This window comes from Neorhizobium sp. P1_A6, from assembly GCF_056406795.1.
Genome location: NZ_JBFTZM010000003.1, coordinates 395,643 through 451,439 on the forward strand (window position 1 = coordinate 395,643; position 55,797 = coordinate 451,439).

54 protein-coding genes and 2 tRNA genes (2 of these 56 running past the window's edge) are annotated in these 55,797 nt (G+C 61.9%); 19 read left to right on the plus strand and 37 right to left on the minus strand.

Going from position 1 to position 55,797, the window contains the following annotated elements; all coding sequences use genetic code 11:
- A protein-coding gene (locus AC1D3C_RS08820) for a deoxyguanosinetriphosphate triphosphohydrolase (protein ID WP_477482612.1) crosses the window boundary here: on the minus strand, positions 1-410 show its 5' portion. It extends 808 nt beyond the left edge of the window; the window shows 410 of its 1,218 coding nt (coding positions 1-410); the start codon lies at positions 408-410; its stop codon lies beyond the left edge, outside the window.
- Between the two features lie 136 nt (positions 411-546).
- On the opposite strand from AC1D3C_RS08820, the gene erpA reads away from it, so the two are divergent.
- Positions 547-876 (plus strand): iron-sulfur cluster insertion protein ErpA, encoded by a 330-nt coding sequence (gene erpA / locus AC1D3C_RS08825; protein ID WP_113128862.1) that lies wholly within the window; start codon positions 547-549, stop codon positions 874-876.
- A gap of 84 nt (positions 877-960) precedes the next feature.
- On the plus strand, positions 961-1,764 hold the full coding sequence (xth, locus tag AC1D3C_RS08830; RefSeq protein ID WP_038542371.1) for an exodeoxyribonuclease III: 804 nt from the start codon (positions 961-963) through the stop codon (positions 1,762-1,764).
- Positions 1,765-1,791: 27 nt separating this feature from the next.
- Here the strand turns inward: xth and exoR are convergent, their stop codons facing one another.
- The 7 genes from exoR to AC1D3C_RS08865 all read right to left on the minus strand — a co-directional run bounded on the left by exoR (position 1,792) and on the right by AC1D3C_RS08865 (position 10,051).
- Positions 1,792-2,562, minus strand: a complete 771-nt coding sequence (exoR, locus tag AC1D3C_RS08835) for an exopolysaccharide production regulator ExoR (protein ID WP_437439993.1) — start codon at positions 2,560-2,562, stop codon at positions 1,792-1,794.
- A gap of 503 nt (positions 2,563-3,065) precedes the next feature.
- Positions 3,066-4,304: an OmpP1/FadL family transporter gene (locus AC1D3C_RS08840; protein WP_477482613.1), complete on the minus strand. Its 1,239-nt coding sequence runs from the start codon at positions 4,302-4,304 to the stop codon at positions 3,066-3,068.
- A gap of 364 nt (positions 4,305-4,668) precedes the next feature.
- Positions 4,669-7,500, minus strand: coding sequence for a valine--tRNA ligase (locus AC1D3C_RS08845; RefSeq protein ID WP_477482614.1), 2,832 nt, complete (start codon positions 7,498-7,500; stop codon positions 4,669-4,671).
- Between the two features lie 141 nt (positions 7,501-7,641).
- Positions 7,642-8,547, minus strand: coding sequence for a PopZ family protein (locus tag AC1D3C_RS08850; protein WP_477482615.1), 906 nt, complete (start codon positions 8,545-8,547; stop codon positions 7,642-7,644).
- A gap of 267 nt (positions 8,548-8,814) precedes the next feature.
- Positions 8,815-9,468, minus strand: a complete 654-nt coding sequence (locus AC1D3C_RS08855) for a protein-L-isoaspartate O-methyltransferase family protein (RefSeq protein ID WP_247035322.1) — start codon at positions 9,466-9,468, stop codon at positions 8,815-8,817.
- Positions 9,469-9,606: 138 nt separating this feature from the next.
- A complete protein-coding gene (locus AC1D3C_RS08860; RefSeq protein WP_038542362.1) occupies positions 9,607-9,804 on the minus strand; it encodes a hypothetical protein in 198 nt (65 codons plus the stop codon).
- Positions 9,805-9,977: 173 nt separating this feature from the next.
- A tRNA-Cys gene (locus AC1D3C_RS08865) sits at positions 9,978-10,051 on the minus strand.
- A 299-nt stretch (positions 10,052-10,350) separates the two neighbouring features.
- Here AC1D3C_RS08865 and AC1D3C_RS08870 point away from each other — a divergent pair.
- Entirely contained in the window at positions 10,351-10,611 is a 261-nt protein-coding gene (locus tag AC1D3C_RS08870; RefSeq protein WP_191969539.1) for a DUF982 domain-containing protein, read from the plus strand.
- Positions 10,612-10,675: 64 nt separating this feature from the next.
- On the opposite strand, the gene AC1D3C_RS08875 is transcribed toward AC1D3C_RS08870, so the two are convergent.
- Complete coding sequence (locus AC1D3C_RS08875) at positions 10,676-10,960, minus strand: hypothetical protein (RefSeq protein ID WP_477482616.1); 285 nt, start codon at positions 10,958-10,960, stop codon at positions 10,676-10,678.
- Positions 10,961-11,366: 406 nt separating this feature from the next.
- Here AC1D3C_RS08875 and AC1D3C_RS08880 point away from each other — a divergent pair, with 406 nt between their 5' ends.
- A complete protein-coding gene (locus AC1D3C_RS08880) occupies positions 11,367-12,023 on the plus strand; it encodes an exopolysaccharide biosynthesis protein (RefSeq protein WP_477482617.1) in 657 nt (218 codons plus the stop codon).
- A gap of 10 nt (positions 12,024-12,033) precedes the next feature.
- Here the strand turns inward: AC1D3C_RS08880 and AC1D3C_RS08885 are convergent, their stop codons facing one another.
- Positions 12,034-12,321 (minus strand): hypothetical protein, encoded by a 288-nt coding sequence (locus AC1D3C_RS08885; RefSeq protein WP_477482618.1) that lies wholly within the window; start codon positions 12,319-12,321, stop codon positions 12,034-12,036.
- Between the two features lie 159 nt (positions 12,322-12,480).
- On the opposite strand from AC1D3C_RS08885, the gene AC1D3C_RS08890 reads away from it, so the two are divergent.
- Both AC1D3C_RS08890 and AC1D3C_RS08895 read left to right on the plus strand, forming a co-directional pair.
- Positions 12,481-12,555, plus strand: a tRNA-Asn gene (locus AC1D3C_RS08890).
- Between the two features lie 648 nt (positions 12,556-13,203).
- Complete coding sequence (locus AC1D3C_RS08895) at positions 13,204-13,998, plus strand: SDR family NAD(P)-dependent oxidoreductase (RefSeq protein ID WP_038542354.1); 795 nt, start codon at positions 13,204-13,206, stop codon at positions 13,996-13,998.
- Positions 13,999-14,111: 113 nt separating this feature from the next.
- Here AC1D3C_RS08895 and AC1D3C_RS08900 read toward each other — a convergent pair whose 3' ends face one another.
- The 3 genes from AC1D3C_RS08900 to AC1D3C_RS08910 are packed head-to-tail and all read right to left on the minus strand — an operon-like array spanning position 14,112 to position 17,975.
- Positions 14,112-15,215 carry an amidohydrolase family protein gene (locus AC1D3C_RS08900; protein ID WP_477482619.1) on the minus strand — a complete coding sequence of 368 codons (1,104 nt, stop codon included), beginning with the start codon at positions 15,213-15,215 and terminating at the stop codon, positions 14,112-14,114.
- Between the two features lie 5 nt (positions 15,216-15,220).
- On the minus strand, positions 15,221-16,273 hold the full coding sequence (locus AC1D3C_RS08905; RefSeq protein ID WP_477482620.1) for an amidohydrolase family protein: 1,053 nt from the start codon (positions 16,271-16,273) through the stop codon (positions 15,221-15,223).
- 55 nt (positions 16,274-16,328) lie between these two features.
- Positions 16,329-17,975: a GMC family oxidoreductase gene (locus AC1D3C_RS08910; protein ID WP_477482621.1), complete on the minus strand. Its 1,647-nt coding sequence runs from the start codon at positions 17,973-17,975 to the stop codon at positions 16,329-16,331.
- A gap of 329 nt (positions 17,976-18,304) precedes the next feature.
- Between AC1D3C_RS08910 and AC1D3C_RS08915 the strand changes: the two genes are divergently transcribed.
- The gene (locus tag AC1D3C_RS08915; protein ID WP_477482622.1) at positions 18,305-19,894 is read left to right on the plus strand and encodes an ABC transporter substrate-binding protein; all 1,590 of its coding nucleotides are present in this window, start codon (positions 18,305-18,307) and stop codon (positions 19,892-19,894) included.
- A gap of 84 nt (positions 19,895-19,978) precedes the next feature.
- On the opposite strand, the gene AC1D3C_RS08920 is transcribed toward AC1D3C_RS08915, so the two are convergent.
- Positions 19,979-20,575, minus strand: a complete 597-nt coding sequence (locus AC1D3C_RS08920) for a TetR/AcrR family transcriptional regulator (protein ID WP_477482623.1) — start codon at positions 20,573-20,575, stop codon at positions 19,979-19,981.
- 162 nt (positions 20,576-20,737) lie between these two features.
- Between AC1D3C_RS08920 and AC1D3C_RS08925 the strand changes: the two genes are divergently transcribed.
- Entirely contained in the window at positions 20,738-21,256 is a 519-nt protein-coding gene (locus AC1D3C_RS08925; RefSeq protein ID WP_477482624.1) for a hypothetical protein, read from the plus strand.
- Positions 21,257-21,330: 74 nt separating this feature from the next.
- Here the strand turns inward: AC1D3C_RS08925 and AC1D3C_RS08930 are convergent, their stop codons facing one another.
- The 11 genes from AC1D3C_RS08930 to AC1D3C_RS08980 form a co-directional block, all read right to left on the minus strand.
- Positions 21,331-22,242: an ABC transporter permease gene (locus AC1D3C_RS08930; RefSeq protein WP_477482625.1), complete on the minus strand. Its 912-nt coding sequence runs from the start codon at positions 22,240-22,242 to the stop codon at positions 21,331-21,333.
- On the minus strand, positions 22,239-23,159 hold the full coding sequence (locus AC1D3C_RS08935; RefSeq protein ID WP_477482626.1) for an ABC transporter permease: 921 nt from the start codon (positions 23,157-23,159) through the stop codon (positions 22,239-22,241). Before AC1D3C_RS08935 ends, AC1D3C_RS08930 begins: the two co-directional genes overlap by 4 nt.
- A 218-nt stretch (positions 23,160-23,377) precedes the next feature.
- Positions 23,378-24,793 carry an ABC transporter substrate-binding protein gene (locus AC1D3C_RS08940; RefSeq protein WP_477482627.1) on the minus strand — a complete coding sequence of 472 codons (1,416 nt, stop codon included), beginning with the start codon at positions 24,791-24,793 and terminating at the stop codon, positions 23,378-23,380.
- A 201-nt stretch (positions 24,794-24,994) separates the two neighbouring features.
- Positions 24,995-26,065 carry an ABC transporter ATP-binding protein gene (locus tag AC1D3C_RS08945; RefSeq protein ID WP_477482628.1) on the minus strand — a complete coding sequence of 357 codons (1,071 nt, stop codon included), beginning with the start codon at positions 26,063-26,065 and terminating at the stop codon, positions 24,995-24,997.
- Positions 26,062-27,093, minus strand: coding sequence for an ABC transporter ATP-binding protein (locus AC1D3C_RS08950; RefSeq protein ID WP_477482629.1), 1,032 nt, complete (start codon positions 27,091-27,093; stop codon positions 26,062-26,064). Before AC1D3C_RS08950 ends, AC1D3C_RS08945 begins: the two co-directional genes overlap by 4 nt.
- 209 nt (positions 27,094-27,302) lie before the next feature.
- Complete coding sequence (locus AC1D3C_RS08955; protein ID WP_477482630.1) at positions 27,303-28,127, minus strand: inositol monophosphatase family protein; 825 nt, start codon at positions 28,125-28,127, stop codon at positions 27,303-27,305.
- Positions 28,124-28,951, minus strand: coding sequence for a glycerophosphodiester phosphodiesterase family protein (locus AC1D3C_RS08960; protein WP_477482631.1), 828 nt, complete (start codon positions 28,949-28,951; stop codon positions 28,124-28,126). Before AC1D3C_RS08960 ends, AC1D3C_RS08955 begins: the two co-directional genes overlap by 4 nt.
- A 38-nt stretch (positions 28,952-28,989) precedes the next feature.
- The gene (locus AC1D3C_RS08965) at positions 28,990-30,096 is read right to left on the minus strand and encodes an ABC transporter ATP-binding protein (RefSeq protein ID WP_477482632.1); all 1,107 of its coding nucleotides are present in this window, start codon (positions 30,094-30,096) and stop codon (positions 28,990-28,992) included.
- Between the two features lie 2 nt (positions 30,097-30,098).
- Positions 30,099-31,016, minus strand: a complete 918-nt coding sequence (locus AC1D3C_RS08970) for an ABC transporter permease subunit (RefSeq protein WP_477482633.1) — start codon at positions 31,014-31,016, stop codon at positions 30,099-30,101.
- Positions 31,017-31,019: 3 nt separating this feature from the next.
- Positions 31,020-31,910: a carbohydrate ABC transporter permease gene (locus AC1D3C_RS08975; protein ID WP_477482634.1), complete on the minus strand. Its 891-nt coding sequence runs from the start codon at positions 31,908-31,910 to the stop codon at positions 31,020-31,022.
- A 69-nt stretch (positions 31,911-31,979) separates the two neighbouring features.
- Positions 31,980-33,287 (minus strand): extracellular solute-binding protein, encoded by a 1,308-nt coding sequence (locus AC1D3C_RS08980; protein WP_477482692.1) that lies wholly within the window; start codon positions 33,285-33,287, stop codon positions 31,980-31,982.
- A 211-nt stretch (positions 33,288-33,498) separates the two neighbouring features.
- On the opposite strand from AC1D3C_RS08980, the gene AC1D3C_RS08985 reads away from it, so the two are divergent.
- Positions 33,499-34,653, plus strand: a complete 1,155-nt coding sequence (locus tag AC1D3C_RS08985) for an ROK family protein (RefSeq protein WP_477482635.1) — start codon at positions 33,499-33,501, stop codon at positions 34,651-34,653.
- Positions 34,654-34,669: 16 nt separating this feature from the next.
- Here AC1D3C_RS08985 and recQ read toward each other — a convergent pair whose 3' ends face one another.
- Positions 34,670-36,529, minus strand: a complete 1,860-nt coding sequence (recQ, locus tag AC1D3C_RS08990) for a DNA helicase RecQ (RefSeq protein WP_477482636.1) — start codon at positions 36,527-36,529, stop codon at positions 34,670-34,672.
- A gap of 208 nt (positions 36,530-36,737) precedes the next feature.
- Here recQ and AC1D3C_RS08995 point away from each other — a divergent pair, with 208 nt between their 5' ends.
- A complete protein-coding gene (locus tag AC1D3C_RS08995) occupies positions 36,738-37,877 on the plus strand; it encodes an NAD(P)-binding domain-containing protein (protein WP_477482637.1) in 1,140 nt (379 codons plus the stop codon).
- Positions 37,878-37,889: 12 nt separating this feature from the next.
- Here AC1D3C_RS08995 and AC1D3C_RS09000 read toward each other — a convergent pair whose 3' ends face one another.
- The 8 genes from AC1D3C_RS09000 to AC1D3C_RS09035 form a co-directional block, all read right to left on the minus strand.
- Positions 37,890-38,273, minus strand: a complete 384-nt coding sequence (locus AC1D3C_RS09000; protein ID WP_477482693.1) for a DUF983 domain-containing protein — start codon at positions 38,271-38,273, stop codon at positions 37,890-37,892.
- Between the two features lie 132 nt (positions 38,274-38,405).
- Complete coding sequence (locus AC1D3C_RS09005) at positions 38,406-39,809, minus strand: aminotransferase-like domain-containing protein (protein ID WP_477482638.1); 1,404 nt, start codon at positions 39,807-39,809, stop codon at positions 38,406-38,408.
- 395 nt (positions 39,810-40,204) lie between these two features.
- Complete coding sequence (gene mnhG / locus AC1D3C_RS09010) at positions 40,205-40,603, minus strand: monovalent cation/H(+) antiporter subunit G (RefSeq protein WP_247136388.1); 399 nt, start codon at positions 40,601-40,603, stop codon at positions 40,205-40,207.
- Complete coding sequence (locus tag AC1D3C_RS09015; RefSeq protein WP_037084596.1) at positions 40,600-40,881, minus strand: K+/H+ antiporter subunit F; 282 nt, start codon at positions 40,879-40,881, stop codon at positions 40,600-40,602. Before AC1D3C_RS09015 ends, mnhG begins: the two co-directional genes overlap by 4 nt.
- Complete coding sequence (locus AC1D3C_RS09020) at positions 40,878-41,354, minus strand: Na+/H+ antiporter subunit E (RefSeq protein WP_038593261.1); 477 nt, start codon at positions 41,352-41,354, stop codon at positions 40,878-40,880. Before AC1D3C_RS09020 ends, AC1D3C_RS09015 begins: the two co-directional genes overlap by 4 nt.
- Positions 41,354-42,985, minus strand: coding sequence for a monovalent cation/H+ antiporter subunit D (locus AC1D3C_RS09025; RefSeq protein ID WP_477482639.1), 1,632 nt, complete (start codon positions 42,983-42,985; stop codon positions 41,354-41,356). The genes AC1D3C_RS09020 and AC1D3C_RS09025 overlap by 1 nt, the downstream gene beginning before the upstream one ends.
- The gene (locus AC1D3C_RS09030; protein ID WP_477482640.1) at positions 42,982-43,320 is read right to left on the minus strand and encodes a Na+/H+ antiporter subunit C; all 339 of its coding nucleotides are present in this window, start codon (positions 43,318-43,320) and stop codon (positions 42,982-42,984) included. Before AC1D3C_RS09030 ends, AC1D3C_RS09025 begins: the two co-directional genes overlap by 4 nt.
- On the minus strand, positions 43,320-46,241 hold the full coding sequence (locus AC1D3C_RS09035) for a monovalent cation/H+ antiporter subunit A (RefSeq protein ID WP_477482694.1): 2,922 nt from the start codon (positions 46,239-46,241) through the stop codon (positions 43,320-43,322). The genes AC1D3C_RS09030 and AC1D3C_RS09035 overlap by 1 nt, the downstream gene beginning before the upstream one ends.
- Before the next feature lie 92 nt (positions 46,242-46,333).
- Between AC1D3C_RS09035 and AC1D3C_RS09040 the strand changes: the two genes are divergently transcribed.
- On the plus strand, positions 46,334-46,645 hold the full coding sequence (locus tag AC1D3C_RS09040) for a helix-turn-helix domain-containing protein (RefSeq protein WP_038549081.1): 312 nt from the start codon (positions 46,334-46,336) through the stop codon (positions 46,643-46,645).
- Positions 46,646-46,704: 59 nt separating this feature from the next.
- On the opposite strand, the gene AC1D3C_RS09045 is transcribed toward AC1D3C_RS09040, so the two are convergent.
- A complete protein-coding gene (locus AC1D3C_RS09045) occupies positions 46,705-48,600 on the minus strand; it encodes a bifunctional sugar phosphate isomerase/epimerase/4-hydroxyphenylpyruvate dioxygenase family protein (RefSeq protein WP_477482641.1) in 1,896 nt (631 codons plus the stop codon).
- 230 nt (positions 48,601-48,830) lie between these two features.
- Complete coding sequence (locus AC1D3C_RS09050) at positions 48,831-49,472, minus strand: alpha/beta hydrolase family protein (protein WP_477482642.1); 642 nt, start codon at positions 49,470-49,472, stop codon at positions 48,831-48,833.
- 164 nt (positions 49,473-49,636) lie between these two features.
- Between AC1D3C_RS09050 and AC1D3C_RS09055 the strand changes: the two genes are divergently transcribed.
- The 3 genes from AC1D3C_RS09055 (at position 49,637) to AC1D3C_RS09065 (ending at position 51,212) form a co-directional block, all read left to right on the plus strand.
- Positions 49,637-50,338 carry a DUF899 family protein gene (locus AC1D3C_RS09055; protein WP_247035281.1) on the plus strand — a complete coding sequence of 234 codons (702 nt, stop codon included), beginning with the start codon at positions 49,637-49,639 and terminating at the stop codon, positions 50,336-50,338.
- 86 nt (positions 50,339-50,424) lie between these two features.
- Positions 50,425-50,814, plus strand: a complete 390-nt coding sequence (locus AC1D3C_RS09060) for a DUF1236 domain-containing protein (protein ID WP_051900072.1) — start codon at positions 50,425-50,427, stop codon at positions 50,812-50,814.
- 155 nt (positions 50,815-50,969) lie between these two features.
- Positions 50,970-51,212 (plus strand): DUF982 domain-containing protein, encoded by a 243-nt coding sequence (locus AC1D3C_RS09065; RefSeq protein ID WP_007772754.1) that lies wholly within the window; start codon positions 50,970-50,972, stop codon positions 51,210-51,212.
- A gap of 33 nt (positions 51,213-51,245) precedes the next feature.
- Here AC1D3C_RS09065 and AC1D3C_RS09070 read toward each other — a convergent pair whose 3' ends face one another.
- Positions 51,246-51,887: a ChrR family anti-sigma-E factor gene (locus AC1D3C_RS09070; RefSeq protein WP_477482643.1), complete on the minus strand. Its 642-nt coding sequence runs from the start codon at positions 51,885-51,887 to the stop codon at positions 51,246-51,248.
- 341 nt (positions 51,888-52,228) lie between these two features.
- Between AC1D3C_RS09070 and AC1D3C_RS09075 the strand changes: the two genes are divergently transcribed.
- The 5 genes in view from AC1D3C_RS09075 to AC1D3C_RS09095 are tightly spaced (at most 25 nt apart) and all read left to right on the plus strand, a layout consistent with a single transcriptional unit that may run on beyond the window.
- The gene (locus tag AC1D3C_RS09075; protein WP_105401427.1) at positions 52,229-53,266 is read left to right on the plus strand and encodes a cysteine synthase A; all 1,038 of its coding nucleotides are present in this window, start codon (positions 52,229-52,231) and stop codon (positions 53,264-53,266) included.
- A 25-nt stretch (positions 53,267-53,291) separates the two neighbouring features.
- Positions 53,292-54,029 carry an alanyl-tRNA editing protein gene (locus AC1D3C_RS09080; RefSeq protein WP_105419351.1) on the plus strand — a complete coding sequence of 246 codons (738 nt, stop codon included), beginning with the start codon at positions 53,292-53,294 and terminating at the stop codon, positions 54,027-54,029.
- A gap of 25 nt (positions 54,030-54,054) precedes the next feature.
- Positions 54,055-54,921 carry a 3-mercaptopyruvate sulfurtransferase gene (gene sseA / locus AC1D3C_RS09085; RefSeq protein WP_477482644.1) on the plus strand — a complete coding sequence of 289 codons (867 nt, stop codon included), beginning with the start codon at positions 54,055-54,057 and terminating at the stop codon, positions 54,919-54,921.
- 5 nt (positions 54,922-54,926) lie between these two features.
- Positions 54,927-55,484, plus strand: a complete 558-nt coding sequence (locus AC1D3C_RS09090) for a GNAT family N-acetyltransferase (RefSeq protein WP_105437655.1) — start codon at positions 54,927-54,929, stop codon at positions 55,482-55,484.
- A protein-coding gene (locus AC1D3C_RS09095; protein ID WP_477482645.1) for a hypothetical protein crosses the window boundary here: on the plus strand, positions 55,484-55,797 show its 5' portion. The gene runs 154 nt beyond the window's last position; the window shows 314 of its 468 coding nt (coding positions 1-314); it begins with the start codon at positions 55,484-55,486; its stop codon lies beyond the right edge, outside the window. Before AC1D3C_RS09090 ends, AC1D3C_RS09095 begins: the two co-directional genes overlap by 1 nt.

Genomic DNA, 55,797 nt, shown 5'->3' on the forward strand with positions numbered 1-55,797 from the left:
TGGGCGTTATGGTCGAAGCCGCCAAAGGGCTTCAGCATCTCGTCCAGCGCATCTTCGCCGGTATGGCCGAATGGCGTATGGCCGAAGTCGTGCACCAGCGCCACGCCTTCGGCGAGATCTTCGTCGAGCTTCAGGGCGCGGGCAAGCGCGCGGGCGATCTGCGCCACCTCGATCGTATGGGTCAGCCGGGTGCGGTAATGGTCGCCGTCAGGGCTGATGAACACCTGCGTCTTGTGCTTCAGCCGCCGGAATGCGGTGGTGTGGACGATCCGGTCACGGTCGCGCTGGAACTCCGAACGCGTCAGGCTGCCGTCTTCGGGAAACAGGCGCCCGCGCGACGCCCAGGGGTTGGCGGCGTAGACCGCGCGCTCGCCACTGCCGAAACCCAGCGCCCTGGTATCGATCGTCATGCCGTCACCTGTTTGTTCATCCGCCGCCTGCCGCCCATTGACGTGCCCTTCACGTCTTCATACCTATAGTGGAGCTGTGCGCAATGCCGGTGACAGGAATCTCTCCGGGCCTTGAACCCGGCAGGAGGCGGATAATATGGAAACCAATGTAACTCTTTCAAATGCGGCGGCCAAGCGCATCGCCGAAATCGTCGGCAACGAAGCCGGCAAGCAGGCGCTGCGCGTCTCGGTCGAAGGCGGCGGCTGTTCGGGCTTCTCCTACAAGTTCGATCTCGCCGAAGCGCCCGAGGACGACGACGTGGTGATCGCCAACGGCGACGCCAAGGTGCTGATCGACAGCCTCTCGCTCGTCTATATGGCGGGCTCGGAGATCGACTTCGTCGACAACCTGCTCGGCCAATCCTTCCAGATCAAGAACCCGAACGCGGTTGCCAGCTGCGGCTGCGGCACCAGTTTCTCGATCTGATAACATCCTCCCTTACGCACTTCGCCCTTCCCAACGCTTCCTCTTTCGCTAAAAGAGGAAGCGAACAGTGGGAGGCAAGGGCCGATGAAGATCGCCACCTGGAACATCAACGGCGTCAAAGCGCGCATCGACAACCTGCGTCAGTGGCTGACCGATTCCTCCCCGGACATCGTCTGCCTGCAGGAGATCAAGTCCGTCGATGAGACCTTCCCGCGGCTGGAGATCGAGGCGCTCGGCTATCATGTCGAGACCCACGGCCAGAAAGGGTTCAATGGCGTTGCGCTGCTGTCGAAGACCAGGCCCGACGAAGTGATGCGGGGTCTACCTGGCGGCGAAGGCCCGGACGGACAGACGGACGAGCAGTCGCGTTACATCGAAGGCGTCTTTTCGGTACCGGGCGGCGCAATCCGCGTCGCCTCCATCTACCTGCCGAATGGCAATCCAGCCGACGACCCAGTCAAATACCCCTACAAGTTGGCCTGGATGGAGCGGCTGCGCCTGCATGCGCAGAACTGCCTTCTCCTCGAAGAGCCGCTGATCCTTGCCGGCGACTACAACGTCATTCCCGAGCCGCATGACTGCTTCGATCCGGCCGCCTGGGCGACGGATGCTCTTTTCCTGCCACAGACCCGCGCCGCTTTCCGCAGGCTCGAAAATCTCGGCCTCGTCGATGCGGTGCGCGCCACGACCGACGCCACCAAGCTCTACTCTTTCTGGGATTATCAGGCGGGCGCCTGGCAAAAGAACAACGGCATCCGCATCGATCATCTTCTGCTATCGGCGGAAGCCGCAGACAGACTGAAATCGACGGCGATCGAGAAACATGTGCGGGCTTGGGAAAAGCCGTCGGACCACGTGCCCGTCATCGGCATGTTCGATTTCGGCTGATCGTCCGAAAGATCGGCGAGGCGTCAGTTATTCGACGCCTCGGGCAAATTCCTGCGACAGGGCGACCGCGCCGCGGCGATCCTCTTCGCCGACCACCGAAAATGCCTGCTCCTGCAATTGCTGCATCCAGACACATTCCTTGGCGGTACACTTGTCGAGTGCCGCCGTCATGAAGGCGAGCCCCCGCACCGTCTGGCCTTCCTGGAAGAGAACGTTGCCGAAAACCGACATGGCGCCCGCATGGCCGCTCTTGCGGGCCTGGTTCAGCCATTTCTTCGCCTGCTGGATATTGGCGGTACCGCCCTCGCCTGCGAGAATCATCCGGGCGAGCTGGAACTGGGCTTCCGCCACGCCGAATGTGGATGCCGCCTGGAAATAGAGTTGCCGTGCCTGTGAAAGATCAGGCTTGATCGGGCTGCCGGGAATGCCGCGGCGATAATAGTTGGCCAGCGACAGAAGCGCATTAACGAAGAAGCCGGTATCTTCCGAACCGGGCTCGACGCCCTGCGCGGCGATCTCGTTATAGATCTTGAAGGCCTCGAAATCGTCCTTTGCGACGCCGTCGCCATAGGCGTACATATTGGCAAGCGCCCAGCGCGAGCCGGTATGGCCTTTCTCGGCGGCATAACGATAGGCTTCGACCGCATCTTCCTTCTGGCCGTTCTTATAGGCCTTAAAGCCGAACTTGAAGAGATCGAAGGGACCGGACTCTTTCGTCACGCCCGATTTGATATCGAAGGCCGCAGCCGATCCCGCCAAAATCGAGGCGAGCGACGCTCCAAGAAGCAATACTCTCATGGATCCGATGTCACACTTCGGCATGGTTCAGTTTCTTTCACTCCGCGCGCGACGACCCGCCGCAGCCCGAGCGTCGCTCGCTGCCGGAACAAGATTTATCCGGGAATATCCCGCGCCTGCTCCTCCCGAGAGACGAATGAAACTGTAGCTGCCGTTTTCGGCAAGACTAGGACCCATAACCGCAGCGATTGCGGCAGGACAGGACGGCATCAGAATCCGCCTACCTGAGCGCAAAAAGCCCGGCTTTTCATGAAGAAACCCGCCCATGATACTCCAATTACGCGCCCCGCCCCCGCGTTCCGCGCCTGTTCTTCCTCTATCGCTGCTCCCCGTTTGTGGCGGGAAGTGGACAGAAACGCCCCTCTCAAGGGCCCTGACAATAGTCTCGGAAAAGTGTTGCCAAATCGTYACAAGAGAAGCGACGAAACCTTCCTCAGCTGAATTAAAATTCGCCACAAAAAAGCCCGGTCGCGACCGGGCTCTCTAGCCTCAATCAAGTGAAGTCAGAATTTGACTTTCAAAGAAGTGGAGAGAGCAGCAACCAGGTCGTTGCCGAAGCGATAGCTTGCTTCGTCGCCGGCGGGGATGCCGTTGATGGCCACGGCGCCCGAGCTGCCGCTGGTTAGGATACCAAGCACGCCGGCAAGGCGAATCTCGACATTCTTGTTCGGCGAATAGGAGACACCTGCGCCGACAGTCCAGGTATCCGTGAGGGAGCCGAAGCCCTGCGAAGTCCCACGATCCCATGTCAGGCTAACCGCACCGCTCCACTGTTCGTTGAACTTGTGGCCTACGCCGCCGGTAACCGTCCAGCCGTCCCGGTATCCGAGTTCAAGCGCGGTGACTTCCACGCCGCCGGCATTGTAGAACGGGATCCGCTGCAATACGCTCCAATTGGTCCATTTGACCGATCCGAACGCGAGCCAATCGGGAGCGATGCCAGACTGCAGCTTGAGTTCGATAGCCTCCGGCATAGCGGTTGAGCCCTCGACCGGAATGATCGTGCTGGCGCCCGGGACCCCGAGGCCCACTGGAAGGTGGGTAAGATCGACCTCGCCCGTGACGCTATCCAGTTTCACCTGACTATAGTACATCAGGCTGGCGCGCAGCGCGTATTCCGGAATTTCGTAGGCGACACCTGCCCGCCAGCCCCAGCCGTCACCTTCAAGGTTGAGGCGGCCGACACCAGAGCCCGTAAGGCCGGCACCGGCGATAAGTTCCGGCGCGACGACTAGGCGCTCCTTGAAGCCGTCCATCTGGAGATAGTTTGCACCTGCTATGACACGCAGGTCGCCCGGACCTGCATCGAATTTATAGGAGCAGGTCAGCGCGTAGTTGTCGCTGTTGATCTTTGTTTCGATGTTCTGGTTTGCCCCGGCCCAACGGGAGCCTGGATTGGTATGAGCGCCGTAGGGCTGCGAGTAGTCGACCAAGCAGTCAAACCCCTCGAAGCCCGCCTTGGCGCCGATACGCGGAGACCAGTAGTCCTCCGTCTCCTTTGCCGAGTTAGAATAGCCCAAGCCATTGAGTGGACCATCTCCTGCGAATGTATCGGTGACGTTCTTGAGCTTCCTCTGGGGCATCACGAAAGTAGCCGTGGACTCGATCACGACCGGAGACGGATCAAAAAGCAGATCGATATTGTATCCGCCCCGCTCGATGCCACCTGCGAGCGCAGGCGACTGAAGGGTGCATCCTGCTACGAGAGCAAAGGCGCCCCTTGAGATTAGTTTGCTTACCATAAAATCTCCCACTCCCTGGTAAGTGACCGAAATCACTCTAGATGGTTCGCTCCGATTGACAACTTTCGGCTGTCCGGCGCTTCGCGGCGCAAACACGTTATAGATTTACGTAAGCAAACCAGGAACCGGGGCTTTGATGCCGATTTCGGCACAAAATTACTCTTTCTCCGCTAATGCGATCGTTAAAATTGGAATTATATTATTTTAAGCCGGCTACCTGTGACAATGTGGCAACAATACGGCTTTCTGCTTGTGAGCAGTTGCACACATGCCGAACCAGACCAACAAACGGTTGCGAAAAATGAAAATGCCGCGTCGTTTCCGGCGCGGCATCCCTTATCGAACTGATTCACGATGAAGACGGTCAGCCGGCTTCGCTGATACGCAGAAGAGCGGTCTTCAGGTTCGCCATCTGAACTTCCAGTTCGGCAAAGCGCTCGCGCTCGGCAGCAACCACTTCTGGGTCGGCATTGGCAACGAACTTCTCGTTGGCCAGCTTCTTGCCGATACGATCCATCTCGGCCTCGGTCTTTCCAACTGCCTTCTCGATGCGCGCCTTTTCCGCCACCAGGTCGATCAGGTTGCCGAGCGGCAGGCAGGCGGTCGCCTCGCCGACGACGATCTGGGCGGAACCCTTCGGGGCCACGTCGGCAAGCTCGATGGTTGCCACACGTGCTAGGCGGCGGACGGCCGCCTCATGACGGCGCAGACGCGCCTGGGTCAACTCGTTGGCGCCGACAACGATCAGCGGCGCAACGGCCGATGGCGGTACGTTCATCTCGGCGCGGGCCGAGCGCAGGCCGGTCACGAGATCGACCAGCCAGTTGATCTCCTCCGCAGCCGCCTGATCGGCGAATTCCGGTGCCGGCCAATCGGCATGGCAAAGCAGGCCATCGCGCATTTCGGTATGGGCCCAGAGCTCTTCCGTCATGAACGGCATGAACGGATGGAGGAGCTTGTAGGTCTCCTCCAGCACATAGGCAGCGCAGGCCTGCGCCTCGACCTTGGCACTTTCGTCCTCGCTCATGAAGATTGGCTTCAGCAGTTCAAGATACCAGTCGCAGACCTGGTTCCACACGAACCGGTAGAGCGAAGCCGAAGCTTCGTTGAAACGCTGGGTCTCGATCGCCTCGGTGACGTCGCGGATCGTGGCGGAAAGTTCGGTCAGGATCCAGCGGTTGACGGTCAGCGCCGTTGCCTCCGGCAGGAAAGCCGGATCACGCTTGACGCCGTTCATCTCGGCAAAGCGGGTGGCGTTCCAGAGCTTGGTGCCGAAATTGCGGTAACCGGCGATGCGGGCCGGATCGAGCTTCACATCGCGCCCCTGCGCCGCCATGATCGCCAGCGTGAAACGCAGCGCGTCGGCACCGTATTCGTCGATCAGGTCGAGCGGATCGATGACGTTGCCCTTCGACTTCGACATCTTCTGACCGTTCTTGTCGCGCACCAGGGCGTGAATGTAGACGGTGTGGAAGGGCTCGACCGGATTGCCCTCCTCGTCCTTCATGAAGTGCAGACCCATCTGCATCATGCGAACGACCCAGAACGGAATGATATCGAAACCCGTGACGAGCACGTTGGTCGGATAATACCGCTTCAGTTCCGGGGTGTGTTCCGGCCATCCCAGGGTCGAGAACGGCCACAGCGCGGACGAGAACCAGGTGTCGAGCACGTCCTCGTCGCGGGTCAGGATTTCACCCGGCTTGAAGTTCTCCAGCAGGTCCTCGACGAGGGCCTTCATCGGTCCTTCGTGCGACAGATAGTGCTGAATTGCCGCCTGCAGCGCCTCTTCCTCGGTCTTTTCGACGAAGACCTGGCCGTCCGGGCCGTACCAGGCCGGAATCTGGTGTCCCCACCAGAGCTGGCGGGAAATGCACCACGGCTGGATGTTCTCCATCCACTGGAAATAGGTGTTTTCCCAGTTCTTCGGAACAAACTTGGTGCGGCCTTCGCGAACCGAGGCGATCGCCGGCTGGGCGAGCGTCTTGTTATCCACCCACCATTGTTCCGTCAGGCGCGGCTCGATCGGCACGCCGCCGCGGTCGCCATGCGGCACCATGTGCTTGTGCGGCTCGATCTTGTCGAGCAGCCCGGCTTCCTCGAATATTTCGACAATGATCTTGCGGGCCGTGAACCGATCCTGGCCTTCCAGCCGGTCCCAGGCACCATGCAAGGCGGCTGGATTGTCCAGGCCCTCCAGAAAATCCTCGTTGTCCTTGATGGTCACCGTTCCGTCGATATCGAGAACATTGATTCGGCGCAGCCCTGCCCGCTTGCCGACTTCGAAGTCGTTGAAGTCGTGGGCCGGCGTGATCTTGACCGCGCCGCTGCCGGCCGTCGGATCGGCGTAATCGTCCGCGACGATCGGGATCCTGCGGCCAACGATCGGCAGGATGACATGTTTGCCGACGATCGACCTGTAACGTTCGTCATCCGGATTGACCGCAATACCGGTATCGCCGAGCATGGTTTCGGGACGTGTCGTCGCGACGACGATATAGTCCCGCGTCTCGAATTCGGTGGCGTTGCCGTCTTCGTCGAAGGCAACGGGATACTGATAGGTGACGCCGTCTTCGAGCGGATAACGCAGGTGCCACAGATTGCCGTTGATCTCGATCTGCTCGACTTCCATGTCGGAGATCGCGGTCAGCAGCTTCGGGTCCCAGTTGACGAGACGCTTGTCCTTGTAGATCAAGCCCTGCTTGTAGAGGGTGACGAAGACTTCCAGGACCGCGGCCGAAAGCCCCTCGTCCATGGTGAAACGCTCGCGGGACCAGTCACAGGAAGCACCGAGACGCTTCAGCTGGTTGAAGATCAGCCCACCCGATTCTTCCTTCCACTCCCAGATTTTGTCGACGAAGGCCTCGCGGCCCATTTCGCGGCGGCCCGGAAGCTGGCGCTCCATCAATTGGCGCTCGACGACCATCTGGGTGGCGATGCCCGCATGGTCCATGCCGGGCTGCCACAGCACGTCCTTGCCGCGCATCCGCTCGAAGCGGATCATGATGTCCTGCAGCGTGTTGTTGAGCGCGTGGCCCATATGCAGCGAACCGGTGACGTTCGGCGGCGGGATGACGATCGTGAAGGTTTCCGCGCCCGGCTTGGCGTTGACGCCGGCGCGGAAAGCGTCGGCCTCGTCCCAGGCCTTGGCGATCCTCGGTTCTACTTCTGCGGAATCATAGGTCTTTTCGAGCATTTCCTGACCCGTTTTTGTTCTTTGAGAGCTATCGGGGTGTAAATAGGATGGGGTGTTCCAAGTCAATAAAAAAGCCGCCCCGTCACCGGAGCGGCCGTATCGATCAGCCTTGCGGGCGGGTTGGCTACGCCAGCCGCTGGCTCAGCGGCGCGTGCCGCGGGAGACGCGTTCGATTTCCTCGCGCACCAGGCGCTCGACCAGCGTCGGCAGGTTGTCGTCCAGCCATTCCTGCAGCATCGGGCGCAGCATGTCGCCGGCCATGTCCTCGAGCGAGCGGCGTTCCATGCCGTTGAACACCGAGGCAAGCTCGCTGAAGGATTTTGCGACCTGAGCGCCGGCTTCGGCTGACAGGAGGTTAGCCGTCTCCTCGATCTTGGCCGGCAGGCTGCGCGGGGCCTGTTCCGCGGCGAATTTCGGTTCTGCCTTCGGTTCGACCTTTGGTTCAGGCCGCACCGGCGCCTCGGCTCTGCTGGAAGCCGACAGCGGCGGATCGAAAACCGGCATCATGACGCGCTGGACCGGTTCCGGCTGCGAAGCCGGCGCTGCCTGCGTGACTGGGGCGGCGGCCTGGGTGACCGGTTCGCGGAATTCGGGCATGCGCGGCATCTGGGGACGAAGCGGAGCCGGCTCTTCCTGGCGTGCCGCCGGTGCGGGCGAAGACGGTGTTTGCGCCGGAGAGAGCGTCGGCGCAGTCGAAGCGGTGGAAAGGCGCACCGGGCCGGTTTCCTGCTGGCGGACCGAAGCGGCGCGAACCCTTGCGGCGACGTCGGCGAGTGACAGGGTACGATCCTGCTGCGCCGGCTGGCCCGACGACCCTTGCGCGTAGCTCATCGGTTCGTTGCGGGAGGGCGCGCCGCGGTCATTGGCAGCCATGTCCGGGACGAAGCCCGGCTCTTCGCCGTCTTCGATCTCATCCTCGCCATAGACCGGAGGGAGCTGGCCGTTGAGCGCGTTCTCGGCGTTCGGCTCATTGCTTTCAATGATCCGGCGAATGGACGCCAAGATTTCTTCCATGGAGGGTTCACGCGCTACATTTGGCTGAGCCATTTTCATCCCCGCTGTTACCGGCACTCGACTCGGCCCCGTGGAGGGTGAACCGAATCGACGTTACTCTAAGGTCTTGGGGGGGCTGGAAACAATGACAAGTGCCCCAGGCTTCCTACGGATACACAGTTTTGTTGGCGTTGTGAATCCCGTTAGTCACACTTACCGGAACAGATGACAGCTGGATGAAATAACCGGATGGCGTCGACAGAAACGACAAAGGGGCCGCAAGGCCCCTTCCGTTCATGGCATTCGATCGTGTCGGAGCAATCAGAACACGAATTCCTTGACCTTGCGAAAGCCTGGCAGCGGCTTGACCGACGCATTGAAATAGGCGCTTTCGGAAATCGAGCCCTGTTCCTTCACCAGCACCTTCGCCTGGGCGGCATTGCCGTAACCGACGACTGCGATCAGCCGGCCGCCGTCGCGCAGCTGCTCCAGAAGAGCGGCAGGCACTTCCTCGACGGCACCGTTGACGAAGACCAGGTCATAGGGGGCCTCGGCAGGATAACCCTTTTCGAGTTCGCCGGTAACGACCGCGACATTGTCGTAGCCAAGCGAGGAGAGCGTTCCAGTCGCCTGCGAGGCCAGCGCCTCATCCGCCTCCAGCGAAACCACGGAGCCAGCGATCAGCGACAGGACGGCGGTCGCATAACCGCTGCCGGTGCCAATTTCGAGCACGACATCATCCTTGGTGATCGCCGCGAGCTGCAGAAGCTTGGCAAGCGGCGAAGCCTCCATCAGGTAGCGCCCAGGCGCCACCTCGATATCCTTGTCGATATAGGCGAGCGACTTTGCCTTGGCCGGCACGAAAGCTTCGCGCGGTACATTATAGAAGGCCCGCAGAACCGAATGCGACGTGACATCGGTGGTGCGGATCTGATTTTCGACCATCTTTGTCCGTGCTGCTTCGAAATCCATCATCTCAGTCGTCCCAAATCACCGGCGATGCGCCGGCTCACGCATGTCCGTCTTACTGACGGCGAGACATGCTTTCAAGACGCCGGCCGGTTTCGAAGCAAAAAAGCCGAGGTGAACGGCCCTCCCCTGCAATCCCGATGCTCAGGCGTAGGCCGGCGGCGCTTCTTCAAGCTTGCGGACGGTCACATAATCACGGCCATAGGAGGAGCGCAGGCTATGGCCCTTGTCGAAGGCGGACTGTTCAGCGGAGGTCAGCGGGAACATGCCGTCGGCGAACGTTCCGGTGCCTTCGACCTCGTTGGCCGCCTGGCGATGCACATTGATAATCCTGGTGATCATGACGCCTTCCTTCCGTTCCGCCCAATAATCGCTGAGCAGGCCTTTCTGTTCCGAGCCTAGGAGGAGAAGGTTAAAAAATTAACCATGTTGCACCGCACACAAAAATGCGTGGTAAATGCTTGGTATCAAAGCGTGTTTGGATTTGAGGGATTGATCCGGAAAGAAGGGAAAATTGGAGGCCTCGCCCGGAATCGAACCGGGGTGCAAGGATTTGCAGTCCTCTGCGTCACCACTCCGCCACGAGGCCGTCCGAACGCATAAAGAGCGAGTGGTGTCGGGCGTTTAGAACGAATCGAATAACCGCGCAAGCGCGGTTTGGCCCGATTGCCATTTTTTTCTGCACAAGATGACGGACGCCGATGCGGGCGGGCCAGTTCGCATCTCTGCCCGCGGTCCACGTTCGGAAAAAAACTGGCCGGAATGTCAAAAAAACGGCTCGATTGGATGCCGGCCGGCGCTCCGGATTGGCTTCATAAAAAATTCACCAAAATTACGGAACCAAACGCTTCCGGATGAGTTCTCTACGCCGCAATGCAAGGTGTGGACATGACGAGTAACGTAACTGAAGCAGATGACTCCGTGTGGAGTTCCCCCGTCAGAGTACGCGTTGGATACGGTTTCCCAGAAACCATCCACGGACCAAAAGAAGCCCTGGAGTACCTCAACTGGCGCTGGCCGGTGCGTGAAGGTACCTATTATATCAAGGCCCTAAAGGAATGCGCCGCCTGTCTGCAGCGCAAGCTTCCCTTGGAAAGGGTGCGGGAGACCTTCATTCTCGCCAGCATCGAAGCGAAGATGCTGAACTGATTTCACCCTTTGGGCGGGGCCGATGATCAGTGTGAAACACAGTGTCTCTGACGGCGTGCGGCGCTTACGCTGGCCAATAGAAATCGGAACGAAAGTCAGCCGGGATGTCTGACAATCTGCCGATGGCTTCGGCGACGAAACTGATCTGCATGGCCAGATAACGGATTTCGCGCGGCACCGGTATGCCGGTCATTGTTTCGCGATTGCGCCAGGTCTCGTACCCGGTCGATCTGATCCGCTGTTCGGCCTCGCGCAGCACGTCGTCGCGGCTCGGCATTTGGCCGTCAGCCACATCGGCAGGCTTCGCCACGCAGGCCGCAAGCCCACCCTCGATCACTCTCAGACCCATGGTCACCCTCGTCTTCAATCCCGGGAGCAATGCTAGTGATTCGGGGAGGGATGCGCCAGAGTCTCTGCGGCAACACTGAAGTGGCGGCGGCACAGCGCCTGTGCTAGAATGGTATTGTCGTCGAGTGGGGGAGCACCGGGCGGCGAACATGCGGTAGGAGGAGACCGTCATGCAGTATCTGGAATTCATCACCACCCTCAATCCGGTCGTTCTGGCGATCCTCGTGATCGTGCTGGCCTGCGGAGCCTACGACTATTGGGCGCAGTCTCGATAACGGCCCGATAACGGATGGCGTAGCCTTTTGATTTTCCATGAGACGCCGGGCGTTCACGTTTCCGGCAGGTTGTGGCTCGCGCCTTTGCGAGGACACGGTTTGTTGTTACCCATACCGCTGTTTTAAGGCGGAATGGAGAGACGAACAGTGAGCGCAAGCATCGAATTCGACGACACCTCAACTTCGCTGAGCGGTACGCTGCGCCAGCTTATCGACGGCATCAAGGGTCAGTCGGTGACGCTGCGGCAATTGATGGATGCGGTCGGCGAACAGGGCCTGTTGCTCATCTGTGCCATTGCCTCCCTGCCCTTCCTCCTTCCCGTGTCGATCCCCGGGGTCAGTACCGTGTTCGGCGCGGCGATCATCCTGATCAGCCTGGCGATCACCGCCAATCGGCTGCCCTGGTTGCCGAAGAAAATCCTCGACCGCGAACTTGATACGAAGAAACTGCTGCCGGCGCTGGAAAAGGGCGTCAGCATCGTTTCGCGCCTCGACCGGTTCCTGAAGCCGCGCATTTCGGCGTTGACCACCGGCCGGCTTGTCGGCCGGATCAACGGCCTGGCGATCGCGGCCGGCGGCGTGCTGTTGATGTTTCCGCTGGGGCTGGTCCCCTTCTCTAACACCCTGCCGGGAATAGCCATCCTGCTTCTGTCGACCGGCATGATCCAGCGCGACGGGCTGATCGTGCTTGGCGGCTACCTCTTCAACGTCGTGACGGTGATCTATTTCGGCGTGCTTGCCTACGTAGCCTTCAGCGCCGGCCAGGGCATAGCGTCGATGTTCGCCTGATCGTGCAGCCTTATCGCTGTTCGGCCTTACGCCCCCGCCGCCTTGCCCACCAGAGCGCGATCCGGCGGCGCTGACGCCGCACGAAGGGCAGATCGTGGGAGAGCACCAGGAAGCCGAGCGGCAGCATCCAGAAGCCAAGGATCGGCAGGAAGCCGAGCACGCCGCCGAAAATCAGGACGAGACCGACGACGACCCGGCCGATCCGCGAGCGTGGCATGGGAATCTGTACGCTGCCCAGCGCCAGTTTGCCGCTTTGTGGGTCGATTCCAAATCGCCTCGGTTTCCGTTCGCCTGCCACTCTCGAATATCCTCACCGGTTAAAGGCTTAGCTTTGCCGGGGAAATGGGGCTTTACCGGGGATAAAACAACGAAGTTCGATTTTTTTGCAAAAACCGCTTGGCAAAACGGCAAAGCATTTGTATTACCCGCCGCACACGCCGCGACCCTTCGCGGATGATCCCTGGTAGCTCAGCGGTAGAGCATTCGACTGTTAATCGACAGGTCGCCGGTTCGAATCCGGCCCGGGGAGCCATTTTATAAAGGTCGTGATGAAAATCACGGCCTTTTTGATGCGACCTTTCAAGCAGATAGGTGTTTCCTGAGCCTTTGGGCGGTTCGCTTAGCGGGCAAGCCTGTGTTGCGTCACAAATTCAGGTACATCTCGCCGTATACCATTTCCTGCTCGCGGAATTGACCCGCATGGCGTGCCAATAAGCCAGGTGGCGGCTCCATACCGATCTCATATGTGACAAGTTCACATATCGCGTGCCGTTGGCTACTTCGGCGCACCATTCACGGATGGGCCTGCTGCCGTCGGTCGCTGCATCTGGACTGCCCCTGCGAGTAGCGGCGCCTACGTGGCGATGAATTCCATGACCAGCCGCACTCGCCTGGTTTGTACGTTTCCCCATGCGTGAGGAGCCAGAGCGTTCCCAACATGCGCAAGTGGTGCGCCGATGCACAGCCGCTGTCGAGGAATCGCCCATCCCGCTCGGTTGCCCTCCATCCCATTTGACTGCGAATGGGCGCGATGCTTGTCGGCCCTGGACGAACCCGACATTTTCTGGCGCACCCACGAGAAGCTCCTTGCGGATCTTGCCAAGGTCGCAACCGAACGCAACATCTCACGCATCAGATAACCAGCCGCCACTATCTCAGTCCTGATTGAAGGAATAACCTCATGAATATTGACCTTAAGGGCCGTAAGGCCGTTGTAACCGGCTCCACGGCGGGCATTGGTCGCGCCATTGCCGAAGGGCTGGCGCGCGCGGGCGCTTCGGTCGTGATCAACGGCCGCGGCGAGGAACGTGTCGCCGCGGCGCTTCGCGAGATTCGCGTGCTTTTCCCAAACTCCGATCTGACGGGCGTCGCCGCTGATCTGGAAACGGCAGAAGGGGCCGGAGCCTTGTTCGCGCAGGCGCCGGATGCCGATATCCTCGTCAACAATGTGGGTACGGCGCGCCCGAAGTCGTTCTTCGAGCTTACCGATGACGACTGGCTGAGCCTCTTCCAGCTCAACGTCATGAGCGGCGTTCGCGCCGCGCGCCACTATCTGCCGAAGATGATGGAGCGGGGTTGGGGACGGGTCGTATTCATCAGCAGCGAGTCCGCTCTCAACATCCCGAAAGAGATGATTGACTACGGCACGACCAAGACCGCGCAACTCGCCATTTCGAGGGGCCTTGCGGAAGCGGTCGCCGGAACCGGCGTGACGGTCAACGCGGTCCTTCCCGGCCCGACGAGATCCGAAATCCTGTCCAACATGATGAGCGAGTTGGCCCGTGCGCAGGGCATCAGCCAGGAAGAAGCGGAGCAAGTCTTCCTGAGGACGATGCGCCCGACAACGCTGATCAATCGATTGTCGACCACCGAAGAAGTGGCAAACATGGTCGTCTATGTCTGCTCGGAGCAAGCTTCGGCGACAAGTGGCGCCGGTCTGCGCGTCGACGGCGGCGTCGTTCGGTCGATCGTCTAACCCGCCCCGGGTGGCATCGTCGTGGCTCTCTTCACGGTCGAAAAGCGCGTCCTGCGGCGCGCTTTTGACGGTTTCAGGCCGGAGGGTCGCTCAGTTCCGCGACGGCGCCGTGGTCATTTCAGGCCAAACAGCTCCACCGCGTTGTTGCGGAATATAGCGGAGCGCTCGGCCGGTGTCAGTGGCACCTTGAAGGCAAAACGCGGATCGTCGAAATCCCAGTGCGGATAGTCGGTCGAGAACATCAGCCGGTCGGTGCCGATCCAGCGCAGGATATCGAGGAGATGCCGGTTGTTCTCCGGCTCCTCGATCGGCTGGGTGGTGTACCAGAAATTCTCGCGCACATATTCGGACGGCTTGCGCTTCACGTGCGGAACCTCGTCGCGCATGCGCTTCCATTCCCGGTCGAGCCGCCAGACGAGTGACGGTAGCCAGGAGAACCCGCCTTCGACGAGCACGATCTTCAGCTTCGGGAATTGTTCGAACACGCCTTCGAGGATCATGCTGGAGAGCACGGTCTGGAGGCTGTTGGAGGCTGCGTAGTGTTCCTCCAGATAAAACGAGCTCCAGCCGGACGGCGTATTCGGGCGGTAGCCGAAGGCGCTGGTGTGCAGCCCGATCGGCAGGCCGTAATGTTCGGCCGCCTCGTAGATCGGCCAGTAGCGGCGGCGTCCGCAGGGCTCCAGCGTGCGCGGCGGCATGGCGATCTGCACGAAACGGCGGTCGGTGACACGCCGGTCGATTTCGGCAACCGATTCCCTCGCGTCCTCTTGGGAGATACAAATGGAGGCTTTCAGCCGAGGTTCCGGCCCGGCAAACTTGTCGATCTGCCAGTCGTTCAGCGCCGCGCAGAGCGCTGCACCGAGTTCCTGGTTGAAGGCCATGCTGCCGGCTGCGAGCGGCTGCAGGATGCCGTAGTCGATGTTACACTGGTCCAGCAATTGTTCCCGCAGGAAAACAAGGTCCGATGCCGGCGGGCCACCGTTCGGCGGCCAGGAATCACGGCGCATGCCGTTGCCCGGCGTCATGCGCGGATAGGGCAGCGTGCCGAGCAACGGGTTTGCCGTGCGCACCGCGAAATCCCGCACATGCGTTTTCCAGCGTTCGGGCAGGTAGTCGAGCAACTGGTCCGGCCGGGAGAAAGCCGGATGCACGTCGCAATCCACCACGCCCTGCATCTGCGATTTTTCGGAGCTACGTTCGAGTACTGGGGTTTCCATGGGGATCAGCCTCCAAATCTCGGATAGGTGGCGAGAACGTTGTCGCGAAGGATCTTATTCACCTTGGCTTCCGGCAAGCCCTCGGGCAGCACGTCCAGGCCCTCGAAATGCCAATGCGGGTAATCCGAAGAGAACAGCAGCATATCATCGCTGAGCAAATGGTCGAGCGTCCTGGCGACGTCCTCGACATCGTCAGGGCCGTCGAAGGGCTGCGACGTCATGCGGATGTGCCTCCTGATGATGTCGGCAGGCGCGTCCTTGACCCACGGCACCTCGATGCGGGCGCCGCGCCAGTCCTTGCTCATGCGCCACATCAGCGCCGGCATCCAGGTCACGCCGGACTCGATCATCACGGCCTTCAAATTGGGATATTTGACGAAGACGCCCTCGGAAATCAGGCTCGCGACCTGGGTGGAGAAACCCTGCGGCTGAACTACATGGTCTTCGATCAGGAAGGAATGGAAGCCGCTATGGCTCGGCGCGTGGCGGAAATTCGATCCCGCATGAATGCCGATCGGCAGGCCGTGTTTCTCCGCCGCCTCGTAGATCGGCCAGTAGGTGCGGCGGCCGAGCGGCAGCTCGGTCATGGCGAGCGTCAGGACCTGCACGAAACGCTTGTCGTCGGCCCGGCGCTCGATCTCCTCGACCGCAGCCTCGACATTCTGGAACGGCACCAGCATCGATGCCCGGAGGCGGCTATCGCGGCTCAGCCACTTGTCGGCAAGCCAATCGTTGGTGGCACGGCATATGGCGGCGGCCAGATAGGGATCGAACAGGGCGTGGGCGCCTGAAACCACGTTGAGGATAGCACCTCCAAGACCCAGCGGGTCAAGCAGGTTCTTCTGCATCTGCGCGAGCGGATCGCCGCTCCACGTCCAGTCAGGCCGCATATAGGGACGCGTGCGCTCAGGATAACTCATCAGTTCCAGCACGTCGACTTCGCGTGAAGTCACGATCTCCTGCCAGTAGTCGTCGAGATAGGAAAGCAGGTCGGCGCGACGCGGTGTCGGCGGGTGGACGTCGCAATCGATCGCCCCGGCGGTTTCGAATCTGGCCATCTTCGTATGCGTCTCGCTCATCGTTAACATATGTGCTGCTTTCGTCTGTGCGGCCTCACGCCGCCTGCGTCCCCATCTTTTCCTCGAGCCCCAGCCTTTCCTCGCGGATGAAATCCGCCGCCTTTTCCGCGATCATCACGGTCGGGGCCTGGGTATTGCCGGAGACGATGGTCGGCATGATCGAGGCGTCGACGACGCGAAGGCCGGTGATGCCGTGGACCCGCAACCGATCGTCGACCACCGCCAAACGGTCGCGGCCCATCTTGCAGGTGCCAACGGGATGGAAAGTCGTGTTGAGGGTCCGGCGCGCATAGTCGAGCATCTCGTCATGCGACTGCACGGCAGCGGTCGGCGCAATTTCCTCTGGCTCGAAACGCGCCATGGCGGGGCTTGCGGCGATGCGCCGGACCGCGTCGATCGACCGTATCAGGATGTCGCGGTCGGCCTCCTCTTTCAGGAAATTGTGCAGGATGCGCGGCTGGACCGCAGGGTCGCCCACCGCGACATGGCAATGGCCGCGGCTTTCCGGCCGCAGGATACAGGCCGACGAGGTGATGCCGGGGAACGGATGCATGGCGCCGCCGAAACTCGGCGAGGTGGAGCCTGAGACGTGGATCTGGATTTCAGGCGCCGGCGCATCCGGCGTGGTCTTGATGAAAGCACCGAGCAGGGTCGGCGATCCGCCGAGCGGCCCGCGTTTGGTTGCAAAATACTGCATGCCGAGCAGCATCCGGCCGAACCGCGTGCCGGCGCGGGTATTCAGCGTATGGGTGTTGTGAAGACGATGCTGAACCCTGATGTGCCAGTGGTCCTGCAGGTTTTCGCCGACACCCGGCAACGGGTGCAGCACCTCTATTCCGGCAGATGCAAGCACGTCCGGCGCGCCGACGCCGGAGCGCTCGAGGATGGCCGGCGAGCTATAGGCTCCGGCAGATAGAATGACTTCCCTCCCCGCCTTCGCCTCGTGATTCTGGCCATCGAGGCTGAACAGGACACCGCTCGCTCGCCTGCCCTCCAAGATGATCCTGTCGACGAGAGCGCCGGTCACGACGGACAGGTTGCGGCGGTTGCGGACAGGCTCCAGAAATGCGCGGGCGGTGGAATGGCGCACGCCGTTCTTGATCGTGGCAACAAAGAAGGCCACGCCTTCATTGTCGCCGGAATTGTAGTCGCCCGCAGCGGGAATACCCTGCTCGATCGCCGCCCGGCGATAGGCCTCCAGGGCCTCCCAGCGCACATTGGGATCGGAAACCGCCCATTCGCCCTCGGTGCCGTGCGCCTCGGAATCAGCGCGATGGAACGCTTCGGAGCGCTTGAAATAGGGCAGCACGCTTTCCCAGGACCAGCCGCGATTGCCGAGCTGCGCCCATTGGTCGTAATCGTAGGCATGGCCGCGCACATAGATCAGGCCGTTGATCGCGGAACTGCCCCCGAGCATTTTTCCGCGCGGCAGTGCAAGCTGGCGTCCATCGAGATAAGGTTCAGGCTCGCCCTTGTAGAGCCAGTCATATTTGGGCCTGCCGATGAGATAGGCGAGACCGAGAGGCATGTCGACGTAGAAGCCGCGCCCCTCGCCGCCGCCCTCGATCATCAGCACCTCGACCGTCGGGTCCGCCGATAGCCGGTTGGCCAGAACGCAGCCTGCCGTGCCACCGCCCACGATGACGTAATCGTAGGTACGGGAATGCTCGAACGCACCCATGATCTCTCCTCCACTTCCCGCAACAGACACCGTCGCGTGCTTCGCGGTTACGGCGCCGGACCAGGCACCGAAAGAGCAAAAGACACAACGGCCGCGCCGTCGCAGCCTCCCATACAACCATGGCATATGGCCCGGTTGAAAGGAAGTCATTTGCTGCAAAAACCGAATGCAAAAGTATACATCAGCATCCTCCTGCTGTAGGTTTCCCCTACGGCAGGTTGCCGCAATTCGGGAGGAGGAAGCCGAATCGCGGGCGCGATGTATGCATCACCAGCCTTGTCGGCATGAGTTTGTTTCATCAGTTTGTTTCATTGGGGAGGAGCCCAGAGATGAGCAAGACGAAGGGCGGCGTGCCGTCTGTCATCCATAACAGCAGGATCAACCGAAGAACGCTTCTGGCGTCCGGCGCAGCGCTGGGAGGCGCGATGCTGCTGCCCGGGCAGATGTTCGCCCAGACGCCGCAGGCCAAACCAGGCGGCACTTTGCGCATCGCCATGCCGTTCAACCCGGCCGCACTCGACCCGATGACCGGGCGCAATGTGCCGGATTTCAACGCGCTTTATGCGTTGTTCGACGCGCTGATCGCCTTCGATCCGGCGACGCTCGAGCTCAAGCCGATGCTCGCCAAGGACTGGACCTTCGCCGATCCGACGACGCTGGTGCTCAACCTCGTCGACGGCGTGAAATTCCACGACGGTACGCCTTTTAACGCCGAGGCCGTGAAGTTCAATTTCGATCGTTTCATCAGCGATCCGCGCTCCAACGTGAAATCGGACCTGGTTTCGGTCGCGTCGGTGGCGGTCACCGGCCCGAGCCAGGTGACGCTCAAGCTGAAGCAGCCGAACTATTCGCTGCCGACCATCCTGACGGGCCGCGTCGGCTGCATCGTCTCGCCCGCCTCCATCAAGGCGGCTGCCGACGGGAATGTCGATCGCAATCCGGTCGGCACCGGACCGTTCAAGTTCGCGGAGTGGCGCGACAACGACCTAATCCGTGTCGAGAAGAACCCGAATTACTGGCAGCCGGGCCTGCCCTATCTCGACGGCATCAACTTCCGCATCATCAACGAGTTGAACACCGCAGCCCGCACGGTCACCGCCGGCGAAACCGATCTTGCGCTCAACATGGCCGCGCAGCAGATCGCTACCGCCCGCCGGGTGCAGGACCTGACCGCCGAAGCCGATCCTTCGATGATCTTCTTCACCCTGATGATGAATTTCGCCAAGCCGCCGCTCAACGACATCCGGGTCCGGCAGGCGATGAACTACGCCATCAACCGCGACGAACTGAACCAGGTCCTGATGCTTGGTCTCGGTGAACCGACCTCGACCATGTTTCCCAAGGATTTCTGGGCGGTAGATGCCGGGACGGCGCAGTTCTACCAGCGCGATCCGGACAAGGCGCGCAAACTGCTGGCCGATGCCGGCTACCCGAAGGGCTTGGAAGTCGAGACCTGGAGCTGGCCGGACCAGACATCGGTTCAGCGGCTCGAAGTGGTCGGCGAGCAGCTTTCGCAGGTCGGCATTCGTCTCAAGGTCACCCCCTCGCCTCCGCAGGTCGTAAACCAGGCCTTCTATATCGAGGGCAAGGGCGCGATGATCCTCAATCCGCAGGGCGGCTGGCTCGATCCCAGCCAAACCTACGAGCGGCTATTCGGCGCGACGGGTCAGTTCAACGCAGGCAAGGTGGAAGATCCGCAGTTCCGCAAGCTGCTCACCGCGACAGGCACGTCGGCTGATGCCGGCGAACGCAAGAAGGCATTTGCCGCGCTCCAGCGTTTCGTCGTGGAACAGGCGCTGCACCTGCCGCTGGTCACCTCGGCCGCCATGTCGATCCGCAACAAGAAGGTCAAGGACTTCCGATACGACCGGCTGCACTCGCCGCGCTTCCACCGCGTCTGGCTCGACCAGACCGCGTGATCCGCAGCCAAGATGCGATAGACGCGACGAAACAGCCCGACCGCGAGGCCAGGCTGTTTCGCATCTAGATTGCTCCGTTGTCACTCACCTTTCCCAAGCTTTACAGATTTGTAAGCTACTTAAGCTGTGGAGTTCGGCACAGGCGAGACGGCGATACATCGACGCCATTTGCTCTGGCGCTATTCGTGCTCCGGAATCTAGCCACCAGATAAGCAGGGCCATAAAGCTTCCGGTGTAGAACGCGACGATCATCGGCTGAGGAATAAAGCTCTCCTCTGCAGAGACATCCGAGGTATGAATCTGCTCTCGAAGGAGGTCTCCAAATATCTGATCTATTCGGGCCAGAGCAATTGTTCTTCCTCGTCCGCGCCGGAGGGCTTTGTAAGAGCCGTAGTGATTGCGGGCATGCTGGAAAATCGGTTCGACAAAGTCGAAGGGGATGTTTGAGCCACTTGGACGTTGCCTTTCGATTTCGTTGAGCAGGTGCTCGAACACGCTTCGTTTGAGATCATCTTTGCCGGTGAAATGCAGGTAAAAGGTCGAGCGCGCGACGTTCGCCTCTGTGCAGATGTCATTGACTGTCACATTTTCGTAGCCCCTGGAGTGAATGAGGCTTTTCAGCGTGTGTTGAAGGGTGGTGCGGGTACGGTTGATCCGCCGGTCCCGAATTGGAGCCTGCATGCGTCCTCCACTGGTCATTCGCAGCCAAGTGTCCAAAAAACTTCATTCTGCGCATTCTGTTCGTTGATCCCATCCTGGACAACGTGTCACCGAATATTACGCCCGCTCCCGATAGCCAGCAAGCAGGAGGGGTTATCGCTCACGCCCACTCAAAGGATTCAGATGCTCTTCAGTCCGCATGTTCGAAAGGCAGCCCTGGTTCTTCACGTCGCTACCTCGGTAGGTTCAATAGGCTCCGTCGCCACCTTTTTGGCTTTGGCGGGAACAGGGCTGGTGACGTCAGAAACGGAGTTGTTCTCAGGTGTTTATCCATCGATGGACTTGATCACCTTGGTCGTTATCGTCCCCCTTCTTGGCTCGGCGCTGCTGCTTGGCATCATTCAAGCACTCTTCACCCCGTGGCGACTACTCGATCATTGGTGGGTGCTCGCCAAGCTGGTAATCTCCATAGCTATTCTAGCGATTCTCCTTGCACAGCTGCCAGGGATTGCCAGACTGGCCGATGCCAGTGTTGCGAGACTCCCTTTCCCCCCAGAACTGGGGCGAATTCAGCTTTCGGTCGTAGTCCATTCTGCGGCAGGGTTGATCGTGCTTCTCATTCCTCTCCTGCTTTCCATTTACAAGCCGTGGGGACTGACGGCTTTTGGAAGGCGCAAAGCCGAACGAAGACATCGTCGATGACGTCGACAAGACAAGATCGCAAGGACCTGCCGGATATGACCCGGATTGAACAGGATTTGCTCTGAAATCGGGAATTACCGGCGCTTGATGGTGGGATCGAGGAGCACGCGGATCGATTCGCCGAGCGTGTTGAAGGCGAGCGCGGTGAACAGGATGGCGAAACCCGGCGCATACATCTGCTCGGGCGCCACTTCGACATAATGGTAGGCGCGCGCCAGCATGCCGCCCCAGCTCGATTCGGGCGGCTGGACGCCGAGCGACAGGAAGCTCAATCCGGCTTCCGCCAGAAGCGCCACGGCCAGCATCAGGGTCACTTCGACGATCACGGGCTGGATCGCATTGGGCAGGATATGGCGCAGGATCAGATGCAGGCGTGACGCGCCGAAGCCGACAGCCGCCTCGACATAGAGCGCGTTCTTCACCACCAGCGTCTGCGCCCGCATCGTGCGGGCAAGCACCGGCGCGAAGGCGAAGCCGACGGCGATCATCGCATTGGTGAGGCCGATGCCGAGCGCGCCGGTGACGGCGACGGCCAGCACGAGCGGCGGAAAGGCGAGGACACCGTCGATAATGCGGCTGCCGACCTGATCGACCCAGCCCCCGATAAAACCGATGAACACGCCAAGCGGCACGCCGATCGCGACGCCGATGCCGACGGCGAGGCTCGCCGCATAAAGCGCATTGTAGGAGCCGTATATCAGCCGGCTCAGCGTATCGCGGCCAAGGTCGTCGGTGCCGAGCCAGTGCGCGCCGCTCGGCGGCGCCAGAAGGTCCATCAGGTTCTGCTTGTTGGGCGCATAAGGCACGATCAGCGGCGCAAAGATCGCCGCCAGAACCAGGACGGAGAGATAGGCAAGGCTGATCAGCGCGCGCTTGTCGCCCCACAGCCAGGCCCAGAAGCGGAAGCGGACGGGAGGCGGCAAGGTCGTCCTGGCTGCCGGCGCGGCAGCGGTTTGGGTCATCGCGGTCATGTTCGTATCGGTCATGTGGAGGCCGCCACTCTGGGATCGAAAGTCGCGTTGAGCACGTCGACCAGGAGATTGGTGAGGATAACCACCAGCACAAGCACGAGCGCCACGCCCTGCACTACCGGGAAATCCTTGTTGAGCGCCGAATAGCTGATGAGGTTGCCGACACCGGGAATGGCGAAGACCGCCTCGATGATGACGGCGCTGGAAAACAGCCGGTTCACCTGCAGGCCGGCAATCGTCAGCATCGTCGCCGCCACGTTGCGCAGCCCGTGTTTCCAAAGGATGGCGCCGGAACCGAGCCCCTTGGCGCGCAGCGTGCGGATATATTGCGAGCCGAGCACTTCAAGCAGCGCACTACGCACCTGCCTTGCCAGAACCGCGACCACGCCGGTGGAGAGCGCAATCGCCGGAAGGGTCGCGTAATAGAGCGCCTCCAGCGGTTTTTCGAAGACGGATACGGCACCAGTCGCCGGGAACCAGCGATAACCGAGCGAAAACAGCGTCACCAGAATGATACCGAGCCAGAAATTAGGAACCGCGACACCGAGCGAGGCGACGCTGGTGATGATCTTGTCGAGCGTGGTGCCTTGGCGCGTGGCTGCAAGAATGCCAAGCGGAATGCCGAGTGCCGCACCCAGAACCAGCGCATAGAGAACCAGCAGGACCGTATGCGGCAGGCGCGACAGGATCAGCCGCAGAACGGATTCGTTCGAGAACAGCGAATGACCGAGATCGCCCTGCACGGCATTTCCCAGCCAGAAGAAATATTGCACCAGCATCGGCCGGTCGAATCCGTAGATATGACGGATTTCCGCGATGCGTTCCGCCGTCGCATAGTCACCCGCGATCATCATGGCCGGGTCGCCGGGCATCATGTAGACGAGCGAAAACACCACGAACGTGGCCACGATCATCACGGGCACGAGTTGCATGAGCCTTTGCGCAACCATCCCGGGGACGCCGTACATCATTGATACTCCGTCAATCCGCATTTGACGCTGGCCGTTTCAATGGCCCGCGAAAGGAACATCGGAGGCGCAGAACCACTGCCTTCCGATGCGGGGAGCGGCACAGGCGAACCCGCCCCGCTCCGGTTTCCGGGCGATCACCCGACGCGACGGCCGCATCGGGTGATCGCATGGCTTGAGCCTCAGGCTTCCATCCACACCTTGTGGAAGCGCGGGCGCTGCAGCAGGCTGAAATTGAAACCGTGCACCTTGGGCGTGCGAATGATGATGCCGGCAGACGAGAACTGCGGCAGGTGCAGCGCGTTTTCCAGCACGAAACGCTGCATCTTGTGGAGCACGTCCTTTCGCTTGGCGTTGTCGAACGTGTTCATCGACGCATCCATCAGCTCGCGATAACCCGGCAGTTCGATCTTGGCGGCGTTGCGATAGGCCGTTGCCGAGAACTGCCGGTCGTAGGCGGTTGCCGGATCCGGAAGACCGCCCGTCGGGGTCATCAGCATCTGACCCTTTTTCTCGGTCAGGAAGTACTGCATCGTCTGCGCCGGCTGTGCCGGGGTAACTTTCAGCCGGATGCCGGCTTCGGCAAGCTGCGCGCCGAGGACTTCCTGACGCTGCACCGCCGCCTGGTCGGCCCAGGTGAAGGTGGCGATCTCGATGCCGTTTGCGAAACCCGCATCCTTCAGCAGCGACTTGGCGCGGTCGAGGTCCAGCTTGTAGAAGTTCTCGGTCGCGGGATCGTTGGCCCAGAAACCCGACGGGAACATGCTGCAATGACCGCCACCGAGGCCGCCCCACAGGACCTGATTGAGCACCGGCCGGTCGAGCGCCCAGTTCATCGCCTGCCGAACGCGAACGTCTTTCAGCGGTCCCTCGCCGTAGTTCAGGAAGGCCGTGTAATAGATCATCGATGGCGTCGCTTCGGCGACCAGCTTCGGGTCGCGCTTGGCCACGGCCATCTGCTGTGCGCTCATGTTGAGAACGATATCGGCTTCGCCGGCGGTCACCGTGCGCACAGCCGTATTGAACTCGTTGACGATGCGCATGTCGACGCCGTCGAGATAGGGCTTATCACCCCAGTAGTTGGCGTTTTTCACCACCTTGATCAGGGTATTGTCCTGCCATTCGACGAACTTGAACGGCCCGGTGCCAACAGGCGCGCGATCGACATTGCCGCCGGCAGCGGCCTTGACCGAAGCGGGCGACACGATGAGGCCGGCACGGTCGGTCAGGATCGCAGGCAGGGTGGCGTCCGGGTATTTCAGCTTCAGCGAAACCTGATAGGGGCCGGTCGCCTCGACCTTGTCGACGACAGCAAGGTCCGATTTCACGTTCGAGCGATCGTAGGTGCTGCAGCGCTGCAGGTGGAAGACCACCGCTTCGGCGTTGAACGGGGTGCCGTCATGGAACTCGACGCCCTGGCGCAACTCGAGAACCAGCGTTGTCGGGTCGGTGAACTTCCACGAGGTCGCCAGCATCGGCTGCAATTCGAGCGTCTGCGGATCAAAGCCAATCAGGGCGTCGAACATCAGGAGAAGCGCGTTGAAATCGGGATTGTTGCGACCCGTCAGCGGATCGAGCGCGGCGGGGTTGAACGGCATCACGGCTCTCAGAGTGCCGCCGGATCTCGGTTGCGGGGACTGAGCCCGCACCGTTGCAGGCAACAGGGCCAGGCCGCCCGCCGCGGCCGTTCCAGCCAGCAGCGAACGACGGCTAATATCCGGTATCTTTCCAAATAAATCTGTGGTCACGTCTTCTCCTCCATCATCCATGACCGGCCGTCTTCGGCCGCTATATCAGCGTCACATTATGTCAGCGCCCTGTGCGGCAGCGTCCTGGCGGGCGCCGTTCCCTTCCGAAAGATCAAGACCTCTCCTCTCCTTTTCGCCCAGCATCTCCTCAGCGAAATGGCAGGCGACATGCCGCCCGGGCAGCAATTGGCGCTGCTGGGGTTCCTGCGTGCGACAGATGTCGCGCACCCGCGGACAGCGCGTATGGAAGCGGCAGCCGCTCGGCGGCGCGATCGCGCTCGGTATCTCGCCCTGCAGGATAATCCTCTGCCGGGCATCGGCGGCCGTCGGGTCGATCTCCGGTTCGGCCGAGCGCAGCGCCTCCGTATAGGGATGCAGCGGCGTTTCGATCACGGCGTGCGCCGGACCGACTTCGACGATCTTGCCGAAATACATCACGGCCACGCGGTCGCTGATATGGCTGACGACCCGCAGGTCATGGCTGATGAAGACGTAGGTGAGGCCGAACTGCTCCTGCAGCCGGGCGAAGAGATTGAGCATGTCGGCCTGGATCGACACGTCGAGCGCCGCCACCACCTCGTCGCAGACGATCACGTTCGGATCCAGCATCAGCGCACGGGCGATATTTGCGCGCTGCTTCTGGCCGCCGGAAATCTCATGTGGATAGCGGTTGGCCATTTCGGCCGACAGCGACACTCGGTCCAGCATCGCAAACGCCTTTTCGCGCCGCTCGGCCTTCGTCCCCTCGCCGGCTATGTTCAAGGGCTCGCAGATGCTCTGAAGGATGGTCATGCGCGGATCGAAGGCCGCATTCGGATCCTGAGAGACGATCTGATACTTGCGCCGATGGCGATTGAGTTCGCGGCGGGAAAACTTGAACGGATCGATGCCGTCATGCAGAACCCCGCCGCCGCTTGGACTGAGCAGGCCGACAAGACAACGTCCGAGCGTCGATTTGCCGGAACCGGACTCGCCGATCACGCCAAAAATCTCGCCCCTGCGGACGCTGAAGCTGACCCCGTCGACGGCACGGATCAGCGAGCCGCGCCGTGGATTGCCGAAGGTGACATGCAGATCGTCGACATCAAGCGCCGGCTGCTCGGAAGACGTGGCCAAACTCATGCTCCGACCCCTCTCAATGCGAGCTCTTCCCAGCGATTGCAGCGCACTTCCCTGCGATCGATATCCTGTACGCCCTCGCTCTCGATGCTCTGGGGCAATTCGCAGGGCTGCATGGAATAGGAACAGCGCGGCCCGAAGCGACAGCCCTTCGGCATGTGACGCAGCGACGGAACACGGCCGGCGATCGAAGGCAGCGTGCCGCGCGCGCGGTTGCTGTCGGGTATCGAGTGCAGGAGCCCGGCCGTATAAGGGTGGCGGGGACCGGCGATGACGTCTCTGACGGGACCGCCCTCGACGACCTGCCCTGCATACATCGTGACCATCCGGTGGCAGCTTTGCGCGACCAGTCCGAGATTGTGGGTGATGAACATGATGGCCGTGCCGGTACGGTCGGCGAGGCCTAAAAGCAGGTCCATGATCTGTGCCTGGATGGTCACGTCGAGAGCCGTCGTCGGCTCGTCGGCGATGAGCAGGCGCGGCTCGCAAACCAGCGCCATGGCGATCATCACCCGCTGGCGCATGCCGCCCGAGAGGTTCATCGGGTAAAGCGTAGCGACGTGGCGTGGCGATGCGATGCCGACCGAATCCAGCGCTGCGACGGCGCGCTCCGCTACCTCCCGACGGTCCAGCTTGAAATGCCGCTGGAGCGTCTCTTCGATCTGGTAACCGACGGTGAATACGGGATCAAGCGCACTCATCGGCTCCTGGAAAATCATGCTGATGTGCCGCCCGCGAATGCGATTCATCTGCGATTCGGAACAGGAGACGAGGTTCTCGCCGCCGAACATGATCTTGCCGCCAAGGCGGGAATCGCGCGGCGGCAGGAGCCGGAGAATGGAGAGAGCAGTCATCGATTTGCCGCAGCCACTCTCGCCGACGACACCGAGAATTTCCTTCGGCTTCACCGAAAGCGAAACATTATTGAGGACTTCGACCCAACCCGATTGGTCGCGCAACGACAATGTCAGGCTCTGGATATCCAGAAGCGCGTCCTGGCTGGCCACCGTGGTCTCGGCAAGCTGCTGCATCCGATCCTGATCCTCCCTATCGGCCGCTGCCCGCAAGATCAGTATCCGACATGCAGGCGGCGGCTGTGCATTCCCACCACCGCAGCGAAACCCCATCAGGGATCCTGATACGTGATGCAGACTCCTCCCGAGAGCCTAGGCATGTATACATTACATGTGATGATGACGAAAGCCAGACTGAAAATTGCCGTCCTCCGGAAACCTGGCTTTCAGCTCAAGCTGGCGCGGATAGCCTCCCAGCTCGTCGCATCGGGCGCGAGCAGCAGCCGCCCCTGCGTCATCGCGGGCCGATAGGTCTCGCCGCTCAGGAGGCCGCTATGGCCGCCGGCTTCGCGGTGGATCAGTTCGCCGGCCGCATGATCCCAGGGTTTCATGTCGGCATTCAGCGAGAAGCTCATCGCGCCGGTCGCCACCATCCGGTATTCGAAGGCGGAGCACCGCCATGTGGTAGTGCGGCCGAAACGCAGGAGCCGCGGCGCGAATGCTTCCTGTTCTTCGGTCGAGAACATGTGCAGCGGCACGAACCCGCTCATTTCGCCGACCGGAGCCGGCACCGCAACGCTAAGGCGGGTGCGCGCGCCGTCATGAGCGATATGCCAAGCGCCGTCGCCCGGCCGGGCCACGAGAAAATCGCCGGTCAGCGGATAGTGGATCAGCCCCGCGACGGTTTCTCCGCCGGACACGATCGCCACGATCATGCCGAACAGCGGCACGCCATGGGCGAAATTCCAGGTGCCGTCGACGGGATCGATGATCGCCGCGAGTTCGGCATCCGCCAGGCGGTCGAGCAGCGCCGGATCGGCGGAGACAGCCTCCTCGCCGACGATCAGCGCTTTGGGAAAATGGGCAGAGAGTGCTGCGGAAAGCCGCCGTTCCGCACCCAGATCGGCATCGGTGACGATGTCGTCCGGAGCGGTCTTGGCGCGGATGCCATCTGCCGTTACGCCGAGGAAGCGGGGCAGAACCTCTGCCTCGCCAGCCTGGCGCATATCCTCCATCAGGGACAGGAGGACGACGTCGGAAATGATCGTCATGCTTGGCGTGCCTTTATGTAGGATTTCAATGCGGCGGGCTGGTCCGTCTGGATAACGCTGATGCCCGCGTCGATCAACCGGCCCCAGATCTGATCGGGGTCGGCGAGAGCCGCACTGTCCGTCCATTCGCCGCTGCCGGGCTGGTCGAGCGTGTTGACCCAGAGCGCCATGCCGGCCTTTGCGAAGGCCTCGCGGTGATACGCGATCGTCTCGAGGCTGTCGAAGCGGATTTCGCACATGAAGGGCGAGAGTTCGGCAAGCACCGCCAGCGCGTCGCCGGTGTTTTCGGCAGTGAAACGCGCCATGCCCATGAATGGCACGCCGTCGATCTTCTGGGCGCGCACCCATTCCACATCAGCCAGGCTGTAAACCTTCGTCTTGAGGTCGACATCGGCGGCCGCACCCATCTCGCGGGCGCAGGCGGCGACCTCGGAGAAAAGCCCGCGATCCTTGAGATCGAGATCGGCGAAGATGCGGCCGCGGATGATCTCCAGCGCCTGTCTCAGCGTCGGGATGCGCTGATCGCTCGCTGCGCGACCTTCGCCGCCGTCGTCCTCGCGCAGCATGATCGCTTGAAGCTCGGCCATGGTGAAAGTCTCGGCATCGCGGTCGATGCCGGCCATACGTTCCAGCGTATCGTCATGCATCAGGAAAAGCTGGCCGTCGGCGCTCTTGCGCACGTCGAGTTCGACGATATCGCAGCCGAGCGTTATGGCGTTCTCGATGGCCGCCAGGCTGTTTTCAGGCGCACCGTGCCAGGCACCGCGATGGGCGACGACGGCGCAGCTGCGCGCCGGATCGGCGATGAAGTCTTTGTAGTTCATGAGAATTTCTTTCATATGGCGCCTTTGGCGCCGGGCTTTCATTGCGCGCCGAAGGCACCGGGTATGGCCCGGCCTGTCGCTGCATCGAAGAGATGCAGCCGCGAGGTCGGGAAGTTCAGGAGAAGTTCGAGCCGGTCGGCAATCTCCGCGCCGAAGGGTGTCGCGATGCGGACGACTGAACCGCCGAGATCGGCGGCCAGCACCGAATGGGAACCGAGATCCTCGCGGAACCGGAGTGCCGCCTTGACCGCATGGCCGTCCGCCTTGCCGTCGACGACGATATCCTCGGGCCGGATGCCGAGCTGGTAGGCGCCGGTCAGCGCTGCGTTCGCCACGACCTGCCCGTCGGCGAGCCTCAGCACCGACCCGTCTCCGGTGACGGGCAGGATATTCATCGGCGGGGCACCGATGAATTTCGCGACGAAGACCGAGGCCGGATGGTGATAGATGGCCTTCGGCGTATCGAACTGCTCGATCCGGCCCTTGTTGAGGATCAGGATGCGGTCGGCGAGCGTCATCGCCTCCACCTGATCGTGGGTGACGAAGACGGTGGTGGCGCCGATGCGGCGATGCAGGTCGGCAAGCTCGACACGCATGTCGTGCCGCAGTTGGGCATCGAGGTTGGACAGCGGCTCGTCGAACAGCAGCACGCCCGGCTCTCGCACGATTGCGCGGCCGATCGCGACGCGCTGGCGCTGGCCGCCGGAGAGTTGTCCCGGCTTGCGATGCAGATAGTCGGCAAGGCCGAGCATCTTGGCGACCGCCGCGACCCGCTCTGTGCGTTCGGCCTTCTGCATGCCGGCGACCTTGAGGCTATAGGCCATGTTCTCGAACACGCTCATATGCGGATAGAGCGCATAGTTCTGGAATACCATGGCGCAGCCGCGATGTTTCGGTTCGAGATCCTGCACTTCGCGGGCGCCGATCAGGATCTTGCCGCCGCTCACCCGTTCAAGCCCGGCGATCATCTGCAGAAGGGTGGACTTGCCGCAGCCGGAAGGGCCGAGCACGACGGTGAATTCGCCGGCCTTCAGCTCGACATCCATCGGCGGGATGACGACCGTCTGGGGATCATAGGCCTTGGTCAGGCCCTTGACCGTGATGCTCGCGGCAGCGGCGCGGATGGCTGTATCGATGGCGTTCATCGCTATTTCTCCGAAAGCACGAGGCCCTGCACCAGATACCGCTGTAGGAGCGCGATCATCAGGAGGGGCACGAGGGAAACGATCACGGCGCCCGCCATGATCGTCGGAAAGTCCGGCACCTCGCCATCCGAATCCGGCAGCAGGCGCGCCAGGCCGACGACGGCGGTCTGCATGTCCGGCGTTGAGGAGGCGACGAGCGGCCAGAGATACTGGGTCCAGCCGCTCAGGAAGGTCAGCACGAACAGCGCCGCGAAACTGGTGCGCGACAGCGGCAGCAGGATATCGAACATGAAGCGGACCGGACCGGCCCCGTCCATGCGGGCGGCCTTGAACAGATCTCCCGGCAGGGTGCGGAAGAACTGGCGGAACRGGAACGTGCCGGTACCATGCGCGGCAAGTGGCGCGATGAGGCCGAAATGGGTATTCAGCACGCTCAGTTCGAGCTGCACCGGCGCGCCGAAGACCTGGGTTATTAGCCCGTTGAGGCCGGTGACGTCGAGCAGTGCATTGACCGGCGAAAACACGTTCGACGCCACCTGATAGGTGGTGATGACGCGGATATCGACCGGCAGCATGATGGTGGCGAGGATCAGTGCGAAGGCGACACCTGCCCAGCGGATGCGGAAATAGACGATCGCATAGGCCGAGAGGAAGGACAGGACGCAGGTCGCGATCGCCAGGCTGAACGCTACCACGAGGCTGTTGAGCATCTGGATCGGGATGCGCGTCTCGGTGAAGATGCGCGCTACGTTGTTCAGGAATTGGTCGCCGGGATACCAGGCGAGCCCGTTGCGCAGCAGGAATTCGTAGGATTGCGATGCCGTCGCCAGCGTCAGATAGAGCGGGCCGAGGATGTAGAGCATGCCGACGAGCAGGATCAGGCTTGCCGTGATGTTGAGGGAGCGGGCGTTCTCGATCATCGGTCAGCGCTCGTAGTTGATGCGCCGGCCGAGGAAGGCGAACTGGGCGGCGGTGAGAAGGATGACGAAGACCATCAGGATCGCGGTCTGGGTGGAGGCGCCGGAGAGGTCGTAACCGCTGAAACCGTCCTTGTAGATCTTGTAGACGAGCAGTGTGGTCGCGCCGCCCGGACCGCCATGGGTGATCGTGTCGATCAGCGCGAAGGCCGAGGTAACGCTCTCGGTGAATTCCAGCACCAGCGTCAGGAAGAGCTGCGGCATGATCAGCGGCAATTGCACGTCGAAGATCCGCCGCCAGGGCCCTGCCCCGTCCATCGCCGCCGCCTGGTGCATGGTACGGGGGATCGATTGCAGCCCGGCCAGAAGGATGACGAAATTGAACGGGATGCCACCCCAGACATGCGCGACGATCAGCGTGATGAACGCATCCGTGCCGTCGATGCCGGGTGCCCAGATGCCCGGAAAAGCTTGGTTGAGCGGCGCCAGGATGCCGACGAACGGATTAAAGACGAAAGCGAAGACGACGCCGATCGAGGCGCCCGCGACGCCCTTCGGCCAGACCAGCACGTTGCGGGCCGGCAGCGACAGGCGGATTTTCCGGTCGGCGGCGACCGCGAGAATCAGCGGGATCAGCACGGCGAGCGACGATGCCGTCACCATGAACACGAGGGTGGGCCAGCCCGCCTGCCAGAACTCCCGATCGGAAAGGACGCGGGCGAAATTGTCGAGGCCGACGAATATCGAACCGCCGCCGAACGGCTGCTCGAGAAAGAAGGACCAGTAGAAGGCCTGGAAGATCGGCACGTAGAAGAAGAGGACGATCAGCAGCATGAACGGCGCGACCAATAGGATCGGCAGCCAGCGGTTGCTGAAGAGGGTGGATTCGGAGGTCATGGGAAAAGCCCGCAGTGAGGGACCGGCACGGACGGGACTTGTGTCCCGCCCGCGCCGATCAAGCTTGGATCAAGGCAGCCTGACGCCCTTGTAGGTCTGCTCGAAGCGGCGCAGCAATTCGTCGCCACGCTTCTTGGCGTTGTCGAGCGAGACCTGCATGGTCTGCTGACCGCCATAGGCCTTCTGGGTCTCTTCCACGAAGATCTCGCGGAACTGCACGTAGAAGCCGAGGCGAATACCGCGGCTGTCGGCAGTCGGCGGCTGGTTCATCGACTCGATGCCAATGGCAGCGGTTGCATATTTCGCAGCCTTGGCGTCGCCGCTCTTGTTGATCGCGTCGAGCACGTCGTTGGTGACGGGGACGTAGCCGGTCGCGGCGGTGAACGCCATCTGCTGTTCCGGCTTGCGCAGGAAGTCGAGGAAGGCCTTGGCGCCATCGACTTGAGCCTGGTCATGGCCCTTCATCACGTAGATCGAAGCGCCGCCCACCAGCGTATTGTGACGCTCGTAACCCTTGTACATCGGCGCCATATTGACGGTGAGCTGGTACTTGCCGTCGAAGGCCTTGGTGGAGGCGGCGTAGGAGCCCGAGGAGCCTTCCATCATCGCACATTCGCCGGCGTTGAAGGCGGCGGTGTAATTGCCGGCCTTGGTATCAGCATTGAGCTTGACGAGGCCTTCCTTGCGCCAATCCACCAGGTTCTGGAGATGCTTGGCGACGAAGGTGGTGTTGAAGACGTATTCGGCGTCGAGGCCATCATAACCGTTATGCCTTGAAGCGATCGGCAGGCCGTGGCGGGCCGAGAACTGCTCCAGCACGCGCCAGGTATCGCCATCGGTGACGAACGGGCATGCATGGCCGGCAGCCTTGAGCTTGCGGGCCGCATCGATCACTTCTTCCCAGGTGGTCGGGGTCTGGGTGATGCCGGCTTTTTCGAGTTCGGTCTTGTTCGTATAGAACAACAGCGTCGAGGCATTGTAGGGCTGCGCGAACAGCTTGCCGCCGGACGTTTCGTAATAGGCGCGGGCACCGGCGATATAGCTGTCCCACTTGACGTCGGGCAGGATTTCCTGGACCGGCACGACGGCGTTGGACAGCATCAGGTCGAGCGTGCCGGCATCGAAGAACTGGATCAGCACCGGATGGTTCTTGGCGCGATAAGCGGCAATCGCCTTCTGCATCGACACTTCGTAGCTGCCCTGGCCGACGCAGGTGACCTTGTGCTGGGTCTGTGCGGCATTGAAAGCATCGCACTGGGCCTTGATCGCGGTTTCGACCGGGCCCGTATTGCCGTACCAGAACTCGATATTGGCGGCCTGCGCGGAACACGCGCCCGCCATCAGGGCGGCAGCCGCCGCCAGAATGGAAATCTTCATCATTGCCCTCGCCTGTTGGGATGGTCGGCCGAGTTGGATCGGCATCGGAACGCGGCATTACTACACTTTACGTGTAACAATTAAATGACGAGCTGAAACCCTTGTCGCGAAAGGGATTTCCGTCTAAGCAAAGGAAAACGCGAGGTAGACGGCGACATACAACCGCAATTATTACACCTCGATGGTAATTGTTGGCGACGGAGGTGGATCAGTGGCCTATTTTCCCGAAGCTCTGATCCCGCCCCAATTCCTGCGCGCAGGTGAAAGTGGCGTCGTATCGCCGAACGAGCGCAGCCTGCTCAAACTCATCTGGCGTCACCCCGGTCTTTCACGATCCGAAGTGACCGATCATACCGACCTCACCCAGCAATCGGTCTATCGGATCATCGACCAGCTGGCGGAACGCGGCATCGTCTTGCTCGGCTCTCCAAAACCTGGCGTCGGCCGCGGGCAGCCGAGCCCGACGATCCGCCTCAACGCCCGCTACGCCTATTCCTGCGGCATCTCGGTCAATACCGACGTTATCGGCATCTGCCTGATGGACCTTGCCGGCAATATCCTCTCCGAAAGCAGCGTGACGCTGCGCGAACACACGATGGCGCAGTCTCTCGATCTGGTCAGGACACGGCTCGTGGAGGCACAGAAGCTCAACGACCTGTCCCCGGAGGCTCTTTTCGGCATCGGCTTTGCAATAGCGGGCTATCATGTCGGAGGAACCCGCTACAACGCGCCCCTGCCGCTGCATGAATGGTCGCTGATCGAACTCGGCCCGCTGCTGGCGGAGTTTTTCGGCAAGCCGGTTTGGGTGCACAACGGCGCCAATACCGGTGCCATCGCCGAGTCGATGTTCGGTGCCGGCCGCTACGTCAAGCATTTCGCTTATCTCAGCTTCAACTACGGTTTCGGCGGCGGGCTGGTCAGCGACGGCGAATTGCTGCTGGGCGGCAATGGCAATGCCGGCGAGTTTTCAGGCATCTACAACCAAGAGGAAAACCAGCGGCGACCAGCGCTACAGCTGCTCATCGAGCGGCTTGTTCGCAATGGCGTCGATGTGCCCTCCATCACTTACATGCGCCGGCATTTCGACCCGCAATGGCCAGGTGTTGCCGAATGGGTGAACGAAATCACGCCGGCCCACAATCGCCTGGTCAATGCCATCTCGGCGATCTTCGATCCGCAGGTGATCGTCTTCGGCGGGCAGGTACCGCCGGACCTGGCGCAGATGATGATCGACCGGACGGAGATTTTCGGACGCCCTCGTTATGGCGTACCGCGCCCCAGTCCAAAACTGATCATTTCGGAGATCGCCAGCGACGCATCGGCGATGGGGGCTGCGGTTACCCCTTTCCACTCGACGTTCTACTGACGCACAGGCGGCCTGCTTACCTGTCGTGCGCCCGGATCACCGCCAGGAAGGCGTCGCCGTACCGCTCGAGCTTCGACTGTCCGACGCCGGAAATGCCGAGCAGCGCGTCGCGGCTCGTCGGGCGGGCGGTCGCAAAGGCGACCAGTGTCGTGTCCGGAAAGACGACATAGGGCGGCACCGAAAGCTCCTTGGCGATCCCCAGGCGCGCGACGCGCAGTGCCTCGAAGAGTTCTGCCTCGGCCCCTTCCAGCGTGGATCTTGCGTTTGCAGCGCTCGGTGATGCGCTTCGCGATGCCTTGCCCGTCGTCGGGCGGTCCTTGCGGAAACGGACCTCGCGTTCGCGCTTGAAGACGGCGCGCGCGCCCTCTTCCAGTCTCAGCGCGCCAAACGCCTCATGATCGACACTGACGAAGCCGGCCGCGAGGAGCTGGCGATAAACCGACTGCCAGGTCTTCGACGGAATATCCTTGCCGACCCCGAAAACCGGCATGTCCGCATGGCCGAAGCGCGTGGTCTTCTCGTTCCGGTTCCCGAGCAGCACGTCGATCAGGTGGCCGGTGCCGAAACGCTCGCCAGTCCGGTAGATCGCCGCCAATGCCTTGATGGCGGCTTCAGTTCCATCCCAGGTTTCGACCGGCTTGAGGCAGGTGTCGCAGTTGCCACATTGCCCGCCATGCGCCTCGCCGAAATGAGCCAGGATCGCCTGCCTGCGGCAGCCGGGGGTTTCGCAGATGCCGAGCAGCGCATTGAGCTTGGCGCGTTCGACGCGCTTGATATCGTCGCCCGACGTGCCGCCGTCGATCATCCGGCCGCGCTGGATGACATCGGCCATGCCATAGGCCATCCAGACGTCGGACGGCAGGCCGTCACGGCCGGCGCGACCAGTCTCCTGATAATAGGCCTCGACCGAACCGGGCAGATCGAGATGGGCGACATAACGCACGTTCGGTTTGTCGATGCCCATGCCGAAAGCGACCGTGGCGACGAGGCAAAGGTCCTCTTCCTTGAGGAAAGCGTCCTGGTTGGCATCGCGCATGCTGCGGTCCATGCCGGCATGATAGGCGAGTGCCCGAATACCCTGCCCGTTCAGCCACTCTGCCGTATCCTCGACCTTGGCGCGCGACAGGCAATAGACGATGCCGCTCGACCCCTTGTGGCGGGACAGGAAACGCAGGAGCTGCTGGCGCGGCTGGTCTCGCTCGACGATTTCATAGGCGATGTTCGGTCGGTCGAAGGAGGTGGTGAACACCTCGGCCGAGCGCAGAGCGAGCTTGTCGATGATATCTTCGCGGGTATGCGGATCGGCGGTCGCCGTCAGCGCCATGCGCGGCACTCCCGGATAATATTCCGCGAGATGGCCAAGCTCGCGATATTCCGGGCGGAAGTCGTGACCCCATTGCGAGACGCAGTGCGCTTCGTCGATCGCAAACAATGCGATCCTCGCATTGCCGATCATATCCTTGAAGGCCGGCGTGACAATGCGCTCGGGTGTCACATAGAGGAGATCAAGATCGCCGTTGGCGATCGCCCGGCGGACGTCGACGAATTCTTCGCGTGTCAGCGAGGAATTGAGGGCGGCGGCGCGCACGCCGAGTTGCTTCAGCGCCTCCACCTGATCGCGCATCAGCGCGATCAGCGGCGAAACGACGATGCCCACGCCATCGCGGCAGAGGGCGGGGATCTGGAAGCAGAGCGATTTGCCCGCGCCGGTCGGAAACAACACCACGGCATCGCCGCCCGATACGACCTGTTCGACGACAGCGGCCTGTTTGCCCCGGAACGACGAATAGCCGTAAACGCGCTTCAGCACGTCGAGCGGGTTTCTCGTGCCTTGTCTGTCAAACAGGGGATCGATGCGGTCTGGGGTCGGTGGCATGGAATCGCTTTCGTCGGAAGGACCGCACTATGGCACAGGTCCGGCGACCAGAGCGAGCACCGGCGGCGCTCGGCCGTGGGCGTCCCCACATGAATTGGGCGTGGCAATTCCCGACGCACCGGCAGCCCGTTTTGCTTGAAGCGTCTTTCGCGGACGTATAAGCCTCGTCTACCCGCTCCCTGACCCGTCACTGGCATCGATATTCCGCATGGCCGCAGACTCCGAACTGGATCAACCCGCCGACGACAAACCCGATCATGCCCGCGTGGCGATCAAGGTGGATATCGTCGTGATCGGAGCGGGTCAGGCGGGCCTGTCCTCGGCCTATCACCTGCGTAAGCTCGGCCTTGCGCCGGACAAGGATTTCGTGGTTTTGGACCAGTCTCCGGAGCCTGGCGGTGCCTGGCAATTTCGCTGGCCTTCTTTGACCCTGGCCACTGCCAATCGTGTCCATGACCTCCCCGGAATGCGGTTCGAGGAGGTGGTCGATACTTCAGCCAATCTGGTTAAGGCGTCGGTCGCCGTGCCGCAATATTTCGCGGCCTACGAAGCCGCCTTCGATCTGCGCATTCATCGTCCCGTCAAGGTAACGGTCGTCTGCCCGAGGGGAGATCGGTTGAGGGTCGAAACCGACAGCGGTGCCTTTTCGGCACGAGGCCTCATCAATGCCACCGGCACATGGGAATCGCCTTACATTCCCGACTATCCCGGTGCTGATCGTTTCCATGGACGGCAGCTCCACACGCGGGATTATCGCACTGCGGACGAATTTGCCGGCCTGCATGTCGTCGTGGTCGGCGGCGGGATTTCGGCGATCCAGTTGCTCGACGAGATCTCGCGCGTCACCTCGACCACCTGGGTGACGCGACGGGAACCGCAAKTCCGCGACGAGCCGTTCACGCCGGAGGTGGGACGCGCCGCCGTGGCGCTCGTGGAAGATCGTGTCCGCCAGGGCCTTCCGCCGGGTTCGGTGGTTTCGGTCACCGGCCTGCCCGTCACGCCGACAATCCAGGCGGCACGAGACCGGGGTGTGCTGAAAAGGCTGCCTATGTTTTCCGAGATCACCGAACATGCAATCCGCTGGCCGGATGGTTCCGAGCAAAGGGCTGATGTGATCCTCTGGTGCACGGGCTTTCGCAGTTCGCTCGATCATCTTGCCCCGCTACAATTGCGCGAGGCGGGTGGCGGCATCGTCATGACCGGCCGACTGGCGACGCAGGTCGCCAAGGACCCGCGCATCCACCTGGTCGGCTACGGCCCATCCGCTTCGACGATCGGCGCCAACCGTGCCGGTGGTGCAGCCGCGCGGGAACTGACAAGTTTCCTCAGCGCTCCAGTCAATTCCTAAAGATGACTGGGTTCAACTTGCCCGCCGCACCAGCTTGCCCTCCGCCGCCTTGTAGAAATACTGGCTCGCCACCAGCCAGCCCTTGAGTGGCCGTAGCGGCGGAATACAGGTCAGCAGCATGAAGGGCAATGTCACCAGCAGGTGAGCCCACCAGGCTGGCTGGAACTGCACTTCCAGCCAGACGCCGAGAAGCACGCTTGGCACGCAGGCGAAGCAGATCACGAAAAAGGCGGGGCCGTCGGCGGGGTCGGCGAAGGAATAGTCCAATCCGCAGGCCTCGCACTTCCGGCCAAGCGTTAGGAAGCCGTTGAACAGATGCCCCTGACCGCAGCGCGGGCAACGCCCACGGATGCCGGTCTGCATGGGAGGGAGAGGAGGCCATTCGTGATCCATGATCATCGTCCTTGGAAACAAAGCGATCAAATCGACTATTGAGTGCAGTCATTTATATAGATTGATGCATTCAATACGTCGATTGGCCAGAATGCCGCAGGGCATTCCGGTCATGGACCACGGGAAGAGGAGAGATCAGAAGAAGGAGCCGGCCATTTCGGGTGAGGTCTCCAGCGCGTGCCCCATGAATTCCAGAGCGGCCTTGAGCGCCGGCCGCTGGATGGGGCCGCCGAGGCATACGCGCACCGCTTCGGGAGCCGGCCCGTCGACGGTGAAGGCATCGCTCGCCACGACGCCTATGCCGGCGGAGCGCATGTGGCTGCCGAACGTCGAGCGGGTCCAGCCCTCGGTCAACGGCAGCCAGATGTTGAAGCCGAGCGGGTCGCCCCGATAGCTGCCCTTTGGCAATATGCCAGCGACCAGCGCCTGGCGGGCCGCCGCTTCGGCCCGGATAAACTGCAGCATGCTGTCGGCCGTGCCGTCCTCGATCCAGCGGGTGGCGAGCGCTGCCGACAACGGCGACGCCATGACGTTGTTGGCGCGCATGGCACTGACGAACGGCCACGCCGCCTTGGTATCCGGGGCGACGACATAGGCGAGCCTGAGGCCGGCGCCGATACATTTCGAAAGCCCGCCAATATGCCAGGTCAGGTCTGGAGCCATCGCCGCGAGCGGCGCCGGAGCGTGGAGAGGGACAAAGCCATAGGCATCATCCTCGACGATCGGCACACCGTATTTGCGTGCCACTGCGCAAATTTCCTCCCGACGCCGCTCCGGAATGGTCAGCGTCATCGGGTTTTGCAGGATCGGATTGAGATAAAGCGCCTTCGGCTTGTTCATCTCGCAGGCTTCCGCAAAGGCTGCCGGCAGAATGCCGTCTTCGTCCATCGGCAGGCCGACGAGGTTCAATCGCAGCTGGGCGGCTATCGACCGCATGCCCGGATAGGTGATGTTTTCCGACAGCACCGTCTCGCCCAGTTTTGCCAAGACACCGAAGATCGCCAACAGCGCCGGATGCGCCCCGGGAGTGATGAAAATGCGCTCCTGCGAGGGAACCAGGCCGCGCCGGCTGAGCCAAACCGCGGCGGCCTCCTTGTCCATGCCGGCACCGCCGAAACCCTGATACCGCAGCAAAGGCAGGAGATTGGTTGCGACTGCGGTGAGCCCTTCCCGCATTCGCGCGATCAGTTCCGGATCATCGGGCTCCGGCGGCATGTTCATCGAAAAATCGACGATCGAGGCCCGGCGCGGATCCGGCGCGGCCTCGGAAACGAAACCCCGGCGTTCCTTATCAGCGCCGCCGGTCACGAATGTGCCGCGTCCCACATGCGAACTGACCAGACCCCGCTTCTGGGCTTCCAGATAGCCGCGCGCCACGGTGGTGAAATCGACGTCGAGCACCTTTGCCAACTCGCGTTGCGGCGGCAAACGGTCGCCGACGACGAGGTTGCCGCTCCTCAGGTCCATCTCGATGACATCGGCGATCGCCATGTATCGCGGGGAGCGGCTGCGGGTCAGGTCAGGCTTCCAGGTCTTCATCCATGACGTCCGATAGTTAGTCCTGGATTGACGGTATATTGTTGCTCAGTGAGTCTGTCATCAGGAAAACGGATATTGCGCCGCAACTTGAGGACCGGAGATATCTGCAGCATTCCATTTACGGTAGCTAGTTATCCTAGCTGCAATTTTCCCGTGCTTTCAGGCGAAATTTCCGAACCGCACATTGTCGACTGTCTTTGCCGGCGCCCTTCCGCTCGAAATTCGGTCTGAACGCTGCATCGCACAATTGATCGCATAATTGATGGCTCCCGGACCACCTCAAATATCGGATGCGCGGGTGGTGGTCTGCTTGCGTCGTCGGCAAGGACTTGGGTGGTGATGGTGCGGATGCGTTCTGCGGGTTTGATTGCCGACAGGAGGCTCGGCGGAACCTATCAGTTCCGGGACTCGCTCTCGTCCGAAACACCCTTGGCTATCTGGCTCTTGTTCTGCTTGTCGGGAACATTGCCGTTCCCCTCTGCCCGGTCGCGATGGAGGGCAGCGCGGGCGAGAAGCATGAAGGTGATCGGCGTCGTCACGGTCACGAAGATGCCGATCAAGATCTCGTGGAATACGAGGCGTCCCGACGAAACCGTGAAGAAGATCATTGAAGCCAGCATGACGCCGCCGATCCCCCAGCTGGTGCCGAGCGTCGGCGCGTGGATGCGCTCGTAGAAGGTCGGCAGGCGCAGGAAGCCGATGGCACCGATCAGCGCAAGACCCGAACCGATCAGCAGGAAAAACGCGACCGCGATGGCGGCCCAGACGGGGATATCGGCTGCAGCCTGCATCATTCGATCACCTCCCCGCGCATCAGGAATTTCGCAAGCGCCACGGTCGCCACGAAGCCCAGCATCCCCATGACCAGCGCCGCCTCGAAATAGATCACGCGGCCCGTGCCGATGCCGAAGGTCACCAGCAGCAGCATCGCGTTGATGTATAGCGTGTCGAGGCCGATGATGCGGTCCTGCGCCCTTGGGCCCCGGAACATGCGCACCGAGGCGATCGCCATCGCCGCCGCCAGCATCAGCTGAGCGAGCGAGACCGCGCTGAAGAGAATGATGGCGCTCATGCGAAAATCTCCATCAGCAGCTTTTCATACCTGTTCTTGATCGTGTTGCGCCATTCCGCCTCGTTGTCCAGATCGAGGATATGCAGCAACACCGTCTTGTCGTTTGAATCATACTCCAGCCAGGCAGATCCCGGCGTGCTGGTCAGCACGACGGCCAGAACCGCGATTGCGGTATGGTTCTCGATATCCAGCTCGACGGTCAGGAAACCGGGATTGTGGCTGCGGCGGCCGGCCTTGAGGATGATCAGCGCAACCGCGATGTTCGATTTGACGATATCGTAGAGTACGATCCCGAACAGTTTCGGCAGCAGGTACCATTTGCCGAGCCGCGGCTTGTCCGGGCGCAGCGATGCCATCGCCCACGACGCGAACACGGCAACCAGGATGCCGAGCACCAGATGGCCGGGCGTGAAGCCGTTGAGCAGCAGCCACATCAGGACCAGCGACAATGTGAGCAGCGGATAGGGCAGCATCATTTGCCCCCTGCTTCGGTCGACGCAGCGCCGTCGTAGTCAGGGATAGGCGCCGCTTTGCGCACCGCATCGATATAGATCCGCGGATTGCTGAGGCTGCGGATCGTCGTATCCATATACTGCATCGCCGGTCCGGCCTGGACGGTGAGCGCAAGCGTCAGGAATAGCAGGAACATCACCGGCACGATCTCGATGACGAGGACGCGCGGCACGGTTCCTTCGAGCGAACTCCAGAAAGTGCGGATGCCGGCGCGGGTCATCGAAATCAGCGATGCGATGCCGGAGAGGATGACGAGGAAGACCAGAACCCAGACGGCCGCCGTCGGCGGTACGCCGATCGCCCCGGTCCCCATCATCGCCGATAGCATCGCGAACTTGGCGATGAAGCCGGAGAGCGGCGGCAGGCCGGACAGCAGGATGCCGCAGGCCGCAAAGCAGATGCCGAGGATCGCCATCGTGCCTGGCATGGTGACGCCGTCGCCCTCCTCCGGCTCGTCCTCATCCGCGTCGCCATAGGCTTCCATGGTGACCGCAAGGACGATCGCACCGGCATCCTGGCCGCGTTCGACCAGTTCGATCAGCATGAAGAAGGCGCTGATCGTCAGCGTCGAGCTGACGAGATAGAGCAGCGCGCCCGAAGAGATCGCTCCGTCATTGATGCCGAGCACCATCAGCAGCGTGCCCGATGAGACCAGAACGGAGAAACCGGCAAGCCGTCCCAGCGCCTGCGACGCCAGCACACCGATCGTGCCGAAGATCAGGGTCGCGATGCCGCCGTAGAGAAGCACATCCGCACCGAAACCGGCAGATGGTCCTTCGCCGAAGAGCAGCACGGTGAGCCGCAGGATGATGTAGATGCCGAGCTTGCTCATGATCGCGAATATGCCGGCAACCGGGGCCGAGGCGGCGCTATAGGCGGTCGGCAGCCAGAAGCAGAGCGGCCACATGCCCGCCTTGATGAGGAAGGCGATGCCGAGCACGCCGGCGCCGGCCTCCATCAGCATCCGCCGGTCCGGCTCGATATCGGGAATTCGTGCGGCAAGATCGGCCATGTTGAGCGTGCCGGCGGTGCCGTAGATCAGGCTCACCCCGATCAGGAACAGAAGTGCTGCGGCCAGGTTGACGGCGATATAGTGCATGCCCGCCTTGACGCGCAGCGGACCGGAGCCGTGCAGCAGCAATCCATAAGATGCCGCCAGCATCACCTCGAAGAAGACGAAGAGATTGAATAGATCGCCGGTCAGGAAGGCGCCGTTCAGCCCGACCAGCAGCAGCTGGAACATGGTGTGGAAATGCGCGCCGACCGCATGCCAGCGGGCGAGCGAGAAGACCAAGGCGGCGACCGAGAGCAGCGCGGTCAGCAGCAGCAGCAGCGCCGACAGCGCGTCAAGAACCAGTACGATGCCAAAAGGTGCCGCCCAGTTTCCGAGCAGATAAACGCCGTCGAATTCGCTTGGACCGCTTTCGATCCGCAGAAGCGTGAGCGAGACGGCGACCAGGATCAGCGTCGATGCGAGGCTGATCATCGCCTTTACGACACGCTGGCGCTCGTCGAAGAACAACATGAGTGCGGCGGCGACCAGCGGCACAAGGATCGGCGCGATGATGAGGTGATGGATCCAGCCATTCATTTCGGCTCGTTCCTCCCATCGACATGGTCGGTACCGGTCAACCCGCGGGAGGCGAGCAGCACGACGAGGAACAGCGCGGTCGTCGCAAACCCGATGACGATGGCCGTCAGCACCAGCGCCTGCGGCACCGGATCGGCGAGCGTCGAGATGGGAACGCCGTCGACGAGGATCGGCGGAACGTTGGTCTTCACCCCGCCGACGCCGAAGATGAAGAGGTTGACCGCATAGGAGAGAAGCGAAAGGCCGACGATGACCTGATAGGTGCGCGGACGCAGGATGAGCCAGACGCCGCAGCCCGTCATCACGCCGATCGCGGTGGCAAGAACGAGTTCCATCAGCCCTCCTCCGTCCGCGTTGCATCGATCGCCCGCAGGCGGTTGATGCGGATCGACTGGTGCGCCAGCGCCACGAGAATGAGCACCGTGGATCCGACCACCAGCGAGAATACGCCGAGATCGAAGAGCAGCGCGGTGGCGGCCGGCATCTTGCCGATCAGCGGCAGCTCGACATACTGGAAATGCGAGGTCAGGAACGGGTAACCGAAGAACCAGGCACCGATGCCCGTCGAAACCGCGGTCAGTAGGCCCGCCCCCATCCAGCGCAGCGGCAGAATGCGCAGGCGATCTTCCGCCCAGCGCGTGCCACCGGCCAGATATTGCAGCAGGAACGCGATCGACAGCGTCAGACCGGCCGAGAAGCCGCCGCCCGGCAGGTCATGGCCGCGCATGAAGATATAAACGGCGAAGGTGATGATCACCGGGAACAGCCAAGTCATGATAACCGAGGGGACGAGCAGGTAGTCACGCACCGTATCGCCGGCCGAACGCTCGGGACGATCCTCGTCGAAACGGTTCTGGATGCGCTGCTGTTCCGGCAAGTCCATGCTGTCGTCGGCCGGGCGGAAACGGCGAAGCAGTGCGAAGACCGTCAGCGCCACGACGCCAAGCACCGCGATCTCCCCAAGCGTGTCGAAGCCGCGGAAATCGACCAGGATGACATTGACGACGTTGCGCCCACCGCCCTGCGAATAGGCGTTTTCGAGGAAATAGTTGGCGATGGCATCGGGCACCGGCATGGTCATGACGGCATAGGCGATGAAGGTCATGCCGATGCCGCAGACGACGGCGAGCGCCAGGTCCCGGAAGCGCCGGAAACGGGCGCGCAGCGTGATGGACTCGGCCAGTCCCTGCGTCCGTTTCGGCAGCCAGCGCAGGCCGAGAAGGATGAGGACGGTGGTGACGATCTCGACGAGGAGCTGGGTGATGGCGAGATCCGGCGCCGACAGCCAGACGAAGGTGATGCAGACGATCAACCCGACGCCGCCGAGCATGACGAGGGCTGCAAGGCGATGGTATTTGGCGAGATAGGCTGTGCCGAAGGCGAGGCAGATGCCGAGCAGCCAGATCGCGGCAAAGGCTGGATCGATGCCGGAAAAAGCGATGTCGCGGGTTTCGAAACCGGAGAGATAGAGCGGCAGGAGCCCGGCAAGGAAACCGGTCGCCACCACCCAGCGGAGCTGCGGCTGGAGATTGCGGGTGCCGAAGCGGCGTTCGAGCGAGCGGGCCCAGCGCCAGGACACTTCCACGAGAACCCGCTCGAAGATGCGCTGGCCCTTCAGGTTGCGCAGGATGGGCGGGCCGTCCTCGCAGGTCGCGAGATATTTGCGGAGCGAGAGATAGAGCAGCGTGCCGCCGACGAGCGCGATCGCGCTCATGATCAGCGGCAGGTTGACGCCGTGCCAGATGGAAAGGCTGTATTCCGGGGTCTCCGAGCCTAGCACGCTGACGACGGCGGTATGCAGGAAAGGCCCGATCGAAATCGCCGGAATGATCCCGACGATCAGGCAGGCGACGACGAGAAGGTCGATGGGAAAGCGCATCCAGCGCGGCGGCTCATGCGGTTTAGGCTTGGGCAGATCCGTCGGCGGCGGGCCGAAGAAGACCGTGTGGATAAAACGCAGCGAATAGGCGACGCTGAAGGCGCTGGCGAGCGTTGCGACATAGGGGAGAATGCGGTCGAGAATGGAATCCGCATGGGTTTCGACCGCTTCCGCAAAGAACATTTCCTTCGACAGGAAGCCGTTGAGCAGAGGAACGCCCGCCATGGCGGCACTCGCCACCATGGCCAGCGTGCCCGTGATGGGCAGATACCGGAAAAGCCCGCTCAATCGCCGCATGTCGCGCGTGCCGGTCTCGTGATCGATGATGCCGGCGGCCATGAATAGCGACGCCTTGAAGGTTGCATGGTTGACCATGTGGAAGATCGCCGCGACGGTCGCCAGCGGACTTCCGAGGCTTAAGAGCGTGGTGATGAGGCCGAGATGGCTGATCGTCGAATAGGCGAGCAGGCCCTTCAGGTCCTGCTGGAACATCGCGAAATAGGCGCCGAGCACCAGCGTGATGATGCCCGCCAGCCCGACCAGGTAGAACCATTCATAGGTTCCCGACAGGGCCGGCCAGAACCGCACCAGCAGGAAGACGCCGGCCTTCACCATGGTCGCCGAATGCAGGAAGGCCGAGACCGGGGTCGGCGCCGACATGGCATTGGGCAACCAGAAATGGAAGGGGAACTGGGCACTCTTGGTCAATGCGCCGAGCAGGATGAAGACCAGCGCCGGCACGTAGAGGGAATGACCGCGGATGACATCACCGGCGGCGAGGATTTTGTCGAGGTCGTAGCTGCCGACGATGTTGCCGAGCAGCAGCAGGCCGATCAGCAGGCAGAAACCGCCGATCCCGGTGATCGTCAACGCCATGCGGGCGCCGTCGCGCGCGGCGGCATTGTTGTGCCAGTAGCTGATCAGCAGGAAGGAAAAGATGCTGGTCAGTTCCCAGAACACCGACAGCAGAATGACATTGCCGGAGATGACGATGCCGAGCATCGCTCCCATGAAGGCGAGCAGGAAGGAGAAGAAGCGCGGAACCGGATCGTCTTCCGACATGTAATAGCGGGCATAAACGACCACCAGGAAGCCGATGCCGGCGATCAGCATGGAGAAGAGCCAGGCGAAACCATCCATGCGGAGGGTGAAGTCGAGGCCAAGCTGCGGCAGCCAAGTACCCTCGAAGCGCAGTACGCCGCCATTGGTGACGCTCGGATAGAAGGACGCGACGATCAGCAGGGACAGGAGGGCAGTGGCGCCGGCGACCCAGGACGGCAGCACGCGCGAGCGCGTTCGCAGCAGAAATACGGAGACCAGGCTTCCGAGGAAAGGCAGGACCAGAAGGACAAGAAGAAGATATGGTCCTGACGTTATCCCAATGCTCCGGCCTTCCTATGTGCTGCGCATCCGCCAAGCGCCAGCTGCGAAAATGCCTGCGAATGCTCCATCTAGCAATCGAATCCAAATTGCCATATATGATATATATTGACCAATATGGGCAGTTTGGTGAGATGGGTCAAGCCGCAAAGAACGCAATTTTGACGCCGGCCTTATGTCGCGCCGCCCGTGGGTTTCTGGATTGGACGCAGACCGATCTCGCCGACCGGTCGGGGGTGTCGCGCAGCACCATCCGCGATTACGAAGGCAGCCGGCACGACCTCCACCGGGCGACGGAGGCGCAGCTGCGCCTCGCCTTCGAGCAAGGTGGCGTCGCCTTCGTCCACATGGAAGGCGGCCATTTCGGCGTCTGTCCGAGAGCCGTCCAGATACCGCAATAGGTCGAGCGGAGCGCGGCCCTCCCGGCATCACCAGTTGACGACCGAACCGCCCCGGCCGTTTAAACCCTCGGCATGCCTTCGGGCCGAAGCGCCCTCTTCAGCGCCGCGATCCGGAAGATGGCGTTCGGGGCGCCGTAACCGCGATAGCCGCGCCGTTCGACGATCTCGAAGAAGAAGCCCTCGCCATAGGTCATGCTGTAAAGCTGGAAATATTCGCCGTGCTCGTCGCGGTCGTAGAGGATGTTCTCTTCCTTCAGCCGCTCCGAAAGCTCGGCATCGAGGCCGAAGCGAGCTTCGACGTCACCATAGTAGTTGGGCGAGATGGCAAGCGGCTTGAACCCGTTCTTGCGCAGCGCCGCGGCCGTCGCAAAGATGTCGTCGGTCTGGAAGGCGAGATGCTGGACGCCGGATCCGAACTTTTCGGCGATGAAATGGCCGGCGAGCGTGCGGCGGTTCTCGGCGCCGTTCAAGGTGATGCGGAGCGTGCCGGAGGCGTTTTCGACCACCTGGCTGCGTATCACGCCGGCCGGATCGATGATGTCGACCATCGGCGTCTTCTGCGTCTCGAAGATAGAGGTGTAGAAGAGCAGCCAGGTCAGCATTTCCTCGTAGGCGACCGTCTGGGCGATATGATCGACATGCCTGAGATGCGCCGGCGCCACCTCGGCTTCGCCCTCTTCGTTGACGGCCTGGAAATCGATCTCGGAAAAGCGGCCGAGATTGCTCTTGTCGTCGATCAGGTAGACAAGCCCGCCGCCGACGCCGCGGATCGCCGGTATCTCCACTTCGCCCTTTGCCACCTGCTGCCGGAACGGCTCAGCCCCCAGCGCCACCGCCCTTTCGAACGCCTGCCCGGCATCCTCGACGACGAGAGCCATCGCATAGGCCGAGGTGCCGTGGACCGCAAACGAGGCGTTGGCAAACCCCTTTTCGTCGGTGTTGACGAGGAGACGGATATCTCCCTGGCTGTAAAGGCTGACCTTCTTCGACTTGTGTTTCGCCGTGTTGCGGAAACCGAGCGTCCGGAGAATGGCGGCCAGATCGGCCGCATCCTTTTCGTCGGAGGAAAACTCTACGAAACCGACGCCCTTGACCGAAGCGCGGTCGGGCATGTCGCGAACCGTCAGGCCCGATGCGTTCGGGCTGCGTCGCACCTGGTCGCCGAGATAGATCAGCGAACGGTAGCCGTCATCGGCAATCGCCCGGCTGGATCCGCCGCGGAACTGGTCGTTGAAAATCTCCAGGGAGAAATAACCGTCATAGCCGGTCGCGGCGATCGCGGTGGTAAAGGCGGTCACCGGCAGATCGCCCTCGCCCGGCATGTTGCGGAAATGCCGCGACCAGTAGAGCAGGTCCATGTCGATCAGCGGCGCATCGGCGAGCTGGACGATGAAGATCTTGTCCTTCGGGATGGAGCGGATCGAATTGATGTCGATCTTCCGCGACAGGGTGTGAAAGCTGTCGAGGATCAGCCCGATATTCGAGTGGTCGGCACGCCGCACGATCTCCCAGGCATCGCGATGGTCGTTGATATGCCGGCCCCAGGCGAGCGCCTCGTAGCCGACCCTCAACCCGCGCCTGGCGGCCCGTTCGCCGAGCTCGTGAAAATCGGCCGCCGCCCGGTCGATGCCGCCGAGAGAGACCGGCGAGACGTTGGAGCAGACAAGGACGAGGTCGGTGCCGAGTTCCTGCATCACGTCGAACTTGCGCTCGGCGCGATCGAAGGTGCGGCTCCGATGCGAGGCAGGCATGCCCTCGAAATCGCGGAACGGCTGGAATAGCGTGATCTCCAGCCCGTGATCGCGCACCATCCTGCCGACATCGGCGGGGCTGCCGTCGAAGGCGAGGAAATCGTTCTCGAAGATCTCCACCCCATCGAAACCGGCCTTGGCAATCGCTTCCAGCTTCTCGGGCAGCTCTCCGCTGATCGAAACCGTGGCTATCGACGTTTTCATGCCGGTCCCTCCCTTTTCCTCGGAATGTGACCGAAGAGGCTCCTCAGATGCACCGGCGAGCGACCTCCCACTTCGAACCGGCATCCGCGACGTCATTTTGTACTAAATAGTTCATAACATCAAATGAGAAGATTTCGGGAGCGCTTTTCTCCATGTCGCCGACTGGGGACTTTCTTCCCAATGCACCGTGCGGGCACCATCAACTGGCAGGATGGGAGCCTTTATCCCGCTCAAATCCTCAACTTTGCCGTCCAGGCGAGCATGGTTTCCGCCATCGTCGCGAGATGGTCGGTGGCGGAAAATCCGGAAATCGTCTTGCGCGGCTTCAGGTCATGATCGCCGTCCTCCAGCCAGAGGATCTCGATGGCCTTCGAGAGTTCGTAGCCAGATACTTCTTCGCGGGTGCCGAATTCATCGCGGGTTCCCTGGCAGATCAACGCCGGCGCCTTGAGACCTTTGAGATGCTGGGTGCGGAGCTGCTCCGGCTTGCCCGGAGGATGGAACGGATAGCCGAGGCACAGCAGGCCGGCGATCCTGCCTTCCGCGTAGAGCTCGTCGGCGATCATGCTGGCCACCCGTCCGCCCATCGACTTGCCGCCGATGATCAGCGGTCCCTTCGCACCGAGTTCGGCGATCGCCGCCTTGTATTCGGGATTCAGCGTCTCGGCCCGCGGCGGCGGTTTGCGATCGCCGGAGGTACGGCGCGCCGCCATATAGCCGAATTCGAAACGCGCGACACGAAAACCCGTGGCCGACAGGGCTTTCGCCGCAGCCGTCATCGATGCCGAATCCATCGGCGCGCCGGCGCCGTGCGCAAGCAGGATCGTGAGACGTGCGTCTTCCGGTCCCTCGATCAGAAATCGCCCTGACATCTTGCTCCCTCAATTCCGGTTCACTTTTCCCGCGCGCCTGTCGGAATAGACCGCCGGCGCACGTCCTTTATGTGGGCGAGCCCGTGTCCGCCCGCAATTTGGCGACTATATCAGCGGGGGCAAGGCCAAGTCTCCTGCCCGACCATTACAGACGGAGGAATGTCATGGATATGCAGAGCCTCACACCGGCAATCGAACTTGCAAGAAAGAATGGCGTGCACTTTCCCAACGAAAGCGCCGCATACAGGGAGGCGCGGGATGCGCTTCTCGCCGAGGAAATCGAGCTCCGTCGCCATATCGAGCGCGTTGCCGAGCAGAGACGCCATCTGCCGCCGGGCGGACATGTGCCGAAGAACTATACGTTCGAGGGCGTGAACGGCAGGATCTCGTTCGAAGAGCTGTTTGCGGACAAGGAAACGCTGGTCATCTACAGCTATATGTTCGGTCCGCAGCGCGAGCGGCCCTGCCCAATGTGCACGTCGCTGCTTTCCTCCTGGGACGGCGAGGTTCCCGACATCCGGCAGCGCGTCGCGTTCGCCGTCGTCGCACGTTCGCCGCTGCAGCGGCTCACCGATTTCAAACGGGAGCGCGGCTGGCACCATCTGCCGCTCTATTCGGATACAAGCGGCGAGTTCAGCCGGGATTACCACGCGATCGGCAAGGACGGCAGCGACGACGCGGCCTTCAACGTGTTCACCCGCCGGGATGGAACCATGCGGCATTTCTGGAGCGGCGAGATGGGCGGTGCCACTGCCGACCCCGGCCAGGACCCGCGCGGCGCACCCGATCTGATGCCTATCTGGACGATCCTCGACTCTACCCCGGAAGGCCGCGCGCCGCACTGGTATCCCAAGCTGTCCTATTAGGACTGAAGTCCTACGCGCCGATCAAGGCGGAACGAAAGATGATGCCGCCACGTTCTCCGGCCACTTCAACCGATAAGGAAGTGACCATGAAAAAGCTCATCATTCTCTCCGCCGCGATCGGCCTCCTCGCGACCGGCGCAATGGCCCAGCAGAGCACGGTCAACGGCGCCGTGGGCGGTGCGGTTACCGGTGCAATCGTCGGTGGTCCGGTTGGCGCTGCCGTCGGTGGCGTAGTCGGCGCGGTCGCCGGCACGGCGATCGACCCGCCGCCGGAACGCGTCGTCACCTACGTGCGCCAGCAACCGATACAGCAGTCCGTCGTGGTGCAGGAGCGCGTCGTCGTCGGCCAGCCGATCCCGCAACAGGTCGTCCTCACCCCCATCCCGGAAGCGCCGACCTATGCCTATGCGGTCGTCAACCAGCAGCGCGTCATCGTCGATCCGCGCACCCACACCGTGGTTCAGGTCGTCGAGTAATCGCTTCCGCATTGCTGACCGAAAGCCGTCGTATCGAGAGGTATGGCGGCTTGTTTTTGGATCATCGCCCGCCTGATCAGATTTTTTTGAATCCGGCGGAACCAAATGCCGGCTGCATCGTTTTTTAAGGTTGGTATCCAGGGAGGACACGAAAGATGCCGCAGGCAAGTTGGCAAAAACCGGTGCGCGTCGCCTTCGGGCAACTCGGTACTGAGGTCATCAACGGACCGTTTGAGGCGCTTGCGCTTCTGACGGATCGGTGGCCGGATATGCGCGGACCACACTTTGTCAAAGCGCGCAGCGTCTGCCGGGCAGCGCTAGATGGGCGCAGATCGCCGGAGGAAGCGCGCCAGCAGTTCGAAGAAGCGGTCAGCGAAGCGCAACTGCATCTGAACTGAACGAATGGGCCGGCGGTCGCCGGCCTTGATGGTTCAGAGACCGATGAGATCGCCGAAAAGCCGGAGGGTGGAGCCGGAAAGGGCGATCGGCGCGAACAGCACGGAAAAACAGAGACACGGCCCGCGCTTGCCCGCGATCGGCCGATGGTCCAGCATTTCGTCCGCGATCGAGACATCACCCTTGCCGAAACTACCGCGATGGTCGTGAAATTCGCCGTCGAGCACCAAGGTCAGTTCAAGCCCCTGATGGCCGTGCTGGGGCAGCGCCCTTCCCGGTCGTCCCCATAAAAGGCTCGTCTCGACATCCTTCGACCTTTCGATGACGTGATGGCGCAATCCCGGGAGCTTCGTTTTCCATCTGATATCGGCAAGGTCCGTACCCGCATAGGCGCGCAGCGGCGCGGGAAATCCCGATTTTGCGAAGATCCTGGCAGGAGGCTCCGCCGGCGCGGCGGAGGCGAAGATCTCAGCCAACCGTCGCTCGCGGGCCGACAATGCCACGGGCGGGGTCATTTGCAGGATCTCACCGGCAAGGCCCTCCATGAGACCGGCCAGTTTCGCGGCGGAGGCCTGCATTTCCAGATGCGAACCGACGAGAACGTGAGCCGGCTCCGGAAGTGAGCCGGACACGTAATGCGCGATCAGAAGATCCAGCCGTTCAAGGTTCCGCAGCATGTCCAAAATGCCAGTTTTATGCAAAAATCCGGTCAAAGCGAGGTCAATGCGTCGCCTAAAGCGGTTTCGTCTCTGCTTTAACTGTACGTCTATACGCATGGAGAGAAATTTGGATTACTACTTCCAATATAATAGGGCCGATTTTTTTAAGGGCTTGTCGATACATTAGAGGACGGCACTTCGAACCCTCTTTCACCCACCCCTCGCAACCGCGGATCCGGCCTCGGATAGATGGATTTTACGGGGGCAAACCCTTTCCGGAAACAGAATTTCTTGCCTCCGGGTCCTTGTCCGCCGAAAAGACCCTGTTTACATGTGCGATGAACAAGAAGGCACCCCCGATGACCTCCCATTCCTCCGTCCTCGACGTGATCGGCAACACGCCCCTCATCCGGCTGAACGGCGCTTCCGAAGCGACCGGCTGCGAAATCCTCGGCAAGGCGGAGTTCCTGAACCCCGGCCAATCGGTCAAGGATCGGGCAGCGCTCTACATCATCCGCGACGCTGAAAAGAAGGGGCTGCTGCGCCCCGGCGGCGTCATCGTCGAAGGCACGGCCGGCAATACCGGCATCGGCCTGACCGTGGTCGCGAAGGCGCTCGGCTATCGCACCGTCATCGTCATCCCGGAAACCCAGAGCCAGGAAAAGAAGGACGCGCTGAAGCTGCTGGGTGCCGAACTGGTCGAGGTTCCCGCCGTCCCTTACAAGAACCCGAACAACTACGTGAAAATCTCGGGCCGCCTTGCCGAGGAGCTTGCAAAGACCGAACCCGCCGGCGCGATCTGGGCCAACCAGTTCGACAACGTCGCCAACCGCGAAGCCCATGTCCAGACCACGGCGCCCGAGATCTTCGAGCAGACCGGCGGCAAGGTCGACGGCTTCATCTGCGCAGTCGGCTCAGGCGGTACGCTTGCCGGTGTCGCCCTCGGCCTCAAGGCCCGCAACCCGGACATCAAGATCGGCATCGCTGATCCGGAAGGTGCCGCCCTTTATGAATTCTACGCCCATGGCGAGTTCAAGTCGGAAGGCAATTCGATCACCGAGGGCATCGGCCAGGGCCGCATCACCGCCAATCTCGAAGGTTTCAAACCGGACTTCGCTTACCAGATCCCGGATGCGGAAGCGCTGCCCTACATCTTCGATCTCGTCGAGCACGAAGGCCTCTGCCTCGGCGGCTCGACCGGCATCAATATCGCCGGCGCCGTCCGGCTCGCCAGGGATCTCGGCCCCGGGCACACGATCGTGACGGTGCTTTGCGACTACGGCAACCGCTATCAGTCCAAGCTTTTCAACCCGGATTTCCTGAAATCCAAGGGCTTGCCGGTGCCGGCATGGCTGACGCAGAAACGGCAGATCGACATTCCCTTCCAGACGGTCTGATACCCTTCAAAGAACAGAGTGATCCATGCCCGTTGAAGCTCTCTACCGCGACGACTTCTATCTATCGACAGCAGAAGCGGTGGTGACGGCCATCCACGAGGACGGCGGCATCGAGCTCGATCGCACCTGTTTTTACGCCGCGTCCGGCGGTCAGCCGGGCGATACCGGCTTTCTCGAACGCGCCGATGGCACGAAAATCCAGCTTGGGCAAACCAGACACGGCGCCACCAAGGATATCGTCCTCCACGTGCCCCTGGAAGGTGAAGCCCAGCCGCTGGTTGGCGAAAATCTAGTCATGCATATCGACTGGCAGCGCCGCTACAAGCTGATGCGCATGCACACCGCCTGCCATCTTCTCTCCGTCGTCTGCCAGTATCCGATCACCGGGGCCGCCGTCGGCGAAGAGGAGTCGCGCGTCGATTTCGACATGACCGACACAATCGACCGGCAGGAGGTAACCGCCAGGCTGATGGAGCTCGTCGGCCAGAACCACCCCGTCTACGTGCAGTGGATCACCGACGAGGAGCTTGCCGCCAATCCGGGCATCGTCAAGTCGAAGAACGTACGCCCGCCGATGGGTCTCGGGCGGGTCAGCCTCGTCTGCATAGGCGAAAATTCCAGCGTTGACAGCCAGCCCTGCGGTGGAACACATGTCTCCGAAACGCAGGAGGTCGGGGCGATTCATATCGCCAAGATCGAGAAGAAGGGCAAGGAAAACCGCCGGTTCCGCATCCGGTTCGGCGAGCCCGGCGCAGAGGCCTGATATATCGGCCCAAAGGAGATATGACATGAGTGAAACCAGCCGTTTCGTCGTTTCGTCCGAGTGGCTTCACAACGAGCTCGGCAGCCCCGACCTCAAGATCCTCGACGCCTCCTTCTATCTTCCCGCGCAGAACCGCGACGCGGATGCCGAATACGCGGCCGGGCACATTCCGGGCGCCATCCGCTTCGACCACGACAAGGTCGCCGATCACTCGACCGGCCTGCCGCATATGGTGCCGTCGCCGGACGTGTTTGCCGAGACCGTCGGCCGCATGGGCATCCGCGAAAACGACCGGATCGTCATCTATGACGGTCCCGGCATCTTCTCCTCGCCGCGCGGCTGGTGGCTGTTCCGGATCATGGGCGCAGGCCAGGTCTTCGTACTCGACGGCGGCATCGACGGCTGGAAGGCCGAAGGCAGGCCGCTCGAAACGATCGTCCCCTCGCCCGAACCCGTCACCTTCACCCCGAATTTCCGGGTCGACAAGGTGATCGACTTCCAGACCATGCTGTCGATCGTCAGCGAAGGCACGCGCCAGATCGCCGATGCACGGCCGGCCGGCCGTTTCGCCGGCACCGACCCCGAGCCGCGTGCCGGCATGCGTTCCGGCCATATGCCGGGCGCGCTCAGCCTTCCGTCCGGCACGTTCTCGGTCAACGGCAAGCTGCGTTCGCTGCCCGAGCTGCAAAAGGCGATCGAGGATGCCGGCATCGACTTCGGCCGGCCGGTGGTGACGAGTTGCGGCTCCGGCATAACCGCCGCAATCATCACGCTGGCCCTCGAATCCCTCGGCCACGAGGACAACGCGCTCTATGACGGTTCATGGACCGAATGGGGCAGCCGCCAAGATACGCCTGTGGTTACCGGCCCGCCCTCGCCGAAAGCGGCGTGAGCGTCATGGCCAGGAAGCCCGCTCCGCTGAAAGCCCATGTCACCAGCCTGGAAATGACCGCACCGCCGAAAACAAGCCTGGCCGTGCCGGTCAATATCCAGACGGCGATCATCCGCGCGCCCGAAATCCCGCTTCACTACTATCGCTATCTCTATCGGCAGGTGGGCAAACGCTGGCACTGGTACAAGCGCCTGCGCATGGGTGACGAGGAACTTGCGGCCGCCGTCCACAATCCGCGGACCTCCGTGACGGTGCTCTACGTCAACGGCGCGCCGGCCGGCTTTTTCGAGCTGTTCAAGGAAAGCGACGACGTCATCGAGCTCTCCTACTTCGGCCTGTTCGAGCGGGCGATCGGGCTTGGCATCGGCAAGTGGTTCCTGCTCCAGGCGCTCTATGCAGCCTGGCAGGACAATCCGCAGAAGGTGACCGTCACCACCAATACGCTGGACCACCCGCGCGCCCTGCAGCTCTACCAGATGATGGGTTTTTCACCGGTTTCGACCTACGAAGCGCTGGTTCCGCCGATGACGGATGCCGAGCTCCTGAAAGCGCTCGACGGCTGATGTCGCGATTTTCACCCAAGGCGATGTTGATCGCTTTCGTGGTGATGATGCTCGTCGTCCTCCTGTTATTTATCTCCTGGTGGGTGGTCAGGATCACCCTCTACATTCCGCAAACGGTCGGCATCGACAGGGTCGAAGTCCTTTGTTCGAAGTGGCCGCCGCGTCGGCAGATGCCCTTTTTCGAACCACCGCGCAAATGGAGCTCGGATTGCGGCGCGGTGCGGCGGCAGTTCGGGTCGCACGTATCCGAAGACACGTTCATCTCCTTCACTTACATCTCCCCCTTCGACAACAGGAGCTATCGCGGCACCCT

Bases quoted from the DNA above. Each gene is read 5' to 3' on its own strand.
- AC1D3C_RS08925 (WP_477482624.1), top strand. From the start codon at position 20,738: ATGCTCTTCAGTCCGCATGTTCGAAAGGCAGCCCTGGTTCTTCACGTC.
- AC1D3C_RS09025 (WP_477482639.1), bottom strand. From the start codon at position 42,985: ATGAATGGCTGGATCCATCACCTCATCATCGCGCCGATCCTTGTGCCG.
- AC1D3C_RS08850 (WP_477482615.1), bottom strand. From the start codon at position 8,547: ATGGCTCAGCCAAATGTAGCGCGTGAACCCTCCATGGAAGAAATCTTG.
- AC1D3C_RS08895 (WP_038542354.1), top strand. From the start codon at position 13,204: ATGAATATTGACCTTAAGGGCCGTAAGGCCGTTGTAACCGGCTCCACG.
- AC1D3C_RS08880 (WP_477482617.1), top strand. From the start codon at position 11,367: ATGGAGAGACGAACAGTGAGCGCAAGCATCGAATTCGACGACACCTCA.
- AC1D3C_RS09065 (WP_007772754.1), top strand. From the start codon at position 50,970: ATGCCGCAGGCAAGTTGGCAAAAACCGGTGCGCGTCGCCTTCGGGCAA.
- AC1D3C_RS09045 (WP_477482641.1), bottom strand. From the start codon at position 48,600: ATGAAAACGTCGATAGCCACGGTTTCGATCAGCGGAGAGCTGCCCGAG.
- AC1D3C_RS09075 (WP_105401427.1), top strand. From the start codon at position 52,229: ATGACCTCCCATTCCTCCGTCCTCGACGTGATCGGCAACACGCCCCTC.
- erpA (WP_113128862.1), top strand. From the start codon at position 547: ATGGAAACCAATGTAACTCTTTCAAATGCGGCGGCCAAGCGCATCGCC.
- AC1D3C_RS08910 (WP_477482621.1), bottom strand. From the start codon at position 17,975: ATGGGTGCGTTCGAGCATTCCCGTACCTACGATTACGTCATCGTGGGC.
- AC1D3C_RS09055 (WP_247035281.1), top strand. From the start codon at position 49,637: ATGGATATGCAGAGCCTCACACCGGCAATCGAACTTGCAAGAAAGAAT.
- AC1D3C_RS08905 (WP_477482620.1), bottom strand. From the start codon at position 16,273: ATGGCCAGATTCGAAACCGCCGGGGCGATCGATTGCGACGTCCACCCG.
- AC1D3C_RS09005 (WP_477482638.1), bottom strand. From the start codon at position 39,809: ATGAAGACCTGGAAGCCTGACCTGACCCGCAGCCGCTCCCCGCGATAC.
- AC1D3C_RS08975 (WP_477482634.1), bottom strand. From the start codon at position 31,910: ATGACCTCCGAATCCACCCTCTTCAGCAACCGCTGGCTGCCGATCCTA.
- AC1D3C_RS09050 (WP_477482642.1), bottom strand. From the start codon at position 49,472: ATGTCAGGGCGATTTCTGATCGAGGGACCGGAAGACGCACGTCTCACG.
- AC1D3C_RS08935 (WP_477482626.1), bottom strand. From the start codon at position 23,159: ATGCAACTCGTGCCCGTGATGATCGTGGCCACGTTCGTGGTGTTTTCG.
- AC1D3C_RS09090 (WP_105437655.1), top strand. From the start codon at position 54,927: ATGGCCAGGAAGCCCGCTCCGCTGAAAGCCCATGTCACCAGCCTGGAA.
- sseA (WP_477482644.1), top strand. From the start codon at position 54,055: ATGAGTGAAACCAGCCGTTTCGTCGTTTCGTCCGAGTGGCTTCACAAC.
- AC1D3C_RS08840 (WP_477482613.1), bottom strand. From the start codon at position 4,304: ATGGTAAGCAAACTAATCTCAAGGGGCGCCTTTGCTCTCGTAGCAGGA.
- AC1D3C_RS08875 (WP_477482616.1), bottom strand. From the start codon at position 10,960: ATGGGTCTGAGAGTGATCGAGGGTGGGCTTGCGGCCTGCGTGGCGAAG.
- AC1D3C_RS08920 (WP_477482623.1), bottom strand. From the start codon at position 20,575: ATGCAGGCTCCAATTCGGGACCGGCGGATCAACCGTACCCGCACCACC.
- AC1D3C_RS09020 (WP_038593261.1), bottom strand. From the start codon at position 41,354: ATGCTGCCCTATCCGCTGCTCACATTGTCGCTGGTCCTGATGTGGCTG.
- AC1D3C_RS09080 (WP_105419351.1), top strand. From the start codon at position 53,292: ATGCCCGTTGAAGCTCTCTACCGCGACGACTTCTATCTATCGACAGCA.
- AC1D3C_RS09030 (WP_477482640.1), bottom strand. From the start codon at position 43,320: ATGGAACTCGTTCTTGCCACCGCGATCGGCGTGATGACGGGCTGCGGC.
- exoR (WP_437439993.1), bottom strand. From the start codon at position 2,562: ATGAGAGTATTGCTTCTTGGAGCGTCGCTCGCCTCGATTTTGGCGGGA.
- AC1D3C_RS08945 (WP_477482628.1), bottom strand. From the start codon at position 26,065: ATGAGTTTGGCCACGTCTTCCGAGCAGCCGGCGCTTGATGTCGACGAT.
- mnhG (WP_247136388.1), bottom strand. From the start codon at position 40,603: ATGATGCAGGCTGCAGCCGATATCCCCGTCTGGGCCGCCATCGCGGTC.
- AC1D3C_RS08915 (WP_477482622.1), top strand. From the start codon at position 18,305: ATGAGCAAGACGAAGGGCGGCGTGCCGTCTGTCATCCATAACAGCAGG.
- AC1D3C_RS08845 (WP_477482614.1), bottom strand. From the start codon at position 7,500: ATGCTCGAAAAGACCTATGATTCCGCAGAAGTAGAACCGAGGATCGCC.
- AC1D3C_RS08965 (WP_477482632.1), bottom strand. From the start codon at position 30,096: ATGAACGCCATCGATACAGCCATCCGCGCCGCTGCCGCGAGCATCACG.
- AC1D3C_RS08980 (WP_477482692.1), bottom strand. From the start codon at position 33,287: ATGAAGATTTCCATTCTGGCGGCGGCTGCCGCCCTGATGGCGGGCGCG.
- xth (WP_038542371.1), top strand. From the start codon at position 961: ATGAAGATCGCCACCTGGAACATCAACGGCGTCAAAGCGCGCATCGAC.
- AC1D3C_RS08955 (WP_477482630.1), bottom strand. From the start codon at position 28,127: ATGACGATCATTTCCGACGTCGTCCTCCTGTCCCTGATGGAGGATATG.
- AC1D3C_RS08940 (WP_477482627.1), bottom strand. From the start codon at position 24,793: ATGCCGTTCAACCCCGCCGCGCTCGATCCGCTGACGGGTCGCAACAAT.
- AC1D3C_RS08855 (WP_247035322.1), bottom strand. From the start codon at position 9,468: ATGATGGATTTCGAAGCAGCACGGACAAAGATGGTCGAAAATCAGATC.
- AC1D3C_RS08860 (WP_038542362.1), bottom strand. From the start codon at position 9,804: ATGATCACCAGGATTATCAATGTGCATCGCCAGGCGGCCAACGAGGTC.
- AC1D3C_RS09070 (WP_477482643.1), bottom strand. From the start codon at position 51,887: ATGCTGCGGAACCTTGAACGGCTGGATCTTCTGATCGCGCATTACGTG.
- AC1D3C_RS09060 (WP_051900072.1), top strand. From the start codon at position 50,425: ATGAAAAAGCTCATCATTCTCTCCGCCGCGATCGGCCTCCTCGCGACC.
- AC1D3C_RS08930 (WP_477482625.1), bottom strand. From the start codon at position 22,242: ATGACCGATACGAACATGACCGCGATGACCCAAACCGCTGCCGCGCCG.
- AC1D3C_RS08900 (WP_477482619.1), bottom strand. From the start codon at position 15,215: ATGGAAACCCCAGTACTCGAACGTAGCTCCGAAAAATCGCAGATGCAG.
- recQ (WP_477482636.1), bottom strand. From the start codon at position 36,529: ATGCCACCGACCCCAGACCGCATCGATCCCCTGTTTGACAGACAAGGC.
- AC1D3C_RS09015 (WP_037084596.1), bottom strand. From the start codon at position 40,881: ATGAGCGCCATCATTCTCTTCAGCGCGGTCTCGCTCGCTCAGCTGATG.
- AC1D3C_RS08950 (WP_477482629.1), bottom strand. From the start codon at position 27,093: ATGCAGCAGCTTGCCGAGACCACGGTGGCCAGCCAGGACGCGCTTCTG.
- AC1D3C_RS08870 (WP_191969539.1), top strand. From the start codon at position 10,351: ATGACGAGTAACGTAACTGAAGCAGATGACTCCGTGTGGAGTTCCCCC.
- AC1D3C_RS08960 (WP_477482631.1), bottom strand. From the start codon at position 28,951: ATGAACTACAAAGACTTCATCGCCGATCCGGCGCGCAGCTGCGCCGTC.